This window comes from Frankia sp. BMG5.23 (assembly GCF_000685765.2).
Classification (GTDB): Bacteria; Actinomycetota; Actinomycetes; order Frankiales; family Frankiaceae; genus Frankia; species Frankia casuarinae.
In genome coordinates, this window is the sequence record NZ_JDWE01000006.1 from 115,344 (window position 1) to 171,287 (window position 55,944).

Here is a 55,944-nt window from a genome sequence, read left to right on the forward strand (position 1 = left end):
GCCGATGGCGGGTGGAAACCGGGACGAGACATCCGCCGTATAGGCTCGGCAGCCGCCCGAGCGTCGAAGGAGAGGGCATGAGTTTCGAGTTCAAGGTCGCGGATCTCGCACTGGCCGAGTTCGGCCGCAAGGAGATCCGGCTTGCCGAGCACGAGATGCCCGGCCTCATGGCCACCCGGGCGGAATACGCGGCCAGCCAGCCCCTCAGGGGCGCCCGCATCATGGGCTCCCTGCACATGACAATTCAGACCGCGGTGCTGATCGAGACCTTGGTAGCGCTCGGCGCCGACGTCCGTTGGGTCTCCTGCAACATCTTCTCCACCCAGGACCACGCGGCCGCCGCCGTCGTCGTCGGGCCGAACGGCAGCAAGGACGACCCGCGGGGCGTGCCGGTCTTCGCCTGGAAGGGCGAGACCCTCGAGGAGTACTGGTGGTGCACGGACCAGGCGCTGGCCTGGCCGGACGGCGGCACCCCGAACATGATCCTCGACGACGGCGGCGACGCGACCCTGCTCGTCCACAAGGGCGCCCAGTTCGAGGCGGCCGGCGCGGTCCCCGCGACGGACGCCGCGGACGGCGAGGAGTACGCGATCGTCCTGGAGACCCTGCGCCGCACCATCGCGCAGAAGCCGGGTCGGTGGACCGAGACCGCGAAGAACATCAAGGGCGTCACCGAGGAGACCACGACCGGCGTGCACCGTCTCTATGAGATGGCGAAGGCCGGCACGCTGGCATTCCCGGCGATCAACGTCAACGACTCGGTGACGAAGTCGAAGTTCGACAACAAGTACGGCTGCCGCCACTCCGTCATCGACGGTCTCAACCGCGCCACCGACGTGCTCATCGGCGGCAAGGTCGCCGTGGTGTGCGGCTACGGTGACGTCGGCAAGGGCTGTGCGGACGCGCTGCGCGGCCAGGGAGCCCGGGTGATCGTCACCGAGATCGACCCGATCTGCGCCCTGCAGGCCGCGATGGACGGTTTCCAGGTCACCACCCTGGAGGACGTCGTCGCGACGGCGGACATCTTCGTCACCACGACCGGCAACTTCAACATCATCCATGCCGAGCACATGGCTGCGATGAAGCACCAGGCGATCGTGTCGAACATCGGGCACTTCGACAACGAGATCGACATGGCCGGCCTGGCCAGGACCCCCGGCATCGAGAAGATCAACATCAAGCCGCAGGTCGACGAGTGGGTGTTCCCGGACGGCCACTCGATCATCGTGTTGGCCGAGGGCCGGCTGATGAACCTCGGTTGCGCCACCGGACATCCGAGCTTCGTGATGTCGAACAGCTTCACCAACCAGGTGATCGCGCAGATCGAGCTGTTCACGAAGACCGAAAACTACCCCGTCGGGGTATACGTGCTGCCCAAGCACCTCGACGAGAAGGTCGCCCGGCTGCACCTCGACGCGCTGGGCGTGAGGCTCACCCAGCTGACCAAGCAGCAGGCGGACTACATCGGCGTGCCCGTCGAGGGTCCGTACAAGGCCGACCACTACCGCTACTGATCGGTCCGGTCCTCTCGCGCCGATTCCGGTTAATCCGATTAATCCGATCGACCGGATTCGGCGCTTCGACCTGAATCGGCGCTTCGCCGGCCGGGATCGGTCAGCGTCTCCTGGACGACCAGCAAACCGACGTCCACGACGGGTCGCTCAGGTCGTCCAGGCTGTACCAGCCGGCCGGCAGGTAGGTCCCCCAGGTCGCCGACGGGACGTCGGCGCTCGCCCGGTCCGGTACCGCGGGCCTGCGCACACCGAAGGTCGCGTCGCCGCCGGGGCAGCTCAGGTGCCCGAACCTGAAGATCGGCTCGCCGGCCTCCTCACCCCGGCCGGGACCGGTCCGGCACAGCGATGCCGTGGCCGGCGGCCACAACGAGGCGACATGGACGTAGAAACCGGCGTCGAGATACGTCGCGGGTCTGTTCGGCTCTCCGGCCGCCGCCGGCACACCGACCTCCGTCGCCTGCCCGCCCGGGCAGCTCGCCCAGGTCGCTCCACCGGCCTGCGCGGCGCCCGCGTTCACCAGAGCCAGGATGCCGCTCACCGCGAGGGTCGCCCCGGCGGTGGTCAGAGTGGCCAGGGTGGTCCGGGTCGCGCCGCCGCGCCGGCCCGCCCGCCGGGAACCGCGCCGCGCGGGACGACACCCTCCGGACGCAGCCGCTTCCGGTGCTCCCGGCGCTCCGGAGGATAACGGCCGTCCGACTCGTCGCGGGGAAGATACGGCATACCGCATTGAATGCCTCCTTCTCGAGCCCGGCTGCGGGTCGATCATGCGGTAGAAGGATACAGGCGCTAGAACGATACAGGCGGTAGAACCATATAGGCGGCATCGAAACACGGGCTCCGCCGCCCGGTCCGCGGTTCCCGCAAACATCCGCAAAAAACAGTCAGTATGCCCCTCGATACCGAGGGTTGACGAGGCGTCGAAGGGATGGCGGCTCGCGGCGGCGTCGGCTGTCCGTGCCTGGGGCGCACCACCGAACCGGGTCGGGCCCCTGTCAGGGATCCAGCGGGAGGGTTTCCACTCACCATATGTCCGGGCATACCGCCCCGATGCGGACCTCTCCGCAGCAGCCCGGCACTATGGCCATGCTGGTACTCCGGCTGGAAACTATGACTGTAGCGGTCAACCGACCTGATGACCCCATGAACAGGAAGCGGCCCGGAATCGTGATTTCCCAGACGAGGATCTGTCGCGGCGACACACGTGGGAAGGAGAGCCGGTAGCGATGGCACCGACCTTGTACCCGCCGGCCCGCTTCCGTCCGGTGCGGAACACGACCGGAGTGATGATCCAACCCACCCGAGGCCTCATCCCGCACGTCCAGGTGGGCGGCGGCTCCCTGTTCGGCTGGTTCGACAACCCCGCCAGCCAGGTCAGCTCACACCTGTGGCTGTCGAGGAGCGGCGACTTCGAGCAGTACGTTCCTTTCGACCGGAGGGCCTGGGCCCAGGCGGCAGGAAATCCATACTGGATCTCCTGCGAATGCGAAGGGTACGAGACCGAGGACTACACACCCCTACAAATCATCCGGCTCGGCGAGCTCTTTCAGTGGGGGATGCGGGAGTTCGGATGGCAGGAAGAGATCACCGACTCTCCCGCCGGTTACGGTATCGGTACCCACCGGATGGGCGGCCAGGCGTGGGGAGGCCACAATTGCCCGGGTGACATCCGGGCCAACCGACGCCGGGACATCCTCGCCGCCGCGCGGCATAACGGAGTCGGCGCAGCCGCCGATCCCCGGCACCGTTACGACGACCGTCCGACCCTGCGGGAGGGATCGCGTGGTCCGGACGTCGTGGAGCTCCAGAACGCCCTGAACATCATCTTTGGCCATGAGGCCCCCACCGGTGATCCCAACCGGATAACGCCGGATGGCGTGTACGGGCCACGGACCACTGCCCGGGTGGCCTCCCTACAGCGCTACGCCGCGCCGTGGTTCGGCCGCATCCCGGACGACGGGGTCTGCGGGCCCAACACCTGGCGTAAGATCGGTTACCTCCTCACCGGGATGAACCGCCGGGTCTGACCCACAGACCGGGCCCGGCCGCTCCCCCGCACCGGGCGCTCCCGCTCACCGGGCGGTCGTGACCCGGCGGGCCAGCTCGGCGCCGGCCCTCCGCAGCCACCGGAGCGGCTCGGCCATCGCCATGGCCGGCCCCCCGGCGAGATCGACGAGGGCGATCTCGGCCCGGACCCCCTCCGCTCGGGGGGCGTCAACCCGCCCAGCCACCAGGAGCACGGGCACCTCGGCGTCCCGCGCCAGCGCGAGGACTCCGCCGACCACCTTGCCGGACAACGAGGTGCGGTCGAACCTGCCCTCGCCGGTCACCACCCAGTCGGCGCCGGCAAGGGCCGCCGGCAGGCCCGCCGCCTGGATGATCGTCGGCAGGCCGGGGACCACCTCGGCTCCCCAGGCCGCGGCGAGGCCGTAGGCGGTGCCGCCGGCAGCCCCGGCTCCCGCGGCGTCGGGAGCACCACCCAACAGGTGGGCGAGCCGGCGCAGCCCCTCCTCCAGCCGGGTGATGTCCGCGGGTCCGGCACCCTTCTGCGGCCCGAATACGGCGGCGGCGCCGGCAGGGCCCAGCAGGGGCGCGTCGACGTCGACGAGACAGTACGCTCCCCCGGCCGGCGCCGGCCGCAACCCGGTCAGATCGATGTGCGCGAGCGACGTGAGGGCGCCGCCGCCGACGGCCAACGGCCGGCCGGCCGCGTCGAGGAACCGGGCACCCAACGCGGCGAGGGCACCGGTACCACCGTCGGTCGAGGCGGAACCGCCCAAAGTGATGAGAACGCGGTCGACTCCGGCGTCGATCGCGGCGGCGACCAACTCGCCGAGGCCCACGGTCTGCGCGCCCAACGGATCGAGTTCCCGCATCAGCGGCAACCCGCTCGCCCTCGCCAGTTCGATCACTGCGGTGCCATCGGGCAGCGACAGCCATTCGGCGTCGTGGCCCCGCCCGTCCGGACCAGTCACCCGTGCCGGGTGCCGCTCCGACCCGGGTACGCCGACGGCGAAGACGTCGAGGGTGCCCTCGCCACCGTCGGCGATCGGTACTCCCACGACCTGATCGCGGGGCCGCTCGGAGCGCCAGCCCGCGCCCAGCGCCGCGACCACCTCGGCCGCGGTCGCCGATCCCTTGAACGAGTCGGGTGCGAGGACCACCCGCGCGGGCCGGTGGGGGGACGGTACCCCCGTCATCGGAGCGTCACCGGCCGTCGGAGCGTCACCGGCCGTCGGAGCGTCACCGGCCGTCGAGACATCCCGCGTCGGCGAGCCACGCATCGATGCCGGCGAGGGCCGCCGTCCGCACCTCGATCGGCGCGGCTCCGGATTCCACCGAGCTGCGGGCGCAGGCGGCCAGTTCCTCGTCGGTCAGGCCCAGCGCCGATCGGCACAGCTCGTACTCCTCCAGACAGGTGGGCCCGAACAGCAGCGGGTCGTCGGCGTTGATCGAGCATCGCACCCCGGCCCGCAGCAGGGCCGGAAGCGGATGTTCGGCCATCGACGGGACGACCGAGAGCAGCAGGTTGGACGTCGGGCAGACATCGAGGCAGGTCCCTCGTTCGAGGAGGGTGTCGACGAGTCGGGGATCCTCCATGGCGCGGATACCGTGCTGGAGACGATCGGCATCCAGGGTCTCGATGGCGCCACGCACCGACGCGGGACCGTCGAGTTCCCCGGCGTGGGGGGTCGAGAGCAACCCGCCGTCGCGCGCGATCCGGAACGCCGCCATGAACGGCTCCGGCGGCCAGCCGTTCTCGTCGTTGTGCAGCCCTAGGCCGACGATGCCCCGATCGGCGTAACGCAGGGCCAACCGGGCCACGGAGACGGCCTGTTCGGGGGAGTCGAAGACCCGGTCGACGGCCGCCATCCAGCGGACGGTCACCCCGTACCGCGCGCCGACCTGATCCGATCGGGCCAGCACCGTCTCCCAGGCGGCCTCCGCGCTCCCGAAGACGCCTAGATGAACGTACGGCCAGAAGCTGGGTTCGAGGTAGGTGACGCCCTCATCCGCGGCATCGATGATCATTTCGTCGACGAGACGTTCGAAGTCCTCGGGCCGGCGGAAGACCGGCAGGATGCCGGCGATCACTTCGCTGAAGCCCCCGAACTCGGTAAACCCCGTGGTGCGGGGAGTCGGAACGCCCGCGGCGGCGGCCAGGTCGGCCAGTGTCGACGGCCGCATCCCCAGCTCGAAATGCAGATGCAGATGGCCCTTGGGCAGCGAACGCAGATCCCGCATCACAGTCCTTCCTCCGTGGCCGCGCGGCCGGCGGTCTCCCCATCCCGTGGGGACAACCACGAACCCGCAAGACGGTGGATTGAAACTTACGTGGTCGAGCCGCCCCGCGGGAGCCGGACGAAGATGGTCGCCGGCTCAGGTCGCCGGCTCAGGTCGCCGAGACGATCCCAGTGGCCACGAGGAAGAGCACGGTGGCACCGAGCGCCAGCCGGTAACCGATGAAAACGCTGTAGCTGTGTCTGGCAATGAACTTCAACAGCCAGGCGATCGCGACGTAGGCGACGGCAAAGCTGACCACGGTCGCGATGATCGTCGCCGGCCAGCCCACCCCGTCGGCGATGTCGTCGGACTTCGTGAGGACCTGCAGCGCCGCGGCCGCCATCAGGGCCGGGATGGACAGGAAGAAGGACAGCCGGGTCACCGCCACCCGGTCCAGGCCACGCAGCAACCCCGCCGACATGGTCGCCCCGGATCGCGAGATACCCGGGATCAGCGCCATGCACTGCACGATGCCGATCACCAGGGTGTCCTTCCACGTCACGTCCTCCTCGTGACGTTTCTGGGTACCGACGTGGTCCGCGTACCCCATCACCCCGCTCCAGAGGATCAGCGCACCGCCGACGAACCACAGGCTGCGTAGCGTGGTCTCGATCTGATCCTTGAAGGCCACCCCGACCAGGCCGATGGGAATCGATCCGAGAATGACGGCCCAGCCTAACCGGTAATCCGGATGCTCCCGCCAGGCGGGATCGCGCACACCGCGGCCCCACGCCGCCAGAAGGCGCCGGAAATCATGCCGGAAGTAAAGCAGGGTGGCGAAGACCGCACCGACCTGGATGATCGCGGTGAAAGCGGTGATGTCCGGGTCGTCGATGTCGTGGCCGAGCAGCTTCTCCAAAATTGTCAGATGTCCGGTGCTGGACACCGGCAGAAATTCCGTCAGCCCCTCGACCGCGCCGAGAAACACCGCTTCCAGGACGTTCACATGGACCCTTCCGCACCGGTACACGCCACCTGCTGATCGCGCAGGGCAGTGTATGACGACGAGGATCATCTGCTCCCGGTGGGGCGGGCCACGCGGCCGTCAGGCGGCCAGCGCCCGGGTCAGCGCACATCGAGCCGTCGCCCGGGCGACGGCCGCCTCGGTGCGGGTCACGACGGGCAGATCCAGCCGGGTCAGGGCCCGCCCGCCACAGCAGCGCCGCGGACGAGGAGAACGAGAGTCCCGCCGGCGTGCGGTTCACCTTGCCTGATGGGTGAAGAAGGCCCAGATGGTCGCGGTGGCATTCAGGGCGGTTGACGGCGGGTCGAGATGCAGGATTCGCTCGGCCGTCGGGTGGCGGGCACCGCCGGGCCACTGGTGGCCCGCGCCGGCAATGGTGACCAGTTCCACGGCCCGTCCCTGCGGGCAGGTGGCGATAAAGGTGGTGACGCTTTCCGTAGTGGTTGTGGCCGGGGTGGCACAATGATCGGCGGTACGCCACATCGCGTTCACGAACGGGACGGCCGGTCCGTTGATTTTTGCGACCCCGTCACCCTCGCCGCCGTAGTAGCGTACGGTGTGGTCCGCGGTGCCGTGAATGGCGATGACGGAGATTGGCCGCGGTGCGGGGCAGGTGCCGAGCAGGGTCGCCGAATCGGGTCCGATCGCGGCGAAAATGGTGGTGTCGCAGGCCAACCGGTAGTCCATCATGCCGCCGTTGGAGATTCCGGTGGCGTAGATACGGGCGGTGTCGACCGGTACGGCGGCTTGGATGGCGGCTACCATGCCAGTGATGAAGGCGACATCATCCACGCCGGTCGCACCGGGCTTTCCGCAACAACCGCCGCCGACGGACCAGGCATGGTTCTGCCCTTCGGGATAGGCGACGAGAAAATGGCCGCGGTCGGCCTCGGCGTCCCAGCCGTAGGAGTTCTCGGCCTGCTCCGCGCCACCGAAACCGCCGTGGATCATGACGACGAGCGGCGCCCGCGCGGGCAGAGTCGGCGGCCGGTACAGCCGGTAGGCGCGGGTGGCGCCGCCGACGTTGATCGACCGTACCGACGATCCGACCGGGACAGCGGCCGGCGTAGAAGCCGTCGCGGTGCTGGCGGGCTCTGCCGGGCCTGCCGCGGAGCGCCGAAGCGGCCCCGAGCAGCCGGTGAGGGCGACCGCGCCAGCGACGAACACGGCGAGCAACCAAGACGTGCGGGGGAAGCGGATGATCATCGAACCCCTCTGGTCGGCGCCCATAAGCGGGCAAGGGAATGCCCACAGCCTGGCATACCCGCCCAACCATGATTTTGATCTGCTCGCGCCATAGCGTGCCGGGAGCGGGCGGCGTGGTGCCGACCGCGCCGAGTACGAGTTCGACAGCCACCTACGCCACTACGTCTCACCACCCGCTTTCGTACGGAATTCACATCTTTCTTGTATGGAATGCGGGGTGCGACGAGCCGCTGACCTCGTAGTGGCCGGGGGTGGAGCCCGCCGGCCGGGCTGGCGAGGGCTGAAGGGCGGCGGGAAGAGGTGGGGATGCGGGAAGAGGTGGGGATGAGTGCGGGAGACCCGGCCAGGGTGCCGCCGGCGCCGGTGCTCACGTTCGCCGATGTGACCCTGGACGAGGCCGCCGCTGGTGCGGCCGTACTCACGCTGACCGGTACGGCGGCTTGGCTGTTGCTCGGCCGGGGGCTACGCCCGCTGCGGGACATCACCCGTACGGCGGCCGCCATCGCCGGCGGCGACCTGGCTCGGCGGGTCCCGCCGGGGCGTCCGCGCACCGAGACCGGTCAGCTCGCGGCGGCGCTCAACACCATGCTCGGCCAGATTCAGGCGGCCTTCGAGGACCGTCGGCGGCCGGCAGCCGCGGCGGTGGCCGGACCGGCAGCGACCTCGGAATGGCGATCGTCGCCGCCATCGCCGCCGCCCACGGCGGCACCGCCACCCTCGACAGCGCCCCCGGCGCCGGCACCACCGTCCGCATCGTCCTCCCCGCCGGTACAGGGGAGGAATTGGCCGCGGTCCGGCCCGTCAACCTCCTCTGACCGGGCCGGCCCGTTTCGACCAGTGACGCCGCGTTCACCGCCTCCGCGGGTTGCCCGGTCATAGCAAGAAAACTGCGGATCCGAATGTGCCTCACATCTTGCCGGGAAAGGGTTCTCATTCCAGGCTGATGTTCTTGCCTTGCTGGCAGGGGACACGGGCACAGCCGGTCCACGGAAACCGTGGCACCCAGCCGGCTGGCTCCCACGGTCACCCGTCGGGGCCACCTGACCATCTCCGATCTCCCGAAGGCAGGTGTCCCGTTCCCATGAACCTTCAGGCTCCGGTCCGTCGAGGTCTCGCAACGGCTACCGTTGCCGGCGCGGCGCTGCTTACCATCGCGGCCTGCCAGCCTGGCACCCGGGTAGTGACCGCCGCGCCGGCGACGGCGACCGCCGAGCAGGCAGCCGACCAGCCAACCTCAACGACACCGGTGTCGGCGGCGACGTCGGCTGCCGCGACATCCACGGATGCGGTCGGGAAGGGTGCCGGCGGGCCGGGCTCCCTGACCGTGGCCATCACCTCCCCGGTGGCGGTCTCCGGCCACGTCGACACGGTGGTGAGCTGCCAGACCGCGGGCGCCCGCTACGTGGCGTCGGCGAGCGGCTCGGTCCACGGCTACGCCGTCTCGGACGTCGTGCGGGTGGCCGGTTACCACGGGCCAGGGAGCTACCAGGCTTCGGTGACCGTGTCGATGACCGGCCCGGATGCCCACTACGCGGTCACCGCCGTACCGGCCACCGCGCAGGTCACCGCTACTGGTGGCGACGTCTCCTTCTCGGCGACGAGCACCGGCGGCCGAACGCTCGCCGGTTCGATCGCGTGGGCCTGCTCCGCGTAGGCGCACATGCGACCAGTGACTTTAGGAGAACATTCGGTGACCAGGCCGCTCGTCGGCCACGGGGGCACGCCGGCCCGGAGACGTCTGCGCCGTCTGCTCCTGGTGGTCGCGGCCGTGGCGGTCCTGCGCGGTGTGCAAGCCGGCGTCGCTGCGCTCACCGTGCTGACGGCAGCGGCACTGCGGCTCGAACAGCCGCTGCCGCACCTGCATGTCACCCGCCTGGCCGAGACTGGGCCCGAGCCGCTGACCCCGCTGACCGCTCTGGTCATGGTCGCCGTGTCCGCGGCCGTGTCCGCCCTTCTGCTCCGCGCTCGCCGGACGGTCACGGCCTTCGCGGCTGTCAAGGCATTCGCCCTTATCGCGGCGTCGACCATCGCCGGCGTCGTCGCTGCCGGCCCGGTGGGCCTTCGACTGGCCGTCGCGGGGTGCGGCGCGAGCCTGGCCGTCCTGCTGTGGCCGGCGGTCCGGCGCGCCGCCGTAACCCTGCTGACGGCGGTCGGCCTGCCGCACGCCACCGGCCGGACCGCCGACGTCGCCCTCGCCGTGAAGATCGGCCTTCTCGTCGCGGTGGTGCTCGTCAGCTAATCGGCTATTAGCACCGCGCGCCCTCAGCACCGCGCGCCCGCTTCCCCTGCGTCCACCCCACTCGCTCCCATCTCCGCCCGAAAGGAAGTCGTGATGAGCCGCGCTCCCCACGTCCGCTCCGTCGCCGCGCCACCATCCACAGCCAAGACCTCCGACATCAAGACCTCCGACATCAAGACCTCCGACAGGGTGCCCGGCTCGGGAGAGGGGCCGGTCGAGGCGATCCGGCGGCTGCGTGCCGACCCGCTCACCCGGCTCAACGAGCTGGCCCGCGCCCATGGGCCGGTGGTGCGCCTGGCGAGCTGGCCGGTGTCGGCCTTCCTCGTCACCGACCCGGACGCGATCGCTGACGCCCTGGTCAGCGGACACCGGGCCTACGCCAAAGGTGCCGTACGCCGCGGCGCCGGTTCCCGGCGAACGGTGGTGCAGCCGCTGGCACTGCTGCTGGGCCAGGGCCTGCTGACCAGCGCCGGGGACACCCACCGCCAGCAGCGCCGGCTGCTGCAGCCGCTGTTCCACAAGCAGCGGATCGCCGGCTACGCCGACGCCTTCGCGGCCATCGCGGACAAGACCGCCGACGGCTGGCGGGACGGGCAGCGCCTCGACGTGCACACCGAGATGACCGAGATGACCCTGGCGATCGTCGCCCGGACCCTGTTCGACGTCGACCTGGACAGCCACGTCGTCGACGTCATTCGGGCCGCTCTCGACCAGAACATGCCCGCAGCCCGCCGAGCCCAACTTCCCGGCTTCACTACCCTCGAACGGCTACCGCTCCCGGCGCCCCGGCGCCGACGAGACGCCCGGAACGCGCTCGACCGCGTCGTCCACGATCTGATCGCCGACCGCCGCGCCACCGGCGCCACCGGTAACGACCTGCTGTCCCTGCTGCTGACCGCCCGCGACGCCGACACCGGCGCGTCGATGGACGACTCCCAGGTCCGCGACGAGGCGCTCACCCTCCTGCTCGCCGGCCACGAGACCACCGCTAACGCACTGACCTGGACGTTCCACCTACTCGGCCGGGATCCGGAAGTACTGGCGACTCTGCAGGCCGAACTCGACCGGGTGCTCGGCGAGCGGCGGCCGACGATCGACGACCTGCCCCAGTTGCCCTACACCAACGCGGTCATCAGCGAGGCGATGCGGCTGTACCCGCCCGTCTGGGCCATGGGCCGCCACCTCGTCGAAGACCGCGACGTCGCCGGCTACCGCCTGCCCGCCGGCTCCACCCTGGTCTTCAGCCAATGGGTGGTGCACCGCGACGAGCGCTGGTGGCCGCGACCGGAACTCTTCGACCCCATCCGCTGGACCGGGCCCGACACCGCCGATGAGCCGGCCGACGCCGGGCCGAAGATGCGGCCTCGCTTCGCCTACTTCCCGTTCGGCGCCGGCCCCCGCCAGTGCATCGGCAACACCTTCGCCATCACCGAAGGCGTGCTCGCCCTGGCCGCTATCGCCCGCCGCTGGTCCTTCACCCCCGTACCCGGCCTGCCCGTCACACCGCAACCCCTGGTCACCCTGCGACCGAAGGACGGCCTACCCATGATCGCCCACGGTAGGTACCCGAACCGGTAGCGGCCTTTATCAGGCGATCTCTATGCCGACGTCGGGCGGCTGGTGCAGCGAGTTGTGGACGGTGCAGTGCGAGGCCACCGCTACGAGGCCGGGCCGGCGCCGTTCCGGCAGACTGGCGGGAACGGCGATTCGCAGCCGCACCGCCGCCACCCGGGCGGGTCGGTCAGTCGCCATGTCGAACTCGGCAGCAACCCGCAGACCGTCCCGGCACACGCCATGGCGGGTGAGGTACCGGCCGGCGTAGAAGGCGACGCAGGATGCGAGTGAGGCGACGAACAACTCTGTCGGCGTCGCCGCGATGTCGTCACCACCGTGCCGCAGCGGCTGGTCAACCAGCATCTCGTGTCCACGGACCCCGATCGCGTACGACTCACCCGCAAGGTAGGCCACATCGATCCGGCCCGGGTGACCGTCTCCGGACCCAGCCGTGTCCCGCCCGCGGTCAAGCGCCGAGTCTGCTGTCCCGACGGCATCCTCGCGGTCGCGTTCGGCTGCCGCGGCCTGCGCCAGCAGCCGTCCGGCCAGCTGCCGCGCCTCGGGCACGGTCAGGTGCGCCCACTCCTCGCCGCGGTCGTGCCGTTGGCAGCCGACGTTCAGAATGATCTGGCTGGCGCCCTGGCCCTCCCCATCCAGGGGAAGCCGTCCGATGATCATGTCCTGCCCATGGGCGGTCCGGATCACGTCGCGCGCGAGCGCATCGGCTGACTTCGTTCTCGGTCCGTTCATCACGCCCCCCTGACGTCTTGTACCTGCCATGCCGAGGTTAGGACGATGAACGGTATTGATCAGGGGCCATCGGTCCCGGCCAGCGGGGCCAGATGGACGCCCACCGCGCTGGGGATGAGGTCCTTTGAACGGCGTGGCGCGGACCGGCCCTGCCGCATGTCCGCCGACGAGGATCAGCCCACCGACCTTGCGCGCCGGAACCGGGAGCACACCGGCCGCGTACCAACGGCGCGCGGTCACGTACGCCACGGCCTGCGACTCGGCCCACTCCTTAAGGCTCGCGTGACCATCATAGACCGCCACAGAGCGCTACGGTGTGGTGCCAAGACTGGCGTGCCGCCGAACATCTGGGGGTTACCCAGCTGGCACCACTGCTGACCTCAGCTGAGCAGACGGACGGGATCAGCCTGTGGTGGTTCACCAGGAAGGCAGCCTCCTGGCGGATCCGCTGGCGCCCAGGCCCAAATCGGGACGGGCGCAACCCCGCGGAGTCCGGCGACGGCAGGCTCCGCGCCGTGCTCAACGGCGACGCGGTCCACCGCTGGGCACCCGCCGTCTACGAGCCTGAGATCCACGCCTTCGGTGGCCCCGCCGGCATGGACGTCGCGCATCAGCTCTTCCACCACGACAGCCGCAACGTCCTCGCCCACCTCGACCGAGCCCGCCCCGAGCATCGGGCCGAGGTCGGACTCGTGCTGGCCGCGGCGCTGCTGAGGTCAGCTGGCCAGGACTACTACGAACAGGGTGACGTCTGGACCCGCGTCGCCAGTCACCGCCGCACCCGCCAGGCCAGTGCGCGGCAGCCCGCCGCCACGGCGGCTACCCGAAACGCCGTCCGGCAACTTCTCGCCGCCCGCACCGTGCAGCCCCTCAAAGCGCTACCGGCGTGGCCGGCAGCGTTCCGGCACGCGGGTCGGTCACTCGCGAACCTCGCCAACCAGGGCCAGCTCACCCGCGGCCTCCGCGCCGTTCTTGCCCATCACATCCTGTTCGCCTGGAACCGGCTCGGCTTCCCCGCCGCCGACCAGGCGCAGCTCGCCCACACCACCGCCGCCATCATCTTCGATGACCCCGGCCCGATCCCTGACGAACGGTGACCACGATGACCACCCGCACCCCCGAACAGCTCCGCGACAACCTGGTCGCCGACATCCACCGCTGGGGCACATTCCGAACCGCCCAGGTCGAAGCCGCGTTCCGCACGGTCCCGCGACACCTGTTCCTGCCCGACGTCGACCTGGAAACCGCCTACGCCCCCCAGGTCGTCGTCACCCGCCGCGCCCCCGACGGCACCGCGCTGTCCTCAGCATCCCAACCCAGCCTCGTCGCCGCCATGCTCGAACAGGCCGGCGTCCACCCCGGCCACCGCGTCCTGGAGATCGGCACCGCCACCGGCATCAACGCAGCACTCCTCGCCGAACTCACCGGCCCGACCGGCCAGGTCACCACCATCGAGATCGACGAGGAGCTCGCCGCAGGCGCGCGCACCGCACTGGTCAAGGCCGGTTACGAACGCGTGGACGTTGTCCACGCCGATGGTGCGGCGGGCCACCCGGGCGGAGCGCCCTACGATCGGATCGTCATCACGGCCGGGGCCTGGGACCTGGCCAAGGGCTGGTGGAACCAGCTCGCCCCCGCCGGTCGTATCGTCGTGCCTCTCCGTCTCCACGGAAGCGGCCTGACCCGCTCCCTCCCGCTCGACGCCGTTGAGCCGGGCCGGCTCGTCAGCCGCTCGGCGCTCGTCTGCGGATTCGTCCCCCTACGTGGCGCCGACGCCCACACCGGCCGTACCCTCGCCCTCGCAGACGGTGTCGCCCTGCACGTCGACGACCACGACCCCGCCGACGAGCCGGCGCTGCGCGCCGCGGCGGCCAGCCCACCCCACAACCTGTGGACGGGGCTGACGATCCACGACGACGAACCGACCGCGCACCTCGACCTGTGGCTCGTCACCATGGGCGCCCGCTTCGGCCGCCTCGCCGTCGACACCACCGTCCGCCCTGACAGCCAGCTCACTCCGACACGGCGCTGGGCCGGGGCCACCATCCACGACGGCACCACCATCGCCTACGTCACCCTGCGTCCCCTCGCATCCGACACCGACGAACTCGGCGTCACCGCCCACGGACCCCACGCGGCCACCCTCACCGCGCACCTCACCGATCTGCTGCACCAGTGGCGCAAAGAAGGCCCCGCCGAACCTGTCGTAACGGCCCATGCCGCGGACACCCTGGAGGACCAGACCGTCGCCGGACACCGCGTCGATCGGCCGAACAGCCGACTCACCGTCCGCTGGCAGCCCTGAGAAGAGGCGGGACCCGATGGCCTTCACCACATCGACAGATGCGGCACCCACGACGTTCGCTCTCGTCGCACCACGGTTTCCCCTCGTCCCCCGTGACCGGCCATCCTGCCCAGCCCTCGACGCCCGGATCTACCGGGGTGGATCACCCGCGGCGCCACCCGGATGGCAGGTCCCGGGTCATCATCGCCGACGCCGAGATGCAGCGGCACGCGAGCGCCGGCCCCCGGCTACTACACTCGCTGGGTGCCGATAACCGACGTTTCGCCAGCTGCTTCGCATCGAGTCCGACGGGACAAGAGCCAAGCGGGCACACCACGTCGGTGGAGGGGTAGGCTGTAGGTGTTGCTTGTTCTTCCGTGCGTGACCTACGCAGAGAACGGCACGACTGGACCACGGCACCGGCCGGGGTCTGGGGCGAGGCCGGTACGCGAAGGACGCTTACCGGGAGCGCGGCAAGGAGAAATAATCGTGGCGCAGGGTACCGTCAAGTGGTTCAACGCGGAGAAGGGCTTCGGATTCATCTCCGTCGACGGTGGCGGCCCGGACGTGTTCGTCCACTACTCCTCGATCGTGGCGGACGGCTACAAGTCCCTGGATGAGGGCCAGAGCGTCCAGTTCGAGATCGTGCAGGGCCAGAAGGGACCGCAGGCGGACAACGTCCAGCCCGTCTGAGGCCGTACCACCCCCAGCCTTACGCGTCGGCGCGCGGCTCCCGTGGGAGCCGCGCGCCGATGTTGCGTTGGCCGATGTTGTGTTGGCAGGCCGGTAGTCTCACCGCAGTAGTTGACCGACGCCGTCGGCGGGCACCGCTCGATCATGGGCCATGTGCACCTGACGAGCGACCAGATCAGCGCCCGGGCAACCGAACCACGGTGATGAAGAAGTCGTCGATGAACCGCACGTCGTCGACGAACCGGTCGAAATCGACCGCCTTCGTCACGTAGGCGTTGGCGTGCAGGTTGTAGCTGCGCAGGATGTCCTCGGCAGCGCCCGAGGTGGAGAGCACCACGACGGGGATGCGTCGCAGGTCGGTGTCGGCCTTGACCTCGGCCAGCACCTCGATGCCGCCCCGGCGCGGCAGGTTGAGGTCCAGCAGGATCAGGTCGGCCGCCGGGGCCTGTGTGAAGGGCTCCTCCCGGCGAAGGAACGCCATGGCTTGGATGCCGTCGTTCACGACATGCAGCCTGCCGTTGATCCGATCATCCGCGAACGCTTCGCGGGTCATGAGGACATCCCCCGGGTCGTCCTCAACCAGCAGTACGTCGAACGGGTCCGTACGGACACTCGCCGTCATCTGGATACCTCGAAGTAGAGGCCGCCATGGCATGGCAGCCGGACGAGAAGCGGGGGTAGGGGATGTAAAGCGGGGCCAGGGCGGACAGGACAATCAGCGCCTACGGCGCGGGACGGCCGCTCCTCGAGAGCGTGAGCGGGGCCGCGAGCAGGCGCGGGCGGAGTCCGTCCGGCCCGGAACGGTAACCGGACACCCCGGAATCGATGCACGGACTTTGGCGATGTCTGACGGTACGCCAATGGAAGTGGTCTGTCGCCCCCCCTAACAGGGACAAGTCCGAGGACGAGCCGAGGCTCACCGTTTTCGGCCTCGCCGCGACCGCCCGGGCACCCACGACCCCACGACCGCCCGGCTACCCCGACCGCCCGGGAACGAGGCCGGGCTTCGGCCGTTCCCGGCGTGGCGGTTCCCGGTCGTCCCCGGCGGGAAGGCAAGGGGTCATGAGCTCCGGCAGCCCGGTCCAAGACGAGATCCGCCCGCATGCCCGCGAACTGCGTCGGCTGATCCCGGACGTATACCGGGGGCTCGGCACCCTGGGCGACGCGGCTCTCCGTGACGGCGCCCTGGACAGCCGCACGAAGGAGCTGATCGCACTGGCGCTCGCCGTGAGCACCCAGTGCGACGGTTGCATCGAGGCACACGCTCACGGCGCCGTCCGGCAGGGTGCGACCTGCCAGGAGGCGGCCGAGGCCATCGGGGTGGCACTGCTGATGAACGGCGGACCGGCGTCGGTCTACGGCCCGCGCGCGTTCGCCGCCTTCAGGCGTTTCCGCGCCGAGCGGCACGAGGCGGGGGACGGTACGGCGCCGCTCGGGCACGTAACCCCGGCCTCGCCGGGACACGCTCCATCAACCGCCCAGGTTCAGCCCCCCGGCAACACCGACGTCTGAACCGGCGACAGAGGACCCGCCGCGCCGGCGGCCCAACGGACGGTGGTGCCCGCAGACCGTCGTCAAGACCGGCTGAGGACACGCCGGCGCGGGTGCCACCGCCCTCCGGCGGACAGGCCCGGACGGCCCGGCTACAGGCAAGGAAAATCTCATGGTTAAAAATATCCCTGGAGATTTCCTCGCCCCCCGTTTCGGGCCATCGAAATTCGTTGCCCTACGGACGAGTTGTTTACCTGTCCTTTACAGTTCCACCCACCCCGGCCGGCGGCATCCTGTTACGATTTTCCCGTGACCGCAGGCGAACGGGGAAGAAGGCTCCGATGACGTTTGTCGTCCTGTCGCCCTGCATTGATGTCAAGGACACCGCCTGCGTGGAGGAGTGCCCGGTCGACTGCATCTACGAGGGCAGCCGCAAGCTGTACATCAACCCGGACGAGTGCATCGACTGCGGAGCCTGCGCGTCGGTCTGTCCGGTCGACGCGATCAAGAGTACCCGGATCGTGCCGGCGAGCGAGGCCGAGTTCATCGCGGACGAGGCCCGGTTCTTCACCGACATCCTGCCTGGTCGGGATGCTCCGATCGGTAATCCGGGCGGCGCCGGCAAGATCGGCCCGATCGGGGCGGACACCGCTTTCGTCGCGTCCTACAGACGCTGACGAGACAAGCCGCCGGCGAAGGCTGACGCGGCCACGGCGTCAGCGAGACCGCCGGCCCACGGCCGGTGCTCAGGACCCACCCCGTCCGGGCACCGGCCCTCTACATTTCGGGGGCGAAACAGGGGCCGAGACCGAAGCAGAGTTGCGGGTTTCCCAACGGGTGATGTCGACCGGTCGTGCCGTCGACCAGATGACGCGCCGCGGAATGTCGATTGACGAGAAGGCGGCGTGACAAAAATCCCGGAAAACGGCATGCAGACGTCATCGCCAGGCGACCGGAGAACATGACGGAAACCACGTGGGGCCGGAACCGAAATCACTCCGGGCCGAGGCCGGGGCGGGCACCGTAACGGACCCCCTGAGGGGATCAGGCCAGCCCCGACAGGCCTGATCCCCCGCCCCCCGAGCATCCATCCGACGACCGTCCATCGGTCCGGTTCGCCTCAGCCGTAGGTCTCATCCCGGCCGTAGGTCACCCGGCTGCGACCTACCCGGCCACCGTCCAGGAGTCGGCGCCCTGGAGCAACGTCCGCAGATCGCCCAGGCCGCCGGGCCGGGCGGTCGCCAGCCGCTCCTGGAACAGCTGGTCGAACACGGGATGCGAGACCGACCGGTAGACGCCGATCGGCGGCTCCGGAAACTCCGCCTGCGCCAACTGGGCCAGGGCGTAGGCATAGGTCGAGTTCTCCACCGTCGGATCGTGCACCACGACGCGGGGGTCACCGCTGTGCCCGACCGCCAGCTCCCCGGTGGCCGGGTCGCGGATCACGGCGTACTGCTCGTCCACGCCGAAAACCACCGGCATACCGGGCGAGAGCCGGATCGGCCCCTGCTCGCCCTTCGCCCCGGCGGCGCCGGCATCGGCATCGGCATCGGACCGCTTCGGCTGACGGGGGATCGCGTTGAACGTGGGGCAGCCCTGCCGGATCTCCACCAGCGCCGCTCCCTGATGCGCCGCGGCGGCGGTGAGGGTGGCGGTGAGGTGGCGACGGTCCGAGTCGATCGTGCGGGCGACGAACGTCGCGCCGGCGCCGAGCGCGAGCGCAACCGGGTCGAACGGGTTGTCGAGCGACCCGTGGGGGCTCGACGGGCTGATCGTGCCGATCCTGGAGGTCGGCGAATGCTGACCCTTCGTCAAACCGTAGATCTGGTTGTTGAACAACATGATCTTGAGATTCACGTTGCGACGCAGCGCGTGAATAAGGTGGTTACCGCCGATCGACAGCGCGTCGCCGTCACCGGTTACGACCCACACCGCCAGGTCCGGCCGGTTGATCGAGACACCGGTCGCGAAGGACGGCGCCCGGCCGTGGATCGAGTGGATGCCGTAGGTGTCGAGGTAGTAGGGGAACCGCGAGGAGCACCCGATGCCGGACACGATCACGATGTTCTCGGGCGGGACGCCGAGGGCCGGCAGCAGACCCCGCATCGTCGAGAGGATGGCGTGGTCCCCGCAGCCGGGGCACCAGCGGACCTCGTTGCCGGTCATGTAGTCCTGCGCGGTCAGCGCCGGCCGTCCCGCCAAGTCACCCGACGGTTCTCCGGATCCACCATTCAGCGAGATCATCGTCCTGCCTCCCCGGCCGTGCCGAGCTTCGAACCAAGGTGTATGTTCAACCGGGCGCTCACGTCCCCGACCGGCTTCGAGGCCGCATCCGCCGACGGCTCCTCGTCGATGCCCTGGATGATCCGGCTGATGACGGAGGTAAGCTCGGCGACCCGGAACGGCATGCCGCGGGTCTGGTTGTAGCCGACGGTGTCGATCAGGCATTCCCGGCGCAGGAGTCCGGCGAGCTGCCCGAGGTTCATCTCGGGGACGAGCACGGTGTGGTACTCCGACAGCACCGAGGCCAGGTTCGCCGGCAGCGGGGCGAGATGGCGCAGGTGCGCCTGGGCGACCTTCATGCCGTCGCGCCGCACCTGGCGGCAGGCTTCACCGATCGGCCCCCACGTCGAGCCCCATCCGATCACCAGCACATCGGCGCCGGATCCGGGGGGCCCGCTGGGATCATCGACCTCCAGGAGCGGCACGTCGATGTTATCGATCTTGGACTGTCGGGTGCGGACCAGCAGGTCATGGTTGTCGGGGTCGTAGGAGACCGCACCGGTCAAGTCGGCCTTCTCCAGACCGCCGATGCGGTGCGTGAGCCCCGGGGTACCCGGGATCGCCAGCGGGCGGGCCAACGTGATCGGGTCCCGCACGTACGGCAGGAAGATCGGGTTACCGGCCTCGTCCACCCCGTTCGGGCCGGTGGCGAGATCGATCCCGATGGTGGGCAGCTCCGCCGTCTCGGGCACCCGCCACGGCTCGCTGCCGTTGGCGACGTAGGCGTCGGACAGCAGGATGACCGGGGTGCGGTAGGCCAGCGCGATCCGGGCTGCCTCCAGCGCGGCGTCGAAGCCGTCCGCGGGCGAACGCGCCGCGATCACCGGCAGCGGCGCCTCGCCGTGCCGGCCGTACAGGGCCTGGAGCAGGTCGGACTGCTCGGTCTTGGTCGGCAGACCGGTCGACGGCCCGCCGCGCTGCACGTTGACGACAACGAGCGGCAGCTCCATGATCACCGCAAGGCCGAGAGCCTCGGTCTTCAGGGCCATCCCGGGACCGGAGGTGACGGTCACGCCGAGCATCCCGGCGAAGGACGCGCCGATCGCGGAACCGATGGCGGCGATCTCGTCCTCGGCCTGGAAGGAGCGCACGTCGAAGGAGGCGAGCGCGCTCAGCTCGTGCAGAATGTCGGAGGCGGGAGTGATCGGGTAGGCGCCGAGGAACAGCGGCATCCCGGCCTGCTGCGCGGCGGCGACCAGGCCGTAGGCGATCGCCTTGTTGCCCTTCATGTGCCGGTAGGTGCCGGCGGGCAGCTTGGCCGGCTTCACCTCGTAGGAGAGCGCGAAGGCCTCGGTGGTGTCGCCGTAGATCCACCCGGCCCGCAGCGCGGCGATGTTCGCGGCCTGCACGTCCGGCTTCGCGGCGAACCGCTTCTGCAGGTAGGCGATCGTGTCCTCGATGGGCTGACTGAACATCCAGGACACCAGGCCGAGCGCGAACATGTTCTTCGTCCGGGCGGCGTCCTTGCGCTTCAGGTTGAACTCGGCGACGGCCGTGGCGGCGAGACCGGTGAGGTTGATCGCGTGCACGTGGTAGGCGTCCAGCGACCCGTTGGTCAGGGGATCGGCCTCGTAACCGGCCTTTTCCAGGCCCATCACCGTGAACGCGTCGGTGTCCACGATCAGGACCCCGCCGGGACGCAGCTCGGCGATGTTCGCCCTGAGCGCCGCGGGGTTCATGGCGACCAGAACGTCGGGCCGGTCGCCCGGGGTCCTGATGTCGTGGTCAGCGATGTGGAGTTGGTAGCTCGACACCCCGGCCACGGTTCCGGCTGGCGCCCGGATCTCCGCCGGGTAGTTCGGCAACGTTGCCACGTCGTTGCCGCCCGCGGCGGCCTGGGCGCCGAACCGGTCACCGGTGAGCTGCATCCCGTCGCCGGAGTCACCGGCAAAACGGATCACCACGTGTTCCAGTTGCGTGACCCCCGGATCTGGTCGTTCGGACAACTGTTCGGTTGGCATGGCGAAACCTCATCTCAACTTCTCAGCTACGCACGCCCGCGCCGGGCGAGCGGAACCGCGCGTGGCAACGCTGACAGCACGGAAGCGGGGTCAGGGAAGCGTGGGGGGAACGGGTCAGGGATAGGCGGATCGGGGGGCGGGCACCTCGGGCATGCGCAGGGCCCGCGAGAACACCCGGTCGGTGGGGATCTCCTGCGCCCGGAACTCGGTGGTGGGGCCGTCGAAAAGATCGTTCGACCGGTTCTGCTCCAGGGCACGCACGCGCAGCACCGCGCGAGCCACCGCGGCGGCGGCGGCGTGGATCTGGTCGACGCTGGTGAACCGGCCCACGCTGAACCGCAGGCTCTCCATGGCCGCCGTGGTCGACCGTCCCATCGCGGTGAGCACATGGGACGGCTCGGCGCCGCCCCCGTGACAGGCGGAGCCCGCGGACACCGCCACGTCCGGCAGACAGGCCTGGACGGCGTCGGCGTCGGCACCGACGAACCGCAGGTTGATGGTGTTCGGCAGCCGGCATTCGCGGCTCCCGCCGCGCTCACTCGGCCCGTTGAGCTCGACGGCATCGACGCCGAGCCACTCGACGAGCAGATCGTGCAGCAGCTCGGTCTGGGCCCGCTGCCGCGGGGCCTCGTCGTCCATCACCGCGGCGGCGATCCGCGCCGCGGCGCCGAAGCCGACCACCCCGGCGGTGTTGACCGTGCCGGCGCGCAGGCCCCGTTCCTGCCCACCGCCGTGGATCAGCGGTGCCAGCTGCGACCGGGCGTGTCGGCCGGCGATCAGCGCGCCGGTGCCCTTGGGCCCGTAGAGCTTGTGCGCGGACGCGAGGGCGAGGTCGATGCCGGCGTCCGCGACCGAGACCGGCATCCGGCCCAGTGTCTGGGTGATGTCGGCGAGGTAGAACGCCCCCGCCCCGTGGGCGAGCTCGGCGATGGGCCGCGGGTCGTTCAGCGTCCCGGTCTCGTTGTTCGCCGTCATCACCGCCACCAGGGCGACCTTCGAGACGGAGGCCCCGAGAACCCCCCCGTTCCCCGCGACGGCGGAACCGTCCCATACCGGTTGCAGCAGCGCGCGCAGATGATTGAGGTCGATCGTGCCGTCGGGATGAACCCGGATGGTCTGCACGATCGCCCCGTGCACCCGCGCCGCGGCCTCCGCCGCGGCGAGGACCGCCCGATGCTCGGTCGCTCCGACGAGTACGCGGCGGCAGGACGGCGGGGCGGTGGCCAGGACCCCGGCGATCGCCAGGTTGGCCGCCTCGGTCGCCCCGCTGGTGAAGATGACGTCACGCGGCTGGGCGCCGGCGAGGTTCGCCACGTCCCGCCGGGCTCCTTCGACGAGCCGGGCGACGGCCTGCCCCGCCGGGTGCGAGCTGGCCGGATTCGCGAAGTGGTCCCGCAGCAGCGGCAGCATCGCCCGGACAACCTCCGGGTCGACCGGGGTCGTCGCGTTGTGGTCAAGATAGATCACGGTGCGCCTCCAGAGCCGCAGTCCACGCAGGCGGGATCGCGCCGCGTCCGCGGCGTACGCAGGTCCGTGTCCCACAGGTCGAGGTGGATCAGCCGGCCGACCGCCGGCTCGGCGAATCCACCGGCGATCTTCAGCGCCTCGGTCGCCGCCAGGCAGCCCACCGTTCCGGCGACCGCGCCGAGCACCGGGAAACCGAGGGGCTCCCAGGACGGGTCCCCCTCCGGGAACACACACCGCAGGCAGGGCGAACCCGACCGGACCACCAGCAGATACGCCTCGGTGGCGTTCATCGCGGCGACGACCAGGGGGATCTGCGTCGCCAGGCACAGCCGGTTGAGCAGATACCGCTCGGGGAAGTTGTGCCGAGCGTCGACCACCACGTCCGCCTCGGCGATCAGACGGGGCAGGCTGGGATCGGTCAGATCCCGGTCCAGGGCGACGATCTCGACGTCCGGGTGGTGTGCGCGCAGGGTGTCGGCCGCGCACTCCACCCGGGCGTCGCCCACCCGGTCGGGCCGCATCAGGGTCTGCCGGTTGAGGTCCGGCTCCTCCAGAACGCCCGGATGGACCAGGATCAGCCGGCCGATGCCGGCGGCGGCCAGGTAGGTCGCCGCCGCTCCGCCGACCCCGCCCACCCCCGCCACCAGGACGGTCGCGCCGCTGAGCCGCCGCTGAGCGGACACTCCGAAGCCCGGAATACCCAACTGCCGCTCGTACCGTCGATTCGGGTCGAAGACGGACGGCGCCTGCCGACGGGATGGGTACGGTGCCGGCGGCCCGGCACAGATGGACCCCAGCAGACGCGGGTGGGAACGGAATCGGGCGGTGACCATCGGGCGCTCCCCGGGTTAGGCCGAACAGGTGATCAAGTAGTGCGTTGTCAGGACACCAGCGCGACCCGGCCGATCTCGGGCAGGGCCTCCTTCAACCGGCTCTCAATGACGCCGGTCAGGGTCGCGGTGGCGCTGGAGCACCCGCCGCAGGCTCCGGTAAGGCGCAGGTGCACCTCCGCCGTCCCGGGCTCGCCGTTGCCGGCGAGAGTCGCGACGACCTCGGCGTCCCCGCCGTCTCCCCGCAGGAAGGGCCGGATCTCCTCCATGATCTCCTCGACCTGCTCGCGCAGGCGGGCGTCCGCGGCGGTGCGCTCGGTGGAGTCCGAGGCACCGAAGGACGTCCCGCAGCCGCAGGAGCTGGTCGCGTTCGGGTTCTGGAAGGTGAACCCGGAGGAGGTCAGCGTCTCGGTGTAGTCCACGCGCAGCCCGCGCAGCAGGTGAACCATCGACGAGTGGACGACGACGTCAAAGCCGTCCTGGCCGATGACGACGTCCTCGGCCTCGGCACCGGGGACGAGCGCCAGGTTGTAGGTGAAGCCGGCGCAGCCACCGGGGTCGACGCCGATCCGCAGGCTGAACCCGCCCGTGCCGGGGGTCGAGGCGAGCAGGTGACGGACCTGCTTCACGGCCCGGTCGGTCAGTTCGACGGTGGGGGTGGTGGCGCTCATCGGACGGCAACCTCCGCTTCGGCACGATGTGCGACAAGGCGGGAGCCGACCTCGGCCACCGCCTTCTCGATCAGGTCGTAGAGCTCCACCGGTTCGATCCCGGCATTCTCGAGCGCCTCGCGCGGCCCGAGGCCGATCTTGCTGCACAACACCGCCGCGCAGTCGGACAGCATCGCGACCGTCTTGTCGAGCTTGGAGGCGTCCTCGTCGCAGTCCGACGGGCCGTTGCAGTAGCGGTCCACGTCGCGGGTCTGCACGAGCCGGGCCCAGCCCGGACCCCCCTCGTAGATCCAGAACTCGGTCGCGTGACCGAAGTGCTGGTTCACCACGCCGCTGCCCTTGGTCGCTACAGCGACGAGCACGACGTTCTCCGGGCGGGCGTTCCCCGGGCGGGCCCCGGCCGGGGTGCCCTCATCGGGGGATGCGCCCGGGCCAGAGGGAATGACCGCGCCGGTCGAGATGTTCAGCGCTCCCCGGGTGGCAGCCACCTCGGAGCGCCACCGTTCGATCTCGCTATGCGTCTGCCGGCGGCCTTCGAGGTCGTATTCGATCTCACGGCCACGGAACGCCTCGGGAGTGAACTCCTCACCCCGGTCCTCACCGAGCAGGCCGACGGCGTCGGCGCGGCACTGCCGGCAGTGCCGCATCATGTTCATCTCGGCGCCGTCGTCCTGCTCGCAGCGGTCCTGCAGCGCCTTGAGCTCCTGTGGGGTGGGGCCGCGCTGCCCGGTCAGGCCGAAGTGGGTGCCGTGCTCGGGCGCCGACACCAGCGGCATCACGTTGTGCAGGAAGGCGCCGAGCTCCTTGACCTTCCGGGAGACCTCGACGAGGTGGTCATCGTTGATCCCGGGGATCATCACCGAGTTGACCTTGCAGAGAATCTTCCGCTCGGTGAGCATCGCCAGGCCCTCGAGCTGACGCTCGGAGAGGATCCGGGACGCCTCCCGGCCGGTGTACCGCTTACCGCGGAAGGCGATCCACGGGTAGATCCGCTCCCCGACCTCGGGGTCGATCATGTTGATCGTGATGGTGACGTGGTCGACGTTCAGTTCGGCGATGCGGTCGACGTGGTCCGGCAGGGTCAGCCCGTTGGTAGACAGGCAGAGCTTGATGTCCGGGCAGTCCCGGGCCACCAGTTCCATCGTCCGGAAGGTCGGCTTCGGGTTCGCCAGCGGGTCGCCGGGGCCGGCGATCCCCAGCACGCTCATCTGCTTGATCTCGCTGGCCACCAGCTTGACCTTGGCGAGGGCGTCCTCGGGGGACAGCAGGGTGCTGGTGACGCCGGGACGGCTCTCGTTGGCGCAGTCGAACTTGCGGTTGCAGTAGTTGCACTGGATGTTGCAACCTGGGGCGACCGCCACGTGCATCCGGGCGTAGTACTGGTGGGCCTCGGCGCTGTAACAGGGATGATTGGCGATCTTCTCCGCGATCTCCGGGTCCCGCACCGGAGCGCTGGTGCCACAGCTGGACTTGCTCGCGCAGCCGGCGGCGGTGTCGGGCGCCGGCCCGGTGGCCTGCCGGGGCATCTCGCCTGCCGGGTCGGTGGGCAGCATCGGCAGGCTGACGGGGGTTGCCTTCACGACCGCCCTTCCTTCCCCCCGGCGGTCGCCGTGCCGGTGGCCGGAGCGGTCGCCGAGGAGGTCGCGGTGGTCGTCGCGGCGGGTGCGGCGGTACCGGCGGCGACAGCCGCGGCCTGCTGCCACTGCTCGGGGGAGACGAGCTCACGTTCCAGCGCGCCGACGATGCGGCCGTGGTCGAAAGCCACCGCGTACACGATGTGTTCCTGCAGGTAGAGGCCGACGTTGATGACCTGGCCACGGGTGCCGGCCTCGACGAGAACCTCACCGACGGCGATCGCCGGGTCCGGATACGTGCCGTCGTTACGCAATGCCTTGACGGCGACCACGATGTCGCCGACGTCGTAGGTGCTGTTCATCGGGTTCCACCCAGGTAGTCGGCGGACGCGGCGGCGTGGTGCGGCCAGGCGGACTGGGACGGCTCCACCGGGTCGGACGGCGCCGACGGCTGGGGCACCGTCGGGGTCAGCCGCTCGACGGTGATCGACGACGCGGGCACGAACGACGACTGCGGAGCGCGGTCCTGCAGCACCTTGAACAGGCGGTGGTCCAGGGCGGAGGCGGTGGTGAAGGCCTCATAGGAGCGGATGAGCGCGTCGCGATACTCCCGCAGCAGCTCCACCGGGTTCCCGGCCTCGGTCCGAGTGTCGTGCAGCTCGACCAGCTGGTTGGCGAAGTACCGGAGGATGTGCAGCCGGTTGACGGCCAGGACTCGCGGGTCGTAGTCGACGTCCAGCAGGATGAAGTACTCCTCGGCGGTGGAACAGCGGCGGAAGTCCGCCAGCTGGCCGGCGGCCATGCTCACGCTCATCGCGATGTCTCCTTCTTGAGCAGGCCCTCGAGGAGGGCGATCTCCGCATAGGCGTCGTAGGTGCGGCGGGCGGCGTCGAGCAGGCCCTCCCAGCCGATCGGGAGGTCCTCGGCGAGGTCGTGCAGGTCGAGCTTGAGCTGGGAGGCCCGGCTGCGAAGCTTGCGCAGCCGCAGCTCGGTGTCGGCCGGGGCGCCCCCTGCCGGGGTGTCGGCGGCTTGGGCGTCGGCGGCCGGGGTGTCGGCGGCTTGGGCGTCAGGAGTCATCGCGGGCCACCTCGTTCCATCGTTCGATCTGCTTGGTCGCGCCGGTCACCAGCGACTCGCCCCGGGCGGAGAGCTCGTCCATGGAGCCGAAGCCGAACCGCTGCACGTCCCGCAGCGCGTCGGAGAGGACGACGAGCCGCCCGGCACAAATGATCACGCGCCCGAACCCCTCGTGGCTGAGGTCGAGCACGGTGGTGGTGAACGCCCCGGTCGCCTTCTCGGTGGCCGCCGCGACCGCCTGGTAAAAGGAGCGCACCCGGCCCTCTACGGCGGCGTCGATGTCGCAGTTCACCGCGATCTCGCGGCGCTGCTCCCGCGTGACGATGAACGGGCGGAGCAGGTCCTCGTCGGAGAACCGTTCCAGTTGGCCGTAGGTGTCCCCGGCGCGCAGCTGGTCGACCAGGTCGCCGAGGAAACCGGTCTTCGCGGTCATGCCGCGTCCCCCTTGGGCTTCAGAGCCGTAGCACCGCCGCGGGTCCAGGTCGCCGCCGGCTGCGGCTCGTGGGACCGCAGCACCTTGCGCAGCCAGGGCGGAGGATTGCCGGCCAGCGTCGAGGTGTAGCGGCGGAGCAGCTCGGGGATGGCGGTGCCCTTGACCACCTTCACCGGGTGAACCCGGGCCTTCACCACCTTCGCCGCGGCCGTCCCGCCGATATCACTGATGTTGAGAATCGCGCAGTCCGAGACCGCGGCGAGCCTGGATTCGATCTTGTCCTGTTCGTCCGTCGGCGCCGCGTCGAGCGCGCGGGTCTCCAGGAACCTGGCCCCCTCGGGGCCGACCTCGTACACGTCGAACCGTTGGCACCACCCGAAATGCTGATCCACAGCGGTGCCGTCGCTGGTCGCGAAGGCGATCTTCAACACGGAGACTCCTGGAACAGGTTGTCGAGTTGATCGGATTCACCCGCGGAGCCGGGTTGGGTGGGGATCTCGGTCCGGTGGGCGGGCTGTCCATCCGCGCCAGACACGGAGAACCTCCGCCCGGAACGGCGGTGCACGTGCTCGTGATCGAGCAGACGATTCGCGGCGTCGATGAGCAGGCGCAGGCTTCCGGCGTACCCGGCGGTACCGGCCAGCGCCGCGCCGAGCCGATCGAAGATCGGGAAGCCGACGGGCAGGTGCGCGGCGCCAATCCGGTCGGCGACCTCGCGGGCGTGGCTGGAACCGAGGACGAGGTGCGCACCACCCGCCCGAGCCCGTTCGGCGAGGTCGGTCAGATCACCGACGACGACCTCGTCCCAGGGCGCGTCCGCGAGGACCGGCGCGGCGGTCGGGGACACCGCCGCCACGACCTCGGCCCCGACGTCGTGCAGCAGGGAACCGACGGCGACCAGGGTCTCCGGCTCCATTGCCAGCGCGACCCGGGCGCCACCGAGGACGAAGTGCGTGTCGAGCAGACCGTCGGCGAGCCGGGCCCGGGCCTGCCGGACCCGGGCCGGCGCGGACGCTCCGGTGAGTTCGATCAGCTCGGTGACCAAGGTGTCCATCTCCGTCAGCCCGCTGAGATGACGGTGGCGGAGGATCCGGGCGCCGGTCCGGGCTGCGAGCAGGTCACCGGCCGCCGCCGCGGTCGCACCCGCGACGAGCACGGCCCGCGACCGACCGAGCGCCCGCAGCCGCGCGAGCCCGGTGCCGCCGGTCGTCGTGGGCTGCCAGGCGGGGGCCAGGTGCCCGTCCACCGATCCGGACAGGTCGGGGACGAGTACCGGGTCGAGCCCGAACGCGCGAATCAACTCACCGAGCTCGTCGAGGTCGGCCGCCGTCAGGGACGGGCCGACCAGGACGGCGAGCTGGCGCGGGTCCAGAGCACCACCGTCCGCCGCCGCCACCCGTCGGGCGGCGGACCCCAGGGACCTGGCGGACCTGGTGGACCTGGCAGCCTCGGCGGACCCGGCGGACCCGGGGGTAGTGAGATGCGTTACGGGAGCGCTGGCCGCGATGAAGGCGGTGCGCCCGGTAAAATACCTCGCTTCGGAAGGCTCCGTTTCGGAATGCTCTGCCGGCACCACCGCTCGGACCAGCGCCTCCAACGCGGCCGACCAGCCGTCGGACAGCCCCCCGATGAAGTCCGGGGTGGAGACCCCGACGATCAGCGGGGCCCTGCCGGGGGCGGAGCCGTTCGCGCCCGCCTCCGGCCCGCTCGAGTCGGTCTCGTTCCAGGCCGAGAGGTACTTGCGCAGCTGGCCGCCGACGTCCTCGCCGCTGACCTCGGTGACCCCCGTGGTGAGCAGGCCGATGATCTCCGGCCGCTGCTTCTTCCGGATGGCATCGAGCGTCTCCACCATCGCCTCACCACTGCCGAGGACCGCGGTCACCTCGGTGATCGCGGTGGTCTGCAGCGGGATCGGCTCGTTGAAATGCCGGGTGAGCAGGGCCTTGGCGAATGACGCGCACCCCTGCGCACCATGCATGATCGGCAGCGAGCCGGCGAGGCCCAGGAAGACCAGCGCACCCCCGAGCGGCTGGCTGTGCTTGAGCGGGTCGATCGTCGCCTGCCGCTCTCCGGTCACGATCTCGGCCATCAGCGGGCTCCGACCAGGTCCCAGGGAGCGGGCCGGCTGACCTGCTCCCAGACCGGGCTCGCGATCGCCAGGTCGAGGCGCCGGGCGAGCTCGACCATCCCGGTGTAGCCGGCGTAAGGGATGTGCCGCTCCTGGTTGATATCGAGGAACGGCAGCCGGCCCTTCAGCGCGGTGTACTGGTTGCGGCCGCCGGCGACGAGGATGTCCGCCCCGGTCTGTTCGGCGACCCGCAGCAGCTCGCGCGGACTGCCCTCTTTGATCATTTTTGCGTCGCCGAGCAGCTCGCGGATCTTGTCCACGTCGCCGTCGGAGCTCTTGGTAATGCCGCTGCCGACCACCTCGATGCCGAGGTCCTGCAGCGCGGACACGATCGACCAGCTCTTGACCCCGCCGGTGTATAGCACCGCCTTACGCCCGGCGAGCCTGCGCCGGTACGGCTCAAGTGCGACGGCGACGGCCGCCTCCTCGACAGCGATGAGCTCCTCCGTGCGGCGGGAGAGCTCGTCGTCCTCGAGCAGGCGGGCGAAGCCGCGCAGGGTGTCGCCCATCGCCCGGGTGCCGTAGAAGCTGCCCTCGAACCACGGGATCCCGTAGCGTTCCTGCAGGCCACGGGCGAGTCCGAGCAGCGCGCGCGAGCAGACCACCATCGTCGCCCTGGCCCGATGGGCCGCGGCGACGTCACGGTAGCGGGCATCACCGCTGATGCACGCCTGCACCCGAAGGCCCAGCCGGGACAGCAGCGGCAGGACGTCCCACAACTCCCCGGCGATGTTGTACTCACCGATCAGGTTGACGTCCCGGTCGGTGGTGAGCTCCGGCTCAACGGTGCCGATCACGTGGTCGAGCAGGGCCTGGCCGGCGAGCCGGTTGCCGAGGTTCTTGCTGCCGACGAACCCGGGCGAGTGGATCGGGATCACCGGCACCCCGGACTCGGCGGCGGCAGCCGCGCACACCGCGTCGAGATCGTCTCCGATCATCGCGGTGACGCAGGTCGAATAGACGAAGACCGCTGGCGGCGAGTGCCGCTCGACGACCTCCAGGATGGTGTCGAACAGGCGCTGTTCCCCCCCGAGCACCACGTCGTTCTCGGCCATGTCGGTGGTGAAGCCGTGCCGGTAGAGCACCGGCCCGGACGACAGGCTGCCTCGGCCGTCCCACGAGTTGCCCGCGCAGCCGATCGGGCCGTGGACCACATGAGCGCAGTCGGCGATCGGGACGAGGGTGATCATGGCTCCGTCGAAGGCGCAGCCTCCGGAAGTGCCCCCGGGCTTGGGTTTGGGACAACCCGCCTTGCGGGCCTTGGTGCTCTTGGCGTTGTTGTGGTTACAGGCCGGTTCGGTGAACAGCGCGACGCGTTCTGTGGCTGCCATGGGCCATCCTCGGAAGGACGCGGTTCTACGGGCACGGTTCTTGAAAGAGGTGAGACGGGGGCGAGGGGTCGATCGATCCGGGAGGTGATCGATCGACCCCACGGCGGGGTGGTCGGCCGGTCGCAGGGAGCGCGGTGGGTGCGGCCGGCCGACCACGTTCAGATCCGGCCGGGAGCCGGACCGGCCACAGCTGTGCCCGGTCGGACGCTCAGCGGACGACGTCGAAGCTGTGGTCGGGGCTGGTGCGGTCCAACTCGTCGAGCACCGTGTTGACGAGCTGGGTGAGCAGGTGCAGACCGCCGGTGTAGCCGACGATCGGGAAGCGGTGCAGGTGGTGCCGGTCGAAGATCGGGAAACCGACCCGGACCAGCGGCACGTTCGCCTCCCGGGAGATGTACTTCAGGTACGAGCTCCCAATGAGCAGGTCGACCGGCTCGGTGAAGACCAGCGACCGCAGGTGCCAGAGGTCCTTGCCCGGCCAGACGGTCGCCGCCTCGCCGAACTTGCTAGTCGAGAGGACCTTCTCCAGCCTGGGCGCGAAGGAGTTGTCGGCGTTCGTGCTCAGCAGGTGGACCGGGATCATCCCGAGTTCGAGGGCGAAGCCGGTCATCGCGATGACGAGGTCAGGGTCACCCGCGATGGCGACCCGCTTGCCGTGCAGATAGGCATGCGAGTCGGTGAGCGCGTCCACCAGGCGGCCACGCTCGGCGGTGAGCTCGGCCGGGATCTCGACCTCCGCCAGGCGGGCCACCTCAGTCAGGAAGCGGTCGGTGTTCTTCACCCCGATAGGGGTCTCGAGCACCACCGTCTCCTGCTTCCACCCGTCCCGGACGAACTCCGTCGTCTTGCGGGTGGTGGTCTCCTGAAGCATCACGGTAGCGCGGCTGAACCGAGCCGTGGCGGCCTCGGCGAGCGGGGTACCACCTGGGTAGAGCTCGTACTCACCCGTCGCCGGCGAGTCCAGGGAGCTGCTGTGGTCGCCCAGGATCAGGGGGTCGACACCCATCAGCTCGAGGATGCGGCGGTACTCGCGGTGGTTGCCGACGTAGGTCTCGAAGCCGGGCACGATGTTCAGCCGGGGCTTCCCGGGGGACTCGACCTTGTCGGCGTCCGCTGTCCTGCTCAGGAGCTCCAGGATGCCCTTGAGCATGCTGTCGTAGCCGGTGAGGTGCGAGCCCACGAAGCTCGGCGTGTGCGCGTACGGCACCGGGTAGTCGGCGGAGATCGCGCCCTTGTCCCGCGCCGCGCCGATGTAGGCGAACAGGTCCTCCCCGATCACCTCGGCCATGCAGGTGGTGCTGACCGCGACCATCTTGGGCTTGTACAGGGTGGTCGCGTTCTCGAGCGCCTCGACCAGGTTGTTCAGCCCGCCGAAGACGGCGGCGTCTTCGGTCATCGACGAGGATGCCGCCGGGACGGGCTCCTTGAAGTGCCGGGCGAAGTGGCTGCGGAAGTAGGCGACGCAGCCCTGCGAGCCGTGCACCAGGGGCATGGTGCCCTCGAAGCCGAGGCCCGCCAGGACCGCGCCGAGCGGCTGGCACGCCTTGGCCGGGTTGACGGTCAGCGCCTCCCGGGCGAAGTTCTTCTCCCGGTACTCCCAGCCGCGGGTCCACTCCAGGACCCGGGCGACCTCGGCGGCGTCGCTGCCGTTCTCGAACTCGCGCTTGCCCTCGAACTGCTTCTGGTAGACCTCGTCCTTGAACAGCTCGCTGTGGTCGAGGACCCGCAGCGGGACGGAACTGTTTGTTTCCGGAGTCGTCGTCACCGGACATCCTCCCTTCTACCGTGGCTGATGACTGCCGGCTACCGCCGGCGGGGGCCGGACCGGCCGGTCAGAACACCTCTCCGGCCTTCGACCAGGGGGTCTCCATGAGGTCCCAGGTCGGGCTGTTGATCGCGATGTCCATGTCACGGGCGAAGACCGCGAAGCCGTCCACGCCGTGGTATGGCCCGGAGTAGTCCCAGGAGTGCATCTGGCGGAAGGGGACGCCCATCTTGTGGAAGACGTACTTCTCCTTGACGCCCGCGCCCATCAGGTCCGGCTTGAGCCGCTTGGCGAACTCCTCCAGCTCGAAGGCCGTCGGGTCGTCGTAGAGGACCACGCCCTCCGCGAGAGCGGGGTAAGTACGGGTGTAGTCGTCCTTGTGCGCGAACTCGTAGCCGGTGCCGACGACCTCCATGCCGAGGTCCTCGTAGGCACCGATGGTGTGCCGGGGCCGCAGTCCGCCGACCGCGAGCATGACCCGCTTGCCTTCCAGGCGCGGCCGGAAGGCGTTCGTGATCTCGTCGAACCGGACCTGGTAGCGGGCGATCGCAGCCTCGGTCTTCTGCTTGATCTCGTCGTCGAAGAAAGCCGCGATCTTCCGCATCGAATCGACGATCTTGGTAGGACCGAAGAAGTTGAACTCGGTCCACGGAGTGCCGTAGCGCTCCTCCATGGTCGTGCAGATGTAGTTCATCGACCGGTAGCAGTGGATCAAGTTCAGCTTCGACAGGTGCGTCGAGGCCATCTCGTTGATCGTGCCGTCACCGGACCACTGGGCGATGACCCGCAGGCCCATCTCCTCCAGGATCTTCCGGGAGGCCCAGGCGTCGCCGCCGATGTTGTAGTCGCCGATGAGCGCGACGTCATACGGCGTCTGCTTGAAGGTGTTCCCGCCGGTACCCAGCACGTGGTCGCGGACCGCGTCGTTGGCGATGTGGTGGCCGAGGGACTGGCTGACCCCGCGGAACCCCTCGCAGCGCACCGGGACGACCGGCAGCTCGAGCTTCTTCGAGGCCTTGCGGGAAACCGCCTCGATGTCATCGCCGATCAGACCGATCGGGCACTCGGACTGGACCGAGATCCCCTTGGCCAGCGGGAACAGCTCGACGATCTCGTCGCAGACCGTCTCCAGCTTCGGGTCACCGCCGAAGACGATGTCCTTCTCCTGGAAGTCGGTCGTGAACTGCATCGCGGCGAAGTTATTCACGCCCCAGGGGCCGCGGGCGTAGTTGCGCCGGGTGGCCCAGGAGTACTGGCCACAGCCGACCGGGCCGTGGCTGATGTTGACGATGTCCTTGACCGGGCCCCACACCACACCCTTGGAACCGGCGTAGGCGCAGCCGCGGATCGTCATGACCCCCGGGCGGGATTTGATGTTGGACTTGACCTCGCACTCCTTCGACCCATCGGGGTCGTTGGCCTTGAGGTGCTTGGCCCGGAACTTGGCCGTCTTCGCAGGGTAGTTAGACAGCACCTCGGCGATCATCGCCTCGGTCTCGGCCTTGATAGGTGCCGGCGTCGTCGTCATGGTCGGGACCTCATCCTCGACGGAGTCGGAGCAGGTGACAGGGTCAGGCGACAGCGGCGGCCTTGCCGATGATGCTCTCGTCCTCCTGCTCCATGATCCCGAACTCGATGAGGAGCTCCTCGAGCTCGTCCATGGTGATCGGCGTCGGGATGGTCTTCATGTCGTTGTCGACGATCTTCTTGGCGAGCTGCCGGTACTGGTCGGCCTGCTCGTTCTTCGGGTCGTACTCGATGACCGTCATCCGGCGCAGCTCGGCGTGCTGCACGACGTTGTTGCGCGGGATGAAGTGGATCATCTGGGTGTTGAGCCGGCGGGCGAGCTCAATGATCAGCTCGTCCTCGCGGTCGGTGTTGCGGCTGTTGCAGATGAGCCCGCCGAGCCGGACACCACCGGAGTGCGCGTACTTGAGGATGCCTCGGGCGATGTTGTTCGCCGCGTACATCGCCATCATCTCGCCGGAGGTGACGATGTAGATCTCCTGCGCCTTGCCCTGGCGGATCGGCATCGCGAACCCGCCGCAGACGACGTCACCGAGGACGTCGTAGGTGACGAAGTCGAGGTCCTCGTAGGCGCCGGCCTCCTCCAGGTAGCTGATGGAAGTGATGACACCGCGGCCGGCACAGCCCACACCGGGCTCCGGGCCACCGGACTCGACGCACTTGATGCCCCACTGGCCCTCTACCAGGACCTCGTCGAGCTCCAGGTCCTCGACCGAGCCCTTCTCGGCAGCCAGCTGGATGACGGAGGTCTGGGCCTTGGAATGCAGGATGAGCCGGGTCGAGTCGGCCTTGGGGTCGCAGCCGACGATCATGACCTTCTTGCCCATCTCGGCCATCGCCGCCATGGTGTTCTGCTGGGTGGTGGACTTGCCGATACCACCCTTGCCATAGAATGCGATCTGGCGCATGCGGTGTTCCTCCTCGGAACGGTTGCCCAGCGCAGGGGGCACCGGTGCCACGACCACGCCGATCGGGCAGGTCGGGCCGCGAGAGCCCCTGGGCTGGAGTCGTGCCGCCGGCCGGGTTTGGCCGGGACATCGGCACAACCGTTAGTTGTTGATCTACCCCGTTGCGTCTGTCAGCCGGGTCCGGGTCCTGCCGGACCCGGCCTAGGACGGCGGGGCCTCCACTCGGGGGGCCGGCACTTCGGCCCGCCCGAGAAGCTCCTGGAAGTCACGGCCGTGCAGGCCGCGCTTCGTCTGGGTCGCCGTGGTCCGGACCCGCTCAAGCAGCGGCTCGATCTCGCTGTCGTCGGCGGTGATGCCGTACTGGGCCAGCGCGTAACGCACCGAGGCCCGGCCACTATGCTTCCCGAACGCGAGCCGCCGTTGCCCGCCGACTTCGGCGGGGTCGAACGGCTCGTAGGTCGACGGGTGTCGCAGCACGCCGTGGACGTGGATCCCCGACTCGTGCGCGAACACCGACTCACCGACCACCGCCTTGCCTACCGGCAGCGGGCGGCAGGCGGCCCGGGCCACCATCCGCGCGAGCCTGCGGAACGAGGTGGTGTCCAAGTCCACCGGCACCTTCAACAGGTGCCGCAGGGCCATCGCCACCTCCTCGAGCGGGGCGTTGCCGGCCCGTTCCCCCAGACCCAGCACCGTGGTGCTAACCCAGGTGAATCCGGCCTGAACCGCGGCGAGGGTGTTTGCGGTCGCCAGACCGAAGTCGTCGTGGGCGTGGATCTCCCACTCCCCCGGGACCGCCTGGACCAGCCGGCCGAGCCGGGTGTAGGCGCTGACCGGGTCCAGCAGACCGACCGTGTCGGCCCAGCGGATCCGGGTGGCGCCCCACTCGCGCAGCTCGCCGGCCAGCTCGATGACGAAGTTGTCGTCCGCGCGGGAGGCGTCCTCCAGGCCGACGCTGAATCGCAGCCCGCGGTCGGCCGCGTCGAAGACGCAGTCGCGGATGCGGCGCCGCGCCCATCCCCGGTCCCGGCCCAGCTTGCTCTTCAGATGCAGGTCGGAGACGGGAATGGTGAGGTGCGCGGTGACAATTCCGCAGGACACCGCGGCATCGATGTCGCGGCGGTCGGCCCGGCACCACGCCACCACGCCGGCCTGGGGTTGCGTCGCGAGGATCTCCCGCAGGACATCCCGTTCGGCGGGTCCCATGGCAGGTATTCCGGCCTCGATCTGGTGTACGCCGATGGCGTCCAGAGCAGCGGCGATGGCAAGTTTCTCGGCTGCGGTGAATGCCACTCCAGGCGCCTGCTCGCCGTCGCGCAGGGTGGTGTCGCAAAACCTGACCGGCGCGGCCGGCTCGACCGTAGGCGCGGATGAGCTGGGAAAACGGGGACCGGGCACTGTCATCACCAGCCGTCGATCGAGAACAGAAGGCCATGGGATCGCCCCCGAACAGTGGTTCTTCGTTTGTCCGGTGGCGACACGAAGAACACTAGGAGCCGTTTATTTCAGCCCTGCAAGCCCCGGTAACTTCGGCGTTAACAGGTATTCCGTCGGGATGACTGGAAGCTTCTCCCGAAAGATACCTCGAAGGATATTCTCAAGGAAAAATCTTTAATTAAAATTTTCCTGGAAACTTTCCCCCGTGGCGCCGCCCACATAGCCCCGGGCGCGCCGCCGAAGTGGTCCGGAGCACACGGTACGCCAGGAAGATCGCCCGATTACGGGGATCCCCCAGCTCCGTCGGCGCGATGTAGATGACAGTAGCAAACGCCCCGTGCAGATGAGATGTTATCGGAACATTCGAACAAGAGTTTCAGCGAGGTACCTGCCATGTTACGTAGAGATGTCGGCGCTATCGATGCTGGTCACGGCGGATGAACAAGATGACTCACATTCATGTTGGCAGCTTCCCGACCGCCGCGCGATCCCGATCACCAGGATTAACTTTTCCGAAACCGACAAGGTCCGTCGTGAGTGGACCTCGCCCGAGGAGTCGGTTATCTTATGGATAACAGTTATTTTCCGCCGGGCGACGCCGGGCGACGCCGACCTGGCAGCACGCAGTGCTTTCCTATGGAGAGCGGAAGGAGCTGGGCGTGTCGGTTCGCGCATACGTGGAGTACTTGGGTTGCCAGTCGGGATGGTAGAGATGACGGACACGCAGATGGTCGGCGTGCCGTCCGACCCGCCGGGAACGTGGGAGGACCTGCGTGCGACCGTAGTAGGCAACAACGGTGTCTTCCGGATCAACATGGGGACACTGCGGGAGATCGGCGGCTATGGCCGATTGGGTACCAACGTGCGGCAGATCCTGAGCCGGAACCTCGCCGGCATCGGTCTCGGGCACCTGCCCACGGAACTACCGTCCTACCAGGACAAAGAGGTTCTGCTCTTCCAGTTCGGCACACCGGCGGCAGAGATCGTCGAGGCGGTCCGGGAGGGCGCCTCCGACGGAGCTGAATCCGCGCTGGTCAGGCTGAACTCCTCGCAGGACATCGCGAAGGTGCGCGACGCCTCACTCAAGGCTGTCGAGCTCCTCTCGATTCTGAACGACCGCTGCCGGGACTGCATGCGCCCGCTGCATTAAGCGACCGGTGGCCGTCACCTCCGTCGCCGGCCTGACGGTCGGCGACGGAGGTGTCTGGTCGTGGCTGCCGGAGGCGGTGGACCGCCAGGTCAACCGGGGGAAATCCGGCAGCTTCGTGTTCGTCACGCCTATGTTTGATCATGGCCGCGAACCACGGCGTGGGAACGACGGCGACAAAGCGTCATCGTGGCGACGGCGCTGTCCCGCTCCGCCCACGCCATCGCCCAGTGGAAGTGGCCATATCGTGGCGGACCGTCATGGTTGGCGGCACGGACCGGGACGGCGGGCGGCGTTTTCCAACGCCGCCCGCCGTCTTCGGCATTGAACTCGCCGTTGAGCTCGGCGTTGAACGCCATGAGACAATGCACCGTCGATCGAATCCCGCATCGCCGGGACGGCCCCCGCATTCGCGGAGCGCACTTGCATTTGCCGGAACGCACCTGCGCTGTCGGCCTGCCCCCGTATTTACCCGGCGCCCCGCATTGTTGTTGAGCACTCGCATTCGCCGGACGCCGCTGCACTTGCATTGAGCGCCCGGAACAGACGTGGATGCCTTCGGTGGCCGCCCGGTCCGGCGTCCCGTATCCGTGGCGTCAGGGGTGGAGTCAGGCCGCGGTGCCGGTTGTTCCGGCCGGCCCCGTCGACGGAGGCAGGCGGGCGGGATTCGACGCCGGCAATCCGGTGGTTCGACTGTTATCGATGACCACTACCGGGAACTGTACGGCCAGCAGCTCACCGGTATCGGCGTCGACTCACTGCCGGTGGACTGGCAGCGCGAGCAGCTTGAGTGGTTCGCCGCCGACGTCGCCCCCCGAACTGCGTCGCCCCCCGAACTGCGTCGGGCGTATCCGAGCACCCGCTGGGAGCCGCAGGATTCGGCCCAGACCGCGTCACAGGCTTCGACGTAGGCCGCGTCACGGGCCTCGTCACGGGCTTCGACGTAGGCCCCGTCACGGGCCCCGTCACGGGCTTCGACGCAGGTCCCGTCACGGGCCCCGTCACGGGCTTCGACGCAGGTCCCGTCACGGGCCCCGTCACGGGCTTCGACGCAGGTCCCGGTTGGCTGACCCCGATCAGCCGAGAGATGTCGGCCGCCGCGGATCGCCGGCCGAGAGCCGACGACTGCTGACGGGGGTCCGCGGCACCACCCACAGGAACGCTCCGAACCCCGGATCGATGGTCGCGCGACGCAACGCCGCCGACACCACGCGTACGTGAAAGGCTCCGCAGGAAACCGAGAAGCCTTTTTCCATACCGCAACCATGCCCCCAACCGACCAAGCGCCGCGACCGGCGCAGGCGTGCCGCTATAGCAAGTGATGAGTGAGCGCGCACTTGCGCTAACTCCAGCCGGCAGCCGAGCTAGCAGGCGGGCGCTAACTGTTGAAAGCGTATCAGCTAGCACGGCAATCACCGCTCGACCACTTCTCGTCCGGCTTATCGAAGGTCAGTCCGTCTCGTCGGACCGGTCCAGTGATACCACCGCCGCGCGACGAGCGGATCGGGCGACCGCGCCGCACCGATCACAATGCACAGCCAGCCGCACATCCAGACATCCGGCCGACCATGAACGCGGTGCCGAGGAGGAACGGTCCCCTCAACGTCGTTGACCGACGCCCGTTCCGGAGCACTCCAGCGGCGGTTCCAGCGCGAGGGATGCGCACCCCTACGAGGTAGTCCGACACCGGAAGCGGGGGTACCCCTTCTGGCCCCCTCATCGGGAGGTAGGCCATGGCCCGGAACATTCTCGGCTTCCCTGAACACCGTTCCCCGCAGGCGTGTCGGGAATACGGATGACGGGGACAGCCGGGTACAGCGAAAACAGCCCTACGAGGCCCTCCGCAAGCCCCCTACGGGGTTAGTCCGGAGGTTGGCTCGGGGGTTAGTCTGGGGGTAGTCCGGCCTAGGCGCCGGTTCCACCGTCGGCAGCCGTTGCCATCGGCCGCCGGCCATCGGCCATCGTGATTCTCCGCGGCTCGGCTACCCGGTCGGCTACCCGGGGCAGCCGCTCGGACGGTCCGCCGAGAGTTGCCGTTGTTTAATGTTGTGCGCTTTCGTTGCTTCAGCACGATTGCCCGATGTCATACGACGATGATCTGTTGTTGCGGGGGTGGACGCCAGTCGGATGATCGGCGGGGCTGCCGCCGAGGGAGGCCGGGATTTCTTTGGGTCGCAGACGTGGGTGGATCAGGCGCGGGTGACCTGGCGCCCATGCTGGCGGCGAGGTAGGTGTGTTGTCTGACATGACAGTGGATAACAGTAGAGCTTCTGGCGACATTTCCTGCCTATCCGTTGTGTCAAGGCAGTGTTCTGTCGGTGCGGGGCGCCTGCGTGCGGGAGGCCGGACTCTCGGGGTCGGTGGTCGACATCGACCTGTTCGGGGTAGGCGAACCGGTGGCACCGCACTGCCCGCTCCCCCCGACGCGGGCGGTGCGACCCGCACGGACCGATCAGGCGCGACCGCCTGTCGGACATCACTCGTCCGCAGGACCCTTCCGCACGACTGTTCCGCACGACTCTTCTGCAGGTGAGGAATGTACGCGGCACGGACGGACGGGTAGGAGTTGACTGACGGCACCTGGCGGCACCCGAGAGGACAAGGTGGACCGATGAGCCTGAGCATCCGCAACCGACTGACCGGAACCGTCACCGACATCACCGAAGGTGCGGTGATGAGCACCGTGACCGTCGATCTTTCCGGCGGGCAGACCGTCACCGCCGCGGTGACCCTTGATGCGATCAAGGATCTCGGCCTCTCGGTGGGGGCCACCGTCGAGATTCTGATCAAGTCCACCGAGGTGGCGCTGGCCACGGGCGGCGTGGACGGTCTAAGCATCCGTAACCGGCTGCGCGGCACGGTATCCAGCCTGGAGACCGGCGGTGCCATGGCCGTCGTGCACATCGCCCTCGACGGTGGCGGCGTGCTCACCGCGGCGATCACCCTGGCCGCCGCGACCGACCTCGCTCTGGCCGCGGGTTCCTCGGTGACCGCCCTGGTCAAGTCGACGGAGGTGGCCCTCGCGACAGCCTGACGGGGCCGGCTGCGCGCTTAACCGCGGAGTCGAGCCGGGTCTTGGTCCCGGGGCACGTTCGAACAGGGGAGAGACGCTGTGCGGGCGACCTTCGTGGTGGGACGGATCGCTGGAGTCCGGATCGGGGTCCACTGGAGCGTGCTGCTCATCTTCGGCATCATCGCGTTCGGCCTCGCGCAGGGCCGCCTCCCACAGGCCTACCCGGGCCATGCCCTGGTGGTGTACTGGGTGGCGGCTCTTGCCGCCGCAGTGGTTTTCTTCGCCTCGCTGCTCGCCCACGAGGTGGCGCACGCCGTGGTGGCCCAGCGCAACGGGGTGGCCGTGGACGACATCGTGTTGTGGCTGCTGGGCGGGGTGGCCCGGCTGAAGTCGGAGGCGTCGAGCCCGGCAGCGGAGCTGCGGATCGCTGGTGTCGGCCCACTCGTCAGCCTCTTGCTGGGCGGGCTCTTCGTGCTGGGCGCCTGGCTGCTCGCCCTGGCGTCCGCGCCCGAACTCCTGATCGAGGTGGTGGCCTGGCTGGCGGGCATCAACCTGCTGCTCGCCGTCTTCAACGCCTTTCCCGCCGCTCCGCTCGACGGTGGGCGGCTGCTGCGCGCCTTCCTGTGGTGGCGTACGGGAGATCGGCTGCGGGCGACCGCCGGGGCCACCGCGGCCGGACGCGTCCTCGGCTGGCTGCTCGTCGTTCTGGGACTCCTCGTGTTCATGAGAGGCGGCGGATTCGGCTGGCTCTGGCTGGCCCTGATCGGCTCGTTCCTCATCGCGGCCGCCACCGCCGAGGGACGGCAGGCGCAGTTGCGCGGTGTGCTCGCCGGCGTCCCGGTACATGACGCCATGACGACGAAACCGCTCACGGTGCCCGCGGCCCTGACCGTCGCGGACCTGCTGGCCGGCCCGCTGTACCGGTACCGGCACTCGGCGTTCCCGGTGACCGGCGAGAACGGAGCCCCGGTCGGGCTGGTGACCCTGGACGGCGCCAAGCAGGTGCCGCCGGAGAAGAGCGGCACGGTAACGGTAAGCGAGGTGATGGTGCCACTGTCGCGGACCACCATCGCGGGTCCCGACGACCCGCTGGCGGATCTGCTGCCGCGCATGGAGCCCGGCGCCGAGCACCGCGTCCTGGTGATGGATCAAGGCAGACTCGTCGGGATCCTGTCCCTGTCGGACATCAGCCGCACGGTGACGTGGCTGATGAACGCCGCCCCCGGGCCGCGCGAAGTCCCGTGACCGAACCCCACCGCCAACGCGGGCCTTCGGCTACCGCGGTTGGCGGCGGTCAGCGGAGATCGTGGGTTCCCTGGCGGCATCGTCAGGTTCCCTGGCGGCATAGATCGCTGTTTCGGCGCGGATGGCGGCGGCCACGTTTCGGGCCGCCGCCGCGACCTCGGGGTCAAGTCCGAGGCCTGCGGAGAAGGTATGGCCGCAGATTGCGTAGATGACGAGATGCCGGGGAAGCCAGCCGAGTGTTCGGCTGATCTCGATGGTGTCCGCGAGGCCGAGCGCGTGGGTCGATGGCCCGACGAGATCCGCCGGTAGTGTGCGCTCGTTGGCCGGTATGCGGTGCACAGTTCCGGGCGGGGCCGCGGAATGGGCGGCGTCGATGATCCAGACGGCGTCGGCCCCTTCCCAGGCGGCGAACAGCCCTGTCGGCTCGCCGGCGCCTTCGAGTACGTCGACGCCGGCTGGGAGCGTGCAGCATAGCTGCCGCGCGACTGCCAGGCCGACGGCGTCGTCGTGTCGGTAGGGATTGCCGATCCCGATGACGGTCAGCCGTGTTCGATGTGGAGAGTCAGGAAGTGGGTCGCACATGAGATGCAGGGGTCGTAGTTGCGGATGGCCCGTTCGCAGCGCAGGGCGAGTTCGGGCTCCGACAGGTTCATGAAGCGTTCCACCACACCGCGCAGGTCTTCTTCGATCGGACGTTGGTTCTGGGCGGTTGGTGGCACGATCTTTGCGTCGAGGATGGTGCCGTTGTGGTCGATCGTGTAGCGGTGGTAGAGCAGGCCGCGGGGTGCCTCCGTGACCCCGTATCCGGTTCCCGCCCGGGGCGGGGCCTCCAGCGCGGAGGGGTCGGGCTCGGTGTAGTCCGCGATGATCCGCAGCGCCTCGTCGGCGGCGTGGACCATCTCGATGCAGCGCACGATGATGCTGCGGTAGGGGTTGCGCTCCGGTGGGCGCAGGCCGATCTCGGCGGCGGTCTCGCGGGCGGCGGGCGCCAGCCGCTCCGCGCCCAGCGCGAAGCGAGCCAGCGGTCCGGTGAGGTAGGAGCCGCCCGCGGCCAGGGTCGAGTGCAGGGCGTTCGACCAGGGCACCTGTTCTTCGGTGAAGTGCCGGTCGTAGTCGGCCGGGGCGATGTCGAGGCCAGCGGTGGAGGCGATCCGGCCGCGCTCAACGGGGTATTCGCCAGGTTGGTGGAGCGCGACGAAGGTCTGGTGGAGTTCGTCTTCGGGGAAGTCCAGGGCGGCGGTGAAGCGGGCGGTGTCCCGGGCGATGTCCCGCGCCTGTTCCAGTTGCCCGACGAGCTCGGTCAGGTCACGCCGGCGTGGTGCCCGGTACCAGCCGCCGACCCGCGCGTTGACGGGGTGGATCGCGCGGCCGCCGATGACCGTCATGAGCGTGTTGCCGGCCTTCTTCAGCGTGAGTCCCAGCTTGACCAGGGCGGGCTGGTCCTGGGCAAGATGCAGTGCGCTGTCGTAGCCGAGGAAGTCCGGCAGGTGCAGCAGGAAGACGTGTAGTGCGTGACTCTCGATCCATTCACCGCAGTAGATGAGCCGCCGTAGGGCGGCGGGTGGGCCGGTGACCGTGACGTCGCAGATTTGTTCGATGGCCGCCAGCGCGCTCATCTGGTAGGCGACCGGGCAGATGCCGCAGATCCGGGCGGTGATGTCGGGTGGCTCGGTGTAGGCCCGGCCGCGGAGGAACGCCTCAAAGAAGCGCGGCGGTTCGAAGATCTTCAGGTGGGCCTCGTCCACCCGCCCGTCGGTGATCTTGATTAGCAGCCTTCCTTCGCCCTCGACCCTGGTGAGTGGGGGAGGTGCGATGGTCCTAGTCGCGCGCATCGGTCTCACCGCTTCCCGAACCCTCGCCGGGGGCGTCGCGGAATGCCGGCGCGGCGGTGTTGAACGTCCGGAACACTCGGTCGACGTTGTCCTCGTTCATCCCGAGGACCCGTAGCTGGCGGATCAACGCGGGGGTGTTGGGGCTCTCCATCGGGCCGAAACAGCCGTAACAGCCGCGGTGATAGGCCGGGCAGATCGCACCGCATCCGGCATGCGTGACGGGGCCGAGGCACGGCGTGCCGTGCGCGACCATCACGCACACCGTCCCCCGCCGTTTGCATTCGGTGCAGACGGAGGACGAGGAGATGTTCGGGCGTCGGCGAGCGAGGAACGCGCTGATGACTTCGAGGAGCTGGCGAGGGTTGATCGGGCAGCCCTGGAGTTCGAAGTCCACCCGGACGTGCGTGGAGATCGGGGTGGAGGTCGCCAACGTCGAGACGTACGCCGGGGTGGCGTAGACGGCCGCGAGGAAGTCACCGACGTCGGCGAAGTTGCGGAGCGCCTGGATGCCGCCGGCGGTCGCGCAGGCGCCTATTGTGACCAGACGCCGGGACGCGGCCCGGACCTGGTGGATGCGTTCCACGTCCTGTTCGGTGGTGACCGAGCCCTCGACGAGGGAGAGGTCGTAGGGACCGTCGACGGTCGCGCTGGATGCCTCCAGGAAGTAGGAGACGTCGATCTCGCCGGCGAGCGAGAGCAGCTCATCTTCGCAGTCGAGCAGGGTGAGCTGGCACCCGTCGCAGGAGGCGAACTTCCAGACGGCGAGCCGGGGCCTGGCTGGGCTGGTCGGCGTCGACGTAGACATCGGCGTAGACATCGGCGTAGACATCGGCATCGGCATCGGCATCACAGCTCCCGGACGGCGAGCAACGGTTCCAGGCGGTCGTAGCCGCAGACCGGTCCGTCCAGACAGAGCATCAGCGGGCCGAGCTGGCAGCGGCCGCAGTGACCGAGGCCGCAGTGCATGTTGCGTTCCATGGACAGGTGGATGCGGTCGGCGAGTACGCCGGCGTCGACCAGGGCCCGTGCGGTCAGCCGCATCATGATCTCGGGTCCGCAGGTGAACGCGACGGTTCTGGCCGGATCGAAACGCACGTGCGGGAGGAGGGTGGTGACGACGCCGACCCGGCCGTCCCATCCGGGCCGCGCACCGTCGACGGTCACCAGGGCTTGGAGGTCGGTGCGGTCCTGCCAACCGGCCAGTTCCCGGCGGTAGAGGATGTCCGCGGGTATACGGGTGCCGACGAGCACGACCACGTTGCCGTAGTCGGCGCGCCGTCGCAGGATCTGCCGGACGACCGGCCGCAGCGGCGCCAGCCCGAGCCCGCCCGCGACCACGACGACGTCCAGCCCGGCTGCGGCGCCTACCGGCCAGCCTCGCCCGAACGGGCCACGCACCCCGAGGACGTCGCCCGGGCGGGACGCGCAGATCGCTTCCGTCACCGCGCCGACCGCTCGGACGGTGTGCACAAGCGGGCTGTCGGTACCAGCCGTCACGGAGTCGTCGCCCGCCACGGATTCGTCGCCCATCGCCGGGTCGCAGCCCGTCACGGACAGGGGGACCTCGCCGACGCCGAAAGCGTAGACCATGGTGAACTGGCCGGGTGCGGCGATGATCGGAACGTCGGAGAGCGGCGCGAGTTCCAGGGTCCACGTGTCACCCGTCTCCTGGTGGCGGCGGGTCACCCGGAACGGCCGAGGGGTCATCTCCCCGGCCGGGCCGTCAGCCCTGGCCCGGGTTTGCGTAGACATCGAGCAGCCGCAACCGGGTGGCCTGCAGGCGCTCGATGAGCACCTGCGCAAGGTGGGACAGCACGTCGTAGCCCAGCGCCGGGTCCTGGGAGAACTTCTCGCGTAGGCAGGCACCGTCGATGGCGGTGGCGCGGACCAGCGAGAGGGCACGGGCGTCGAAATGGAGCCGGTACGGCGGGAACAGCCAGGACCAGCCCACCACATTGCCGGCTCCGACGGTCTCGATGGGGACCAGACCCCGGGTCTGGACGAAGGTTTCGATCGCGACCGTGCCGTGCCGGATGACGTAGAGAGTGTCGGCCGGGTCGCCTTCCCGCAGGAGTACGTCGCCCGGGTGGAAGATGGCGTGCCGGGCGCACCCGGCGAGGAGGGCGAGGTGGTCCGGGTGCATACCGGCGAAGACGCCGACCTCGCCGAGCGGTGCCTCAACCAACGTCATCGCCGGCCACGGAGTTCGCTCGAATGGCGGTCAGTTCCTCGGTGACGTCGATGCCGACGGGACACCAGGTGATGCACCGTCCGCAGCCGACGCATCCGGACGTTCCGAACTGGTCGTGCCAGGTGCCGAACTTGTGGGTCAACCACTGGCGGTAGCGGGAGCGTCCGGAGGCACGGACGTTGCCGCCGTGGAGGTAGGAGTGGTCCAGCGAGAAGCAGGACTCCCAGCTGCGCCAGCGCTCCGCCTCACTTCCGGTGAGGTCGCTGACGTCCTCCACCGAGGTGCAGAAGCAGGTTGGGCACACCATCGTGCAGTTGCCGCAGCTCAGGCACCGCTGCGCCACCTCGTCCCACCGTGGGTGTTCGAGGTTGTCCGCGAGCAGGTCACGCAGGTCGGCCGCGTCGACGGTGCGTCCCATCCGGTCGGCCGCCCCATCCACGGCCGCCTGGGCCGCGCTCCGGTCGGCGGCTTCGCCCGGGCGCCCCGCCAGTTCGCCCAGTATCTCGACGCCCCGGGGGGTGCCCGCCTCGACGAGCAGCCGGTGGTCACCGGCCAGGACTTCGCTGAGGACCAGGTCGTAGCCCTCCCGCACCGCCGGGCCCGTGTTCATCGACACGCAGAAGCAGGTCCCACCCGGCTCGTGGCAGTTCACCGCGACGATGAACACATCGCTGCGGCGAGCAGCGTAGTCGCGGTCGGCGTGGCGCCCCCCGAGCAGGATCCGGTCCTGGGTCGCGATGGCCTGCAGCTCACAGGAACGGACGCCGAGGAATGCCACCGCTGCCCGCGGTAGCGGTTCCTCCGCCACCTCGAAGCCGCCGTCCCCGAAGCCGCCGTCCCCGAAGCCGCCATCGCCGAAGCCGCCATCGCCGTCGCGGCGGGTCGTCAGCAGGCGCAGCCGGGGCGGCAGCAGGTTCTGCTTCCACGAATGCGGCCCCACCGCGTAACCGAACAGCGCCGCGTCGCGACGACGCTCGAGCCGGTAACGACCCGCCTCCTGGACATCGGTCCACCCCACCGGGAGCTGCGCCGCGCTACTGATCTTGTCGTACACGATCGCGCCATCCCGCACCGTCGGGCCGACGACCTGATACCCGCGTGCACGCAGCACGTCAACGAGCGTCCCGAGCACCGCCGGCTCGACGACGAGCTCGGCCACACCTGCGTCCGTCACCTCACCCTCCACTCCCCGGACAGCGGTAACCTTCTGTGGCGAGTTCCATACCCCTGGGTGCCGTCGGGGAACATGCGCTTCAGGTGGGGATCCCCGCCCTGGTAGCGATGGACGCCGCGGACGGCCCGACCGCGATCCGCGCCGCCGGCGGCGGGTTGTCGACCGAGGCTTGCGGGACCGGGTCTTGCGGGGATGTGCCCGTCGTCCTGGCGCCGCGGCGGCTGGAGCCGAAGACTGGACGGCATGAAGTCGTCGGCTGATCCCTGGGATAGGCCGGTACGGGTCGTAGGTGCCGCCGGTGGGGTGCTGTGGCGGCCCACGCGGGACGGGCGGCAGATCGCGGTCGTGCACCGGCCGCGGTACGACGACTGGTCCCTGCCCAAGGGCAAGCTGCGTCGGCGGGAACATCCGTTGCTCGGTGCGTTGCGGGAGGTCGAGGAGGAGACTGGTTACCGGGCCTGGCTCGGGCCCCCGCTCGGCGAGTACCGCTACCTGACGGACGGCGGCAGGACGGTGAAGACGGTCCGGTACTGGGCGATGCAGGCCCATTCCGGCACGTTCGTCCCCACCCGGGAGGTGGACAGGCTTGCCTGGCTGGCGAAGGGGGATGCGGCGCGCCGGGTCAGCTACGACACCGACCGCCACGTCCTCGCCGAGTTTGGTCGGCTGCCGGCGGGTCGGCTGCCGGCGCCGACGGCCGCACTCGTCGTCATCCGCCACGCTCGGGCCGCCCACCATCGGCGCTGGGACGGGCCTGACCGGCTACGCCCGCTCGATGAGCGCGGCCGGGCCCAGGCGAACGCACTGGTGCCGCTGCTGACCAGCCTGGGGATTCGCCTGTTGATCAGCGCCGACCTGCCCTGCTGCACCGCCACGCTCGCCCCGTACGCGCGCGCGGCCGGGCTCGCCGTCGAACCGGAGCCGGCGCTGGCGGACACCGGCTATCCCGGATCGGAGGCGAGGGTGGTCGCTACCTTGATGGGGCTCGCGGCGTCCGGGACTCCGACGGCGATCTGTAGCCAGCGCACCATCGTTGCCGACCTGATCCGACGGCTCCTGGACGGCTGGTGCTGGCCGGTCCCGGACCAGCTCGGGGTACGGGAGGGCGGCTTCTGGCTGCTGCACTGCCCTCCCGGCAGGCTGGTCGCAGCGGAACGTCACGATCCCGTAGCATGATTAGCCTGACGGTGCGTGTTTGTCACGCATGCAGGGTTGAACCCGTCGTCCTTTTCAGCCGGTGCCGCTGCGGGCCTCCTCGGGAGGGTGGCGGACCTCGGCGTCCGGTCCCGGGTAGACGAAGCTGACGTGCCCGGTGTCGGACCAGCGGACGGTGAACGGTGGGTCGCCGGCAGGCGAGCGCACCTCAAGGATCTCCCCAAGGCGGTCCGGTTGCGTGACGGTGGGACGGTGGACAACCAGGGTGTCGCCGGGATGGGCGCGCATCGCCCTACGCCGGGGCGGCAGTTCGAGCGCCGGCTCGACGGGCTCCTCGCCGGTGGTAGCCAGCGGTGGGGCCTCGCGGTGGGGGGCAAAGACCTCATCGGCGAGCGGGTGTACCAGCTCGGCCATCTCGTGCTCGGTGCGGATGAGCAGATCGTCGACGGACAGCAGGCCGACGAGCCGGCGGCCGTCGACGACCGGGAGCCGGCGGATCGCGTGGTCACGGAAGATTTCGTAGGCCCGTTCGAGGTCGACGCCGGACGGTACGGTGATGACCTCGGTGGTCATGAGGGCGTCGATCCGGCTGTCCGTCGGGATACCGCGGGCAACGCCGCGTAGCACGATGTCGCGGTCGGTGACGATCCCGACCAGGCGGTCGTTCTCCATGACGAGGAGCGCGCCCACGCCCTGCCGTTCCATCTGCGCCGCCGCGTCCCGAACCGTGGTGGACCGCTCCACGGTGACCGGCCGCCGGACGATCGTGCTACGGATGTCGGCCATGCTTACCCCTCCAGGAAGGTACTCGCCCCCGGGCAGTGACTCCTGGCCCCAGCCCCGCGCCGGCCGAGCAGCCCCGCCGCGGACGTCCGCGCCTGCGACCTGGGCCGACCCAACAGATCGGACCAGTTCTGCCGAGGGCGCCGGCGTTCCATGCTCGCCATCTGGTTGTTCCGTCCTGGCAGCAGGCAGCTGCCCGGCCCAGCCGGCGCCACACACGCCCGCCTGCCGGACGCCGCCGGCCCGTTGTAGACGGGCCCAGATGCCACCGGATGAGCGTCGCCGGACGGTCGCCGAGTCGCGCGGGTAGGGTCACAATCTTCTCTTCTCCCTAGAAGAATGCAGATCATCACCCAGCGTGCCTCTTCTGACCACTTTCAGTCTCTACCCACGCCTGGCTCGCCCGAACCACGGACCGGCCAGATCCAGGCCCACGACGGGCTAGTGCAGCGCCGGCCGCTCCACCTTGGCAGGACGCCGATGATCGCCATCTATCCGCTCAGGTGCGCGCTTCCCCCGGTCGGATCACCCCCACGGGCGTGGGGAGGACCGCGGTGGTACCGGCCCGGCAGAGCGGGCAGGCACAGTAGTGACCAAAGCTTCACCGTATGCTTTCGCCTGGATCAGGGTTTCGACATGAAACTGCTCGCTACGCGGCACCGGGCATCCCTCCACCTGGCACCCGCCACCCCCGCCCCGCCCGACGCCTCCCGCACGGGCCCGTCCCGCACGGGCCCGTCCCGCACGGGCCCGTCCCGCACGGGCCCGTCCCGCACGGCCGTGTCCGCAGCCGACCTCGGGCTGCTGCTGCTCCGGATGACCTTCGGTCTACTGCTCGCCGGGCACGGCGCGCAGAAGCTCTTCGGCCTGTTCGGCGGCCACGGCCTCACCGCGACCGGCAAGGGATTCGCCCAGCTGGGTTACCATCCCGGCACCTTCTTCGCCGGGCTGGCCGGCGCGTCCGAGTTCCTCGGCGGCCTCGGCCTGGCGGTGGGCCTGCTGACTCCGTTGGCGGCCGCGGCCGTGATCGGCGTGATGATCAACGCAATGATCGTGACCGCACCGAACGGACTGTGGGAAACCGACGGCGGCATGGAGTACCCGCTGTGCGTCGCGGTGGTCGCGATCACGGTGGCTGCGGTCGGTGCCGGGCGGCTGGCGCTCGACCGCCTCTTCCGGCGGCGCGACGGCGGGCTGCCCGAGGCGGCCTTCGCCCTCGGCCTCGGCGGCATCAGCGCCGCCATCGTGCTGGCGGTCTAGAGCGAACTTACGTGATCGTTCTCTGCCGAAAGCGGCCGTGGCCAGGGTGTTCGAAGAGTTCGAGTCGGCACGCTCGAACCAGCGTTCGAAAGTGGACTCACCTTTCCAAGAACAACCACTCTTCCCTAGGGCCTGCAGACCACCGTCGCCCGTAAACGTAGCCAAACGATGGCTCATTACCGTACTCTTACCTGTGACATAAGGTGAGGGAGTAGTAACGTGCTTTTGGATGGACCGGCAGCGCGCATCCCCGCCACCGCTGCGTCGACCGCCGGCACGTCGACCGCCCATCCGCCGACGACCGCCTCGTCGACGCGAGACGCCGACCCGCTGCCAGAACCGTCGGCCCTCGGTCAAGCTGTCCTGCTCGGGATGGAGATCGACGGAGTCCAGCGACAGATCCAGCACCTGACCGACGTGCTGAAGCAGTTACGCCGCCACCGCCAGCGCTGGGAAGCCGGTGGCCGGGCCGAGCAGAGTGTGGTCCGAGTGCTGGTCGGTATGGACGACGCAGGGTGGCACGTGCTGCCGGACCGACGGTGGCCAGGCACCCGCCGGGCCAACATCGACGTGATCGTGGTGGGGCCTGGCGGAGTCTTCGTGGTAGACGTGAAGAACTGGCGAGAGATCACCGTCGAACGCGGCCGGTTATGGCGTGGCGACGCCGACGCGGACGACGATGTCCGCAAACTTCTGGATCAGACCGTAGCGGTGGAGGAGGTGCTGGTAGAGGCAGGTCTGCCACCGACCGAGGTGGTTCCGCTGCTGGTTCTGGCCAGGCGGAAAAACGTCCGGGCACAACTCGACCGGGTGACGGTGCTCGGCGAGCAGGACCTAACCCGCGACTTGGCGCGTCGTGGCGCACGCCTGGCACCGGACCTCGTTGAACAACTACTGGACCGTCTGGCACGCGGTTGCCCGCCGATGCCCCGCGCCACCGCCGCCACCACCACCACCACCGCCGCCGCCGTCACCGCCGTCACGGTCGCCAAGGCGCCGACCTCACGGTCTGTCCGCCGTCCGGTCGCGCGCCGGGCAGGTCCCTCTTCGAACGGTACGGCCGCGACCGAAAGCCCAGCCGCTATCGAGCGGCCCACTCAGGCCTACTGTCCAGCTCCGGCCGGGCGTCCGACTTCTTCCGAGCCGCTGTCGCCGCCCGAGCAATCGGTTCCACCAGATCAGGATGCGCTGCTGAGCCGCGAGGAGCTGTGGCAAGAACTTCTCGACGCCGCCGCCCGAGAGCCGATCGAGACGTGGATGACCTGGCTGCACCCGACGCAGGCCCGCCTGGCCGGCCGGCAGTGGTCCGGTCCGGCCCGCGTCCGCGGCGCGGCCGGTACCGGCAAGACGGTCGTCGCGTTGCACCGCGCCAAGTATCTGGCCGCCCGCGGGGAACGGGTGTTGTTCACCTCGCTGGTGCGCACGCTGGGGCCGGTCTACCGCGCACTGCTGACCCGGATGGCCCCCGAGCACGTCGACCGGATCGAGTTCGCCACCGTCCACGCCGTCGCCACACGTTGTCTTCGCGAACACGGCTTGGCAGACCGGCACCAGCAGGAGGCCGCCGACACCTGTTTCTGGCGCGCCTGGGGGCAGGTCGGGCAGTTCTCGGTTCTGCCCGGGCTCGGCCTGGCTCCCGGGTACTGGAAGGACGAGATCGCGACAGTCGTCAAGGGCCGAGGCCTGACCGACTTCGAGCAGTACGCCAAGCTGGCACGCGTCGGGCGCAGCACTCCCTTGCAACCGACCCACCGGCGTGCGGTGTGGGAGCTGTACGAACGGTACGAGCAGCTCCGGACAGAGCGCGGCGTCCTCGATCGCGACGACGTGCTGCTCCTGGCTCGCGACCTGGTGCGCGAGAGTTCCGACACCCGGTACGACGCGGTGATCGTTGACGAGGTACAGGACCTTACGTGCGTCGGTCTGCAACTGCTGCATGCCTTCGTCGGCGACAAGCCGGACGGCCTGCTCGTGGTCGGCGATGGCCAGCAGTCCATCTATCCCGGCGGTTTCACCCTCGCCGAGGCCGGCGTCGCCGTCGTCGGACGCTCCACCGTGCTCGGGAAAAACTACCGTAATCGCGAGAAGATCCTGCGCTACGCCCAGGCGGTAGTCGCCGACGACAGCTTCGACGACCTCGACGGCGTCCAGGAACGCGGGCGGCGCGAGGTCGACGTCGACCGGCCGGGAGGCGAGATCCGCGAGGTCACGGTGTCGGGCACCGTGGCGCAGGATGCGGCGCTCTGCGAGCACCTCGTGGAGTTCCATGACAATCGGAACGTCCGTTACGGCGATATGGCGGTGCTCGTGCCGACGAACGCCGCGGCTGCACGGTGGCTGCGCGTCCTCACCGAGCGGGGCATTCCAGCGGTTTCCCTCAAGGAGTATGACGGAACCAGCTGTGAGGCGGTCAAGGTCGGGACGTACCACCGGGTCAAGAGTCTCGACTTCGCCCATGTCTGTATTCCCGACCGCAACCTCTTCCCGAAGCCGCGGCGGCCGTCCGAGTCGGCCGACGCGTTTCGCGAGCGTACCCAGTTGGAACGCCGACAGATGTACGTGGCCATCACGAGGGCACGAGACAGCGTGTGGGCCGGTATTCGCGAGGTACCCGACTCGAACCACTCGATCCCCGCCGAGATCGGGCACAGCTCCAGGTAGGAAATCTGGTTCGACTCCACCCAAAAGCGGACAGTGGTTAACTGGTTTGATACATTTAGGTAATATCCGTGCGCCACCGCCTCCGGAATGTGACGCTACGTACGCGAGGTACGCTTCCATCACTAGCTCTGGGGGGGAGAGGTGTTGTGGCCCTCATGCCTGTGACTCGGATGGTTGAACGGCCCCATCCGGAACAGGGAATACGGAGATCAAGGAAGCGATCGTTCCTGTCTATTGAGACTTCCACGCACCCGTTTACTGGTCCGATCGGGTAGAAAAATTGGCCAGGAGCGCAGCCGGAAGTCGAGAAAATTCCGGCCGGAACGTGCGGTGTTCTCTCCGGGCCGGCGCACGCAGAGATGCCTCCTGCTAACTCCTGTTTGCCGATGGCCGGGTTTTTCTCGAAACCATACGAACCTACTCCAGCCAGGAGAGGTTTCCCGCGCAAGCCAGAATGGAGCAGACCATGGCGGAAATTGATCTCGGATTGGCCACGGACTGGGATGAGGGCGACACCCACGGCCGAATCAGGTTGAGGCAGAACCAGAAGTACCCGAACTCGCCCAAGAAGGATGTGCTCATCAGCTCACCGGTGAGCATCGAACTCTCGGTCAACACAAACTACTCCACCTCCCAGGAAGCCGACAAGATCTTCTTCACGACCCACCACGGCAACCAGAAAAAGATCATCGCAATACTGGACTCCAACGGAGACCTCTACATCGCTGGCCGCGTGATCGAAGGGCAGTCGAACCTGTCCTACGAGTAGCCCGACAGCTCGGGGTGGGCCGGCACCGCCGCGCCCACCCCGGCACGGACGTCGCTGCCATGCTCGCCCCGCTGGGCCGGCGGCTGCTGGTCGTCGACCCGGCCGAGGTCGACGACGACCTGGTGCGCGACGTCACCGAGATCCTGACGTCGCTGTGCGCCCGGCCGCACGCAAGCCTGACACTGTCCGAACTCACGTTCACCTGCCAGTCCTGCGGGCTGGTAGGCGACCGCGACCTGAACGCCGCGGTCAACCTGTCCAACCTCGTCGCCGCCAGTACNTCGGAGACNGTAAACGCCCGTGGAGCCGACCGTAAGACCCCGTCCGCGGGGCGGGCGGCTGGGAAACGGGAACCCGGNACGGCTCCGGCCGGTCAGACCGGGAGTGCCTCACCGCAAGGTGAGGCGGCATGAGCGCCGCTATCGGGCGCTCTTATGCAACGGTTACTCCGATCCCCACGTCACTCCCCTATGTCCCCTCCCCTGTGTCCACGCCGCGATGTCCCGGTCCGACGCGATGCTGTGAGGGCGCGTGCTCGTCGAGTCGGCCGCGTTGTCCGGCCTCCACACACGGCCGAACACCTGGTAGGACTGCCCCCGGGCACCGAGGAGGCGGCCCCGCCAGCACCGGGACTGGCGGATAGGAGGCCCTTCCGCGTCTGACGCGGCCCCGCCGCCCATCGGCCAGCCAGGTGGCGGTGCTCATCCAGAAGCATAACCGGCAAGATCATTATGCTCCGTCCGTCTGTGGCTACATAACGAACAACCCAGCCCCCGCCAGGTCGGGCGAAGCCCGACACTCGGGGGTCCGGGGGTCGCCCCCCGGGCAGGCATAACGGCCGATGGCGCAGCCGATCAAAGATCGGCAAGCAGCCGAAGCCGGCGCGTGGAGACGAGGGGACTCGAACCCCTAACCCCTGCCTTGCAAACACTGAGCTTTCACGCTATATGGGCGTTTTGGGTGCCTTCAGGTGTCGTCTGGTGCGGGCTCTAGACCGTCTCGTGTCGGCTGGTGATGGCCTGTGCTGGCGGCTGTGCTGACGATCCGCTGACTCTGATCATGGCTCGTTCTCGGGCGATCTGCGACGCTCCGACACGCGGAATGGGGTCGGCGGTCGACGCGCCACGGGGTGCCGACCGGAGGGAGGCGGGGCCCCGTGTCGCGCGGCGAACCGACTGGGGCCCCGTTCGGCGTGGCGGGTGCGGCGCGGGGGGCGCCTGCGGGCCCGGAGGGCCCGCCTTGAACAAGTAAGGAAAGTTGGCACGATGCGCCCTAGATCACCTGGAACAAGTAAGGAAAGTTGGCACGATGCGCCCTAGATCACCTGGATCAAACGTCTCAGTTCATCAAACGTCTCAGTTCACGGCGAGACGGTAGGAGAGCACGGATCGGTGCCCTGCCATGACGATGTCGGCCGTCTCGACCGGCGTATCACCAACCCGGTAGGTGCGCTTCATCACAAGGGTGGAGACACCTGGCGGAAGTTGAAGCGTCGTCACTTCGTCGGCGGTTGGGGGGCGAGCCGTGATCTCTTCCTCAACGGAGTCGATCCGGTGGCCGATGAGGTCGAAGCGTGCCACGACGCCAATGGCCGCGCCTTCCTCGGGAAGCTCGATCGGCGTGCCTGCGGTGAGGGCGGCCGGTTCCCAGGATGTGGCGGTCTGGATCGGCGTCCCGTCATAGAGGTAGAGATATCGCGTCACGATCACGGGGTCGCTGGACTGGATGGCGAGCCGCTCGGCGGTCTGCTCGTCTGCGGTCTCACGAGTGGTCTTGTGGTTCCAGGACGCTCGTCCGCCGGACGCTGCGACGGAACGTGCGAACGGAGACGTCGACTCGTTAGATGCTTGCGGACGTCTCCGGTAGAAGTCGGTCGCAATGCGGCGGACCGACGGTCGGGTCTGAACGAAGGTCCCGTGCTGCCCACGGGTCTCTACCAGACCTTCACTCTGTAGCTGAGCAATCGCTCTCCGGATCGTCTCCTGGGCTGCATTGAACGTCCGGGATAGCTCGCGGTGCGGCGGGAGTCGGGTACCCGGGGGGTATTCGCCAGTGTCGATCTTGTCTCGCAGCGATGCCGCGATCCGGGCATACGGCGGGCGGCTCGGCGTGGACATGCCTTAGAGCATATCGAGCGCCACCGACCAAAAGATCTTGAGGCCATGCCCTAGGGCATGTGGACATGCCTTAAGGCATGCTGGTACTCTGTAGTTACGCCACGGCGGGAGGCAACCCGTCGGGCGTCCGGGCCTTCTGGACATGGAGAAGGCCCGGGTGGGAGGCACCCCACACCGGGCCAGACGCACCTTGCGAGTGCTCTTTGAGCATACAGCGTCTGACCTTGGT

Annotated in this window: 52 protein-coding genes and 3 pseudogenes (1 of these 55 cut by a window edge); 22 read left to right on the forward strand and 33 right to left on the reverse strand. The window is 69.3% G+C overall.

Annotated features, from left to right (window positions below):
• Positions 1-43: the end of an RND family transporter gene (locus tag BMG523DRAFT_RS04590; protein WP_108913675.1), read on the forward strand. Its footprint begins 2,483 nt before the window's first position; 43 of the gene's 2,526 nt are visible here — the last part of the coding sequence; its start codon lies beyond the left edge, outside the window; its stop codon occupies positions 41-43.
• Between the two features lie 34 nt (positions 44-77).
• Positions 78-1,514, forward strand: a complete 1,437-nt coding sequence (gene ahcY, locus BMG523DRAFT_RS04595) for an adenosylhomocysteinase (protein ID WP_023840013.1) — start codon at positions 78-80, stop codon at positions 1,512-1,514.
• A 100-nt stretch (positions 1,515-1,614) separates the two neighbouring features.
• Here the strand turns inward: ahcY and BMG523DRAFT_RS04600 are convergent, their stop codons facing one another.
• Positions 1,615-2,052 (reverse strand): hypothetical protein, encoded by a 438-nt coding sequence (locus BMG523DRAFT_RS04600; protein WP_232234815.1) that lies wholly within the window; start codon positions 2,050-2,052, stop codon positions 1,615-1,617.
• Positions 2,053-2,737: 685 nt separating this feature from the next.
• Here BMG523DRAFT_RS04600 and BMG523DRAFT_RS04605 point away from each other — a divergent pair.
• On the forward strand, positions 2,738-3,538 hold the full coding sequence (locus tag BMG523DRAFT_RS04605; RefSeq protein WP_011438810.1) for an N-acetylmuramoyl-L-alanine amidase: 801 nt from the start codon (positions 2,738-2,740) through the stop codon (positions 3,536-3,538).
• Positions 3,539-3,583: 45 nt separating this feature from the next.
• On the opposite strand, the gene BMG523DRAFT_RS04610 is transcribed toward BMG523DRAFT_RS04605, so the two are convergent.
• The 4 genes from BMG523DRAFT_RS04610 to BMG523DRAFT_RS04625 all read right to left on the reverse strand — a co-directional run bounded on the left by BMG523DRAFT_RS04610 (position 3,584) and on the right by BMG523DRAFT_RS04625 (position 7,965).
• Positions 3,584-4,711, reverse strand: coding sequence for a glycerate kinase (locus BMG523DRAFT_RS04610; RefSeq protein ID WP_035908668.1), 1,128 nt, complete (start codon positions 4,709-4,711; stop codon positions 3,584-3,586).
• A gap of 43 nt (positions 4,712-4,754) precedes the next feature.
• Positions 4,755-5,756, reverse strand: a complete 1,002-nt coding sequence (add, locus tag BMG523DRAFT_RS04615) for an adenosine deaminase (RefSeq protein WP_011438812.1) — start codon at positions 5,754-5,756, stop codon at positions 4,755-4,757.
• Between the two features lie 148 nt (positions 5,757-5,904).
• Positions 5,905-6,741 carry an undecaprenyl-diphosphate phosphatase gene (locus tag BMG523DRAFT_RS04620; RefSeq protein WP_043590496.1) on the reverse strand — a complete coding sequence of 279 codons (837 nt, stop codon included), beginning with the start codon at positions 6,739-6,741 and terminating at the stop codon, positions 5,905-5,907.
• 255 nt (positions 6,742-6,996) lie between these two features.
• The gene (locus BMG523DRAFT_RS04625) at positions 6,997-7,965 is read right to left on the reverse strand and encodes a PHB depolymerase family esterase (RefSeq protein ID WP_011438814.1); all 969 of its coding nucleotides are present in this window, start codon (positions 7,963-7,965) and stop codon (positions 6,997-6,999) included.
• Positions 7,966-8,403: 438 nt separating this feature from the next.
• Here BMG523DRAFT_RS04625 and BMG523DRAFT_RS27225 point away from each other — a divergent pair.
• The 5 genes and pseudogenes from BMG523DRAFT_RS27225 to BMG523DRAFT_RS04640 all read left to right on the forward strand — a co-directional run.
• Positions 8,404-8,577 (forward strand): annotated as a pseudogene (locus BMG523DRAFT_RS27225) (HAMP domain-containing protein); the annotation flags it as partial.
• A gap of 56 nt (positions 8,578-8,633) precedes the next feature.
• The gene (locus BMG523DRAFT_RS27230) at positions 8,634-8,780 is read left to right on the forward strand and encodes an ATP-binding protein (RefSeq protein WP_023840010.1); all 147 of its coding nucleotides are present in this window, start codon (positions 8,634-8,636) and stop codon (positions 8,778-8,780) included.
• A 266-nt stretch (positions 8,781-9,046) separates the two neighbouring features.
• Entirely contained in the window at positions 9,047-9,619 is a 573-nt protein-coding gene (locus BMG523DRAFT_RS04630) for a hypothetical protein (protein WP_023840009.1), read from the forward strand.
• 36 nt (positions 9,620-9,655) lie between these two features.
• Positions 9,656-10,204, forward strand: a complete 549-nt coding sequence (locus tag BMG523DRAFT_RS04635; protein WP_023840008.1) for a hypothetical protein — start codon at positions 9,656-9,658, stop codon at positions 10,202-10,204.
• Between the two features lie 93 nt (positions 10,205-10,297).
• Positions 10,298-11,782 carry a cytochrome P450 gene (locus BMG523DRAFT_RS04640; RefSeq protein WP_023840007.1) on the forward strand — a complete coding sequence of 495 codons (1,485 nt, stop codon included), beginning with the start codon at positions 10,298-10,300 and terminating at the stop codon, positions 11,780-11,782.
• 9 nt (positions 11,783-11,791) lie between these two features.
• On the opposite strand, the gene BMG523DRAFT_RS04645 is transcribed toward BMG523DRAFT_RS04640, so the two are convergent.
• Positions 11,792-12,508, reverse strand: a complete 717-nt coding sequence (locus BMG523DRAFT_RS04645) for an OsmC family protein (protein WP_023840006.1) — start codon at positions 12,506-12,508, stop codon at positions 11,792-11,794.
• Positions 12,509-12,822: 314 nt separating this feature from the next.
• Between BMG523DRAFT_RS04645 and BMG523DRAFT_RS04650 the strand changes: the two genes are divergently transcribed.
• The 3 genes from BMG523DRAFT_RS04650 (at position 12,823) to BMG523DRAFT_RS04660 (ending at position 15,485) form a co-directional block, all read left to right on the forward strand.
• Positions 12,823-13,605: a thiopeptide-type bacteriocin biosynthesis protein gene (locus tag BMG523DRAFT_RS04650; protein ID WP_011438820.1), complete on the forward strand. Its 783-nt coding sequence runs from the start codon at positions 12,823-12,825 to the stop codon at positions 13,603-13,605.
• 5 nt (positions 13,606-13,610) lie between these two features.
• Entirely contained in the window at positions 13,611-14,813 is a 1,203-nt protein-coding gene (gene fxlM / locus BMG523DRAFT_RS04655) for a methyltransferase, FxLD system (RefSeq protein WP_011438821.1), read from the forward strand.
• Positions 14,814-15,281: 468 nt separating this feature from the next.
• On the forward strand, positions 15,282-15,485 hold the full coding sequence (locus BMG523DRAFT_RS04660) for a cold-shock protein (RefSeq protein ID WP_011438823.1): 204 nt from the start codon (positions 15,282-15,284) through the stop codon (positions 15,483-15,485).
• 175 nt (positions 15,486-15,660) lie between these two features.
• Here the strand turns inward: BMG523DRAFT_RS04660 and BMG523DRAFT_RS04665 are convergent, their stop codons facing one another.
• Positions 15,661-16,107, reverse strand: a complete 447-nt coding sequence (locus tag BMG523DRAFT_RS04665) for a response regulator (RefSeq protein WP_011438824.1) — start codon at positions 16,105-16,107, stop codon at positions 15,661-15,663.
• A 440-nt stretch (positions 16,108-16,547) separates the two neighbouring features.
• Between BMG523DRAFT_RS04665 and BMG523DRAFT_RS04670 the strand changes: the two are divergent.
• Positions 16,548-16,889: pseudogene (locus tag BMG523DRAFT_RS04670) on the forward strand (carboxymuconolactone decarboxylase family protein); the annotation flags it as partial.
• A 428-nt stretch (positions 16,890-17,317) separates the two neighbouring features.
• Complete coding sequence (fdxA, locus tag BMG523DRAFT_RS04675; RefSeq protein ID WP_011438826.1) at positions 17,318-17,653, forward strand: ferredoxin; 336 nt, start codon at positions 17,318-17,320, stop codon at positions 17,651-17,653.
• 487 nt (positions 17,654-18,140) lie between these two features.
• On the opposite strand, the gene BMG523DRAFT_RS04680 is transcribed toward fdxA, so the two are convergent.
• The 17 genes from BMG523DRAFT_RS04680 to nifV all read right to left on the reverse strand — a co-directional run bounded on the left by BMG523DRAFT_RS04680 (position 18,141) and on the right by nifV (position 36,338).
• A complete protein-coding gene (locus tag BMG523DRAFT_RS04680) occupies positions 18,141-19,220 on the reverse strand; it encodes a 2-oxoacid:ferredoxin oxidoreductase subunit beta (RefSeq protein WP_011438827.1) in 1,080 nt (359 codons plus the stop codon).
• Complete coding sequence (locus BMG523DRAFT_RS04685; RefSeq protein WP_043590499.1) at positions 19,217-21,220, reverse strand: 2-oxoacid:acceptor oxidoreductase subunit alpha; 2,004 nt, start codon at positions 21,218-21,220, stop codon at positions 19,217-19,219. The genes BMG523DRAFT_RS04680 and BMG523DRAFT_RS04685 overlap by 4 nt, the downstream gene beginning before the upstream one ends.
• Positions 21,221-21,334: 114 nt before the next feature.
• Positions 21,335-22,687, reverse strand: coding sequence for a cysteine desulfurase family protein (locus tag BMG523DRAFT_RS04690; RefSeq protein ID WP_011438829.1), 1,353 nt, complete (start codon positions 22,685-22,687; stop codon positions 21,335-21,337).
• Positions 22,684-23,391: a HesA/MoeB/ThiF family protein gene (locus tag BMG523DRAFT_RS04695; protein WP_308726835.1), complete on the reverse strand. Its 708-nt coding sequence runs from the start codon at positions 23,389-23,391 to the stop codon at positions 22,684-22,686. The genes BMG523DRAFT_RS04690 and BMG523DRAFT_RS04695 overlap by 4 nt, the downstream gene beginning before the upstream one ends.
• Before the next feature lie 176 nt (positions 23,392-23,567).
• On the reverse strand, positions 23,568-24,188 hold the full coding sequence (locus BMG523DRAFT_RS04700) for an iron-sulfur cluster assembly accessory protein (protein ID WP_011438831.1): 621 nt from the start codon (positions 24,186-24,188) through the stop codon (positions 23,568-23,570).
• Positions 24,185-25,768 (reverse strand): nitrogenase cofactor biosynthesis protein NifB, encoded by a 1,584-nt coding sequence (gene nifB, locus BMG523DRAFT_RS04705; RefSeq protein ID WP_011438832.1) that lies wholly within the window; start codon positions 25,766-25,768, stop codon positions 24,185-24,187. The genes BMG523DRAFT_RS04700 and nifB overlap by 4 nt, the downstream gene beginning before the upstream one ends.
• A complete protein-coding gene (locus BMG523DRAFT_RS04710) occupies positions 25,765-26,124 on the reverse strand; it encodes a nitrogen fixation protein NifZ (RefSeq protein WP_011438833.1) in 360 nt (119 codons plus the stop codon). The genes nifB and BMG523DRAFT_RS04710 overlap by 4 nt, the downstream gene beginning before the upstream one ends.
• Entirely contained in the window at positions 26,121-26,576 is a 456-nt protein-coding gene (gene nifW, locus BMG523DRAFT_RS04715) for a nitrogenase-stabilizing/protective protein NifW (RefSeq protein ID WP_011438834.1), read from the reverse strand. The genes BMG523DRAFT_RS04710 and nifW overlap by 4 nt, the downstream gene beginning before the upstream one ends.
• Positions 26,573-26,839, reverse strand: coding sequence for a CCE_0567 family metalloprotein (locus tag BMG523DRAFT_RS04720; protein WP_011438835.1), 267 nt, complete (start codon positions 26,837-26,839; stop codon positions 26,573-26,575). The genes nifW and BMG523DRAFT_RS04720 overlap by 4 nt, the downstream gene beginning before the upstream one ends.
• Positions 26,829-27,272: a NifX-associated nitrogen fixation protein gene (locus BMG523DRAFT_RS04725; RefSeq protein ID WP_011438836.1), complete on the reverse strand. Its 444-nt coding sequence runs from the start codon at positions 27,270-27,272 to the stop codon at positions 26,829-26,831. Before BMG523DRAFT_RS04725 ends, BMG523DRAFT_RS04720 begins: the two co-directional genes overlap by 11 nt.
• Positions 27,269-27,703 (reverse strand): nitrogen fixation protein NifX, encoded by a 435-nt coding sequence (gene nifX / locus BMG523DRAFT_RS04730; protein ID WP_011438837.1) that lies wholly within the window; start codon positions 27,701-27,703, stop codon positions 27,269-27,271. The genes BMG523DRAFT_RS04725 and nifX overlap by 4 nt, the downstream gene beginning before the upstream one ends.
• Positions 27,697-29,361, reverse strand: coding sequence for a nitrogenase component 1 (locus BMG523DRAFT_RS04735; RefSeq protein WP_043590501.1), 1,665 nt, complete (start codon positions 29,359-29,361; stop codon positions 27,697-27,699). The genes nifX and BMG523DRAFT_RS04735 overlap by 7 nt, the downstream gene beginning before the upstream one ends.
• Complete coding sequence (gene nifE, locus BMG523DRAFT_RS04740) at positions 29,361-30,731, reverse strand: nitrogenase iron-molybdenum cofactor biosynthesis protein NifE (RefSeq protein WP_011438839.1); 1,371 nt, start codon at positions 30,729-30,731, stop codon at positions 29,361-29,363. The genes BMG523DRAFT_RS04735 and nifE overlap by 1 nt, the downstream gene beginning before the upstream one ends.
• A 208-nt stretch (positions 30,732-30,939) precedes the next feature.
• Positions 30,940-32,496, reverse strand: a complete 1,557-nt coding sequence (gene nifK / locus BMG523DRAFT_RS04745; RefSeq protein ID WP_011438840.1) for a nitrogenase molybdenum-iron protein subunit beta — start codon at positions 32,494-32,496, stop codon at positions 30,940-30,942.
• Between the two features lie 67 nt (positions 32,497-32,563).
• Entirely contained in the window at positions 32,564-34,024 is a 1,461-nt protein-coding gene (gene nifD, locus BMG523DRAFT_RS04750) for a nitrogenase molybdenum-iron protein alpha chain (RefSeq protein WP_011438841.1), read from the reverse strand.
• Positions 34,025-34,067: 43 nt separating this feature from the next.
• Entirely contained in the window at positions 34,068-34,931 is an 864-nt protein-coding gene (gene nifH / locus BMG523DRAFT_RS04755) for a nitrogenase iron protein (protein WP_011438842.1), read from the reverse strand.
• Between the two features lie 201 nt (positions 34,932-35,132).
• Positions 35,133-36,338, reverse strand: a complete 1,206-nt coding sequence (gene nifV / locus BMG523DRAFT_RS04760) for a homocitrate synthase (RefSeq protein ID WP_035729057.1) — start codon at positions 36,336-36,338, stop codon at positions 35,133-35,135.
• A gap of 742 nt (positions 36,339-37,080) precedes the next feature.
• Here nifV and BMG523DRAFT_RS04765 point away from each other — a divergent pair.
• Complete coding sequence (locus BMG523DRAFT_RS04765) at positions 37,081-37,518, forward strand: hypothetical protein (protein WP_011438844.1); 438 nt, start codon at positions 37,081-37,083, stop codon at positions 37,516-37,518.
• Positions 37,519-37,646: 128 nt separating this feature from the next.
• Here BMG523DRAFT_RS04765 and BMG523DRAFT_RS04770 read toward each other — a convergent pair whose 3' ends face one another.
• On the reverse strand, positions 37,647-37,874 hold the full coding sequence (locus tag BMG523DRAFT_RS04770; protein WP_043590503.1) for a hypothetical protein: 228 nt from the start codon (positions 37,872-37,874) through the stop codon (positions 37,647-37,649).
• A gap of 2,252 nt (positions 37,875-40,126) precedes the next feature.
• On the opposite strand from BMG523DRAFT_RS04770, the gene BMG523DRAFT_RS04775 reads away from it, so the two are divergent.
• Complete coding sequence (locus BMG523DRAFT_RS04775) at positions 40,127-40,549, forward strand: molybdopterin-binding protein (RefSeq protein WP_011438847.1); 423 nt, start codon at positions 40,127-40,129, stop codon at positions 40,547-40,549.
• Positions 40,550-40,627: 78 nt separating this feature from the next.
• Positions 40,628-41,773: a site-2 protease family protein gene (locus BMG523DRAFT_RS04780; RefSeq protein WP_011438848.1), complete on the forward strand. Its 1,146-nt coding sequence runs from the start codon at positions 40,628-40,630 to the stop codon at positions 41,771-41,773.
• Between the two features lie 30 nt (positions 41,774-41,803).
• Here BMG523DRAFT_RS04780 and BMG523DRAFT_RS04785 read toward each other — a convergent pair whose 3' ends face one another.
• From BMG523DRAFT_RS04785 to BMG523DRAFT_RS04810, 6 genes are read right to left on the reverse strand one after another with little or no spacing between them, the layout of a single operon-like run.
• Positions 41,804-42,355 (reverse strand): hydrogenase maturation protease, encoded by a 552-nt coding sequence (locus BMG523DRAFT_RS04785; RefSeq protein ID WP_051623771.1) that lies wholly within the window; start codon positions 42,353-42,355, stop codon positions 41,804-41,806.
• Entirely contained in the window at positions 42,313-43,605 is a 1,293-nt protein-coding gene (locus BMG523DRAFT_RS04790) for a Ni/Fe hydrogenase subunit alpha (protein ID WP_011438850.1), read from the reverse strand. Before BMG523DRAFT_RS04790 ends, BMG523DRAFT_RS04785 begins: the two co-directional genes overlap by 43 nt.
• Positions 43,592-44,410, reverse strand: coding sequence for an oxidoreductase (locus tag BMG523DRAFT_RS04795; RefSeq protein ID WP_134350982.1), 819 nt, complete (start codon positions 44,408-44,410; stop codon positions 43,592-43,594). The genes BMG523DRAFT_RS04790 and BMG523DRAFT_RS04795 overlap by 14 nt, the downstream gene beginning before the upstream one ends.
• Positions 44,411-44,451: 41 nt before the next feature.
• Positions 44,452-45,357, reverse strand: a complete 906-nt coding sequence (locus tag BMG523DRAFT_RS04800; protein ID WP_235462859.1) for an FAD/NAD(P)-binding protein — start codon at positions 45,355-45,357, stop codon at positions 44,452-44,454.
• A complete protein-coding gene (locus BMG523DRAFT_RS04805; RefSeq protein ID WP_043590507.1) occupies positions 45,329-45,796 on the reverse strand; it encodes a cyclic nucleotide-binding domain-containing protein in 468 nt (155 codons plus the stop codon). Before BMG523DRAFT_RS04805 ends, BMG523DRAFT_RS04800 begins: the two co-directional genes overlap by 29 nt.
• Entirely contained in the window at positions 45,783-46,970 is a 1,188-nt protein-coding gene (locus BMG523DRAFT_RS04810; RefSeq protein ID WP_043590531.1) for a 4Fe-4S dicluster domain-containing protein, read from the reverse strand. Before BMG523DRAFT_RS04810 ends, BMG523DRAFT_RS04805 begins: the two co-directional genes overlap by 14 nt.
• A gap of 243 nt (positions 46,971-47,213) precedes the next feature.
• Here BMG523DRAFT_RS04810 and BMG523DRAFT_RS04815 point away from each other — a divergent pair, with 243 nt between their 5' ends.
• Positions 47,214-48,146 (forward strand): NUDIX hydrolase, encoded by a 933-nt coding sequence (locus BMG523DRAFT_RS04815; RefSeq protein WP_043590509.1) that lies wholly within the window; start codon positions 47,214-47,216, stop codon positions 48,144-48,146.
• A 54-nt stretch (positions 48,147-48,200) separates the two neighbouring features.
• Here BMG523DRAFT_RS04815 and BMG523DRAFT_RS04820 read toward each other — a convergent pair whose 3' ends face one another.
• A complete protein-coding gene (locus BMG523DRAFT_RS04820) occupies positions 48,201-48,911 on the reverse strand; it encodes a DUF1918 domain-containing protein (RefSeq protein WP_043590511.1) in 711 nt (236 codons plus the stop codon).
• A gap of 633 nt (positions 48,912-49,544) precedes the next feature.
• Between BMG523DRAFT_RS04820 and BMG523DRAFT_RS04825 the strand changes: the two genes are divergently transcribed.
• From BMG523DRAFT_RS04825 to BMG523DRAFT_RS22660, 5 genes and pseudogenes are all read left to right on the forward strand, one after another.
• Positions 49,545-50,168 (forward strand): DoxX family protein, encoded by a 624-nt coding sequence (locus BMG523DRAFT_RS04825; RefSeq protein ID WP_043590513.1) that lies wholly within the window; start codon positions 49,545-49,547, stop codon positions 50,166-50,168.
• A gap of 219 nt (positions 50,169-50,387) precedes the next feature.
• A complete protein-coding gene (locus BMG523DRAFT_RS04830; RefSeq protein ID WP_043590515.1) occupies positions 50,388-52,829 on the forward strand; it encodes a UvrD-helicase domain-containing protein in 2,442 nt (813 codons plus the stop codon).
• Positions 52,830-53,295: 466 nt separating this feature from the next.
• Positions 53,296-53,598, forward strand: a complete 303-nt coding sequence (locus tag BMG523DRAFT_RS04835; RefSeq protein ID WP_011438859.1) for a DUF6342 family protein — start codon at positions 53,296-53,298, stop codon at positions 53,596-53,598.
• Between the two features lie 41 nt (positions 53,599-53,639).
• A pseudogene (locus tag BMG523DRAFT_RS24215) lies at positions 53,640-53,762 on the forward strand (IS607 family transposase); the annotation flags it as partial.
• The gene (locus BMG523DRAFT_RS22660) at positions 53,751-54,011 is read left to right on the forward strand and encodes a zinc ribbon domain-containing protein (RefSeq protein ID WP_349257427.1); all 261 of its coding nucleotides are present in this window, start codon (positions 53,751-53,753) and stop codon (positions 54,009-54,011) included. The pseudogene BMG523DRAFT_RS24215 and the gene BMG523DRAFT_RS22660, both read left to right, overlap by 12 nt.
• Positions 54,012-54,953: 942 nt before the next feature.
• On the opposite strand, the gene BMG523DRAFT_RS26970 is transcribed toward BMG523DRAFT_RS22660, so the two are convergent.
• Positions 54,954-55,715, reverse strand: coding sequence for a GntR family transcriptional regulator (locus tag BMG523DRAFT_RS26970; protein ID WP_043590517.1), 762 nt, complete (start codon positions 55,713-55,715; stop codon positions 54,954-54,956).
• Between the last annotated feature and the right edge of the window lie 229 nt (positions 55,716-55,944).

Bases quoted from the DNA above. Each gene is read 5' to 3' on its own strand.
- ahcY (WP_023840013.1), top strand. From the start codon at position 78: ATGAGTTTCGAGTTCAAGGTCGCGGATCTCGCACTGGCCGAGTTCGGC.
- BMG523DRAFT_RS04605 (WP_011438810.1), top strand. From the start codon at position 2,738: ATGGCACCGACCTTGTACCCGCCGGCCCGCTTCCGTCCGGTGCGGAAC.
- BMG523DRAFT_RS04610 (WP_035908668.1), bottom strand. From the start codon at position 4,711: ATGACGGGGGTACCGTCCCCCCACCGGCCCGCGCGGGTGGTCCTCGCA.
- add (WP_011438812.1), bottom strand. From the start codon at position 5,756: ATGCGGGATCTGCGTTCGCTGCCCAAGGGCCATCTGCATCTGCATTTC.
- BMG523DRAFT_RS04625 (WP_011438814.1), bottom strand. From the start codon at position 7,965: ATGATCATCCGCTTCCCCCGCACGTCTTGGTTGCTCGCCGTGTTCGTC.
- BMG523DRAFT_RS27230 (WP_023840010.1), top strand. From the start codon at position 8,634: ATGGCGATCGTCGCCGCCATCGCCGCCGCCCACGGCGGCACCGCCACC.
- BMG523DRAFT_RS04630 (WP_023840009.1), top strand. From the start codon at position 9,047: ATGAACCTTCAGGCTCCGGTCCGTCGAGGTCTCGCAACGGCTACCGTT.
- BMG523DRAFT_RS04640 (WP_023840007.1), top strand. From the start codon at position 10,298: ATGAGCCGCGCTCCCCACGTCCGCTCCGTCGCCGCGCCACCATCCACA.
- BMG523DRAFT_RS04645 (WP_023840006.1), bottom strand. From the start codon at position 12,508: ATGAACGGACCGAGAACGAAGTCAGCCGATGCGCTCGCGCGCGACGTG.
- fxlM (WP_011438821.1), top strand. From the start codon at position 13,611: ATGACCACCCGCACCCCCGAACAGCTCCGCGACAACCTGGTCGCCGAC.
- BMG523DRAFT_RS04665 (WP_011438824.1), bottom strand. From the start codon at position 16,107: ATGACGGCGAGTGTCCGTACGGACCCGTTCGACGTACTGCTGGTTGAG.
- fdxA (WP_011438826.1), top strand. From the start codon at position 17,318: ATGACGTTTGTCGTCCTGTCGCCCTGCATTGATGTCAAGGACACCGCC.
- BMG523DRAFT_RS04680 (WP_011438827.1), bottom strand. From the start codon at position 19,220: ATGATCTCGCTGAATGGTGGATCCGGAGAACCGTCGGGTGACTTGGCG.
- BMG523DRAFT_RS04685 (WP_043590499.1), bottom strand. From the start codon at position 21,220: ATGCCAACCGAACAGTTGTCCGAACGACCAGATCCGGGGGTCACGCAA.
- BMG523DRAFT_RS04700 (WP_011438831.1), bottom strand. From the start codon at position 24,188: ATGAGCGCCACCACCCCCACCGTCGAACTGACCGACCGGGCCGTGAAG.
- BMG523DRAFT_RS04710 (WP_011438833.1), bottom strand. From the start codon at position 26,124: ATGAACAGCACCTACGACGTCGGCGACATCGTGGTCGCCGTCAAGGCA.
- nifW (WP_011438834.1), bottom strand. From the start codon at position 26,576: ATGAGCGTGAGCATGGCCGCCGGCCAGCTGGCGGACTTCCGCCGCTGT.
- BMG523DRAFT_RS04720 (WP_011438835.1), bottom strand. From the start codon at position 26,839: ATGACTCCTGACGCCCAAGCCGCCGACACCCCGGCCGCCGACGCCCAA.
- BMG523DRAFT_RS04725 (WP_011438836.1), bottom strand. From the start codon at position 27,272: ATGACCGCGAAGACCGGTTTCCTCGGCGACCTGGTCGACCAGCTGCGC.
- BMG523DRAFT_RS04735 (WP_043590501.1), bottom strand. From the start codon at position 29,361: ATGGCCGAGATCGTGACCGGAGAGCGGCAGGCGACGATCGACCCGCTC.
- nifE (WP_011438839.1), bottom strand. From the start codon at position 30,731: ATGGCAGCCACAGAACGCGTCGCGCTGTTCACCGAACCGGCCTGTAAC.
- nifD (WP_011438841.1), bottom strand. From the start codon at position 34,024: ATGACGACGACGCCGGCACCTATCAAGGCCGAGACCGAGGCGATGATC.
- nifH (WP_011438842.1), bottom strand. From the start codon at position 34,931: ATGCGCCAGATCGCATTCTATGGCAAGGGTGGTATCGGCAAGTCCACC.
- BMG523DRAFT_RS04765 (WP_011438844.1), top strand. From the start codon at position 37,081: ATGACGGACACGCAGATGGTCGGCGTGCCGTCCGACCCGCCGGGAACG.
- BMG523DRAFT_RS04770 (WP_043590503.1), bottom strand. From the start codon at position 37,874: ATGGCGTTCAACGCCGAGCTCAACGGCGAGTTCAATGCCGAAGACGGC.
- BMG523DRAFT_RS04775 (WP_011438847.1), top strand. From the start codon at position 40,127: ATGAGCCTGAGCATCCGCAACCGACTGACCGGAACCGTCACCGACATC.
- BMG523DRAFT_RS04785 (WP_051623771.1), bottom strand. From the start codon at position 42,355: ATGTGCGACCCACTTCCTGACTCTCCACATCGAACACGGCTGACCGTC.
- BMG523DRAFT_RS04790 (WP_011438850.1), bottom strand. From the start codon at position 43,605: ATGCGCGCGACTAGGACCATCGCACCTCCCCCACTCACCAGGGTCGAG.
- BMG523DRAFT_RS04795 (WP_134350982.1), bottom strand. From the start codon at position 44,410: ATGTCTACGTCGACGCCGACCAGCCCAGCCAGGCCCCGGCTCGCCGTC.
- BMG523DRAFT_RS04800 (WP_235462859.1), bottom strand. From the start codon at position 45,357: ATGTCTACGCAAACCCGGGCCAGGGCTGACGGCCCGGCCGGGGAGATG.
- BMG523DRAFT_RS04805 (WP_043590507.1), bottom strand. From the start codon at position 45,796: ATGACGTTGGTTGAGGCACCGCTCGGCGAGGTCGGCGTCTTCGCCGGT.
- BMG523DRAFT_RS04815 (WP_043590509.1), top strand. From the start codon at position 47,214: ATGAAGTCGTCGGCTGATCCCTGGGATAGGCCGGTACGGGTCGTAGGT.
- BMG523DRAFT_RS04820 (WP_043590511.1), bottom strand. From the start codon at position 48,911: ATGGCCGACATCCGTAGCACGATCGTCCGGCGGCCGGTCACCGTGGAG.
- BMG523DRAFT_RS04825 (WP_043590513.1), top strand. From the start codon at position 49,545: ATGAAACTGCTCGCTACGCGGCACCGGGCATCCCTCCACCTGGCACCC.
- BMG523DRAFT_RS04835 (WP_011438859.1), top strand. From the start codon at position 53,296: ATGGCGGAAATTGATCTCGGATTGGCCACGGACTGGGATGAGGGCGAC.
- BMG523DRAFT_RS26970 (WP_043590517.1), bottom strand. From the start codon at position 55,715: ATGTCCACGCCGAGCCGCCCGCCGTATGCCCGGATCGCGGCATCGCTG.